We start from the raw sequence: 48,907 nt of genomic DNA, 5'->3' as shown, positions 1-48,907 counted from the left end.
CTATAGTACACCAAACCCCGGACCCCGGTCTTTCCGACTTCAGACTACCCAGCGGGGGTAAGTCTTGTAAGATAGATTTCTCCGCTTCGTTGCACTCCGGTCGAAAGGACGAGACGAATAGATAAAAGCTAGCACGCATGGAAAACACAGATGGGGCTACTAAATTAATAAGATTGCTTCACTCCGTCGCACCAACCCTGCCCTTCGGTTCGCAATGACGAGATGAGGGGCGATTCGCTATAATACCCCAAACTTGGTCTCCGGTCTTTCCGACTTCGGACTACCCAGCGGGGGTTAAGTTTCGTAAGATAGATTTCTCCACTTCGTTGCACTCCGGTCGAAATGACGAGACGAGTGGATAAAAGCTACGCAAGCATGGAAAACACAGATGGGGCTACTAAATTTAAAAGATTGCTTCACTCCACCTCACCAGCCCTGCCCTTCGGTTCGCAATGACGAGACGAGTGGATAAAAGCTACGCACGCATGGAAAATACAAATAGGGCTACTAAATTAATAAGATTGCTTCACTCCACCTCACCAGCCCTGCCCTTCGGTTCGCAATGACGAGACGAGGAGCGATTCGCTATAATATCCCAAACCCCGGACCCCGGTCTTTCCGACTTCGGACTACCCAGCGGGGGTAAGTTTCTCAAAATAGATTTCTCCGCTTCGTTGCACTCCGGTCGAAAGGACGAGACGAGGGGATAAAAGCTACGCACGCATGGAAAACACAGATGGGGCTACTAAATTAATAAGATCGCTTCACTCCACCTCACCAGCCCTGCCCTTCGGTTCGCAATGACGAGACGAGGGGCGATTCGCTATAATACCCCCGACCCCGGTCTCCGGTCTTTCCGACTTCGGACTACCCAGCGGGGGTAAGGTTTCGTAAAATAGATTTCTCCGCTTCGTTGCACTCCGGTCGAAATGACGAGCCGAGGAGATAAAAGCTACGCACGCATGGAAAACACAGATGGGGTTACTAAATTTAAAAGATTGCTTCACTCCACCTCACCAGCCCTGCCCTTCGGTTCGCAATGACAAGACGAGGGGCGATTCGCTATAATACCCCAAACCCCGGACCCCGGTCTTGCCGACTTCGGACTACCCAGCCGAATCCCAATCATCTAATCTCAGTTATAAGACAAACTCAACTCCAAACTAAAAACTCCCAACTCCAAACTAAATTTGACGGTAACTACCCATTTTGTTATCTTAGTGCTATCCCTTTTTAACGGTGCATTAATTATTTCCCATCCGCACGGTTAATCAAATTATCCCACATTTTATTAACGGGTTTTATTACCCCTAAAATTTAAAGGTTATGGCAATAACAGGCATGATTAGGGAACCTCCGCGTTCGGCAAAAACAGTACTAAAACAATCAAGTAAGCAACTTTTTTGGTTAAAAGAGACAAATTACTTTGAAACCTCACCACCATAAGTGGCATCAAATCAAAGTTTGTTTGAAACCTCGCTACCATAGTTGGCACTAAAACAAAGTTACTTTGAAACCTTGCCACCATGGGTAGCGCCAAAGCAAAGTTACTTTGAAACCTCCCCACCATAGGTGGCACCAAAGCAAAGTAAAAAACGCAAAAACAAAATTAACCACTAAATTCAAGATCCTATGATTAACTCAATCGTATTACAAACGCTCCGCAACGGAGAGTATATCCAGTTTATAACCGATGCCTTAAACGTTGTATCGAAAAATAATCCAAAAAAACTTAATGTTAGTACACAGTACGATGCGCTGCTTGCAGCAAAAGATGATATTGAAAAGCTATTCAAAATTAGCCAGGGAAGTTTGATAACCGAAGAAATTGAAAATCTCGATAAGCGCAGGGACGATGCCATCAACGGTATTAATTTACATGTACAAAGTTTAACCTATAGTCCAGATCCGGCAATAAACAAATATGCAAAAACCCTATCAGCCCATTTAGCCTTATTTGGTCCACGCATAGCTATCGAAAATTACCAGACCGAAAGTACTATCCTCCGCAATATTGTTAACGATTGGAAAAACAAACCCGACCTACAGGCGGCCGTAACGGCCTTAAATTTGGGCAATTGGTTAACCGAGCTAGAAACAGCCAATAACGATTTTAATGCGGCTTATGCCAAACGTAACGAAGAACTGGCCACCGCACCAACCGAAAAACTCAGAGAACTGCGCAACAAGGCAAACGAGCTGTATTACAAATTGCGTACGCGGATAAACTCTAACTTCGATATTAATGATGGTGCAGAACCCTGGGCATCTACCGTTAATTTGCTGAACCAGAACATCAGCACTTATACACTGTTGCAAAGCCGCCGCACAACTGGCAAGGGCGAAGAACCCACAGAGAGTTGATTCTTTTAAACACCGGTGCACACAGATAAATACTGATCTTTATATTGGTACATCATATCTGTGTGTATCCTTGTTACCTGTGGCTAATTATTTATTTAATACCAACACTTTGCTTTAAACTTTTAAATCTGCGGTTAGCTTCCCCGATCAGCTGCATTTAACAAAATCATAATCAACTAAATTTGTAGCTGTTCAGCATATCCTTTATATTGTCCATTAGCAATATTGCACAACAGTAAAAAAATTTAACCATCATGAAATTCATATTAACACTGCTATTTCTATCCACACTCTCTTTAGCTGGTTTTTCGCAAGAAACAAAAAAGACCGGTACAGGAACCCTCACGCAGGATAAAAAATATTCGTACGCTTATATTTTGATTCAGGGGAAATTCCTATCCAGAAGATTAAAGGTAGATGTAGATTTCGGAGATACGCCAGAGCAGTTAAAAGATGGCAGGCAGTATTCTGAAACACTTACCAACAAGAAATCGTATGCTGCAATACTGAACTATATGGTAGAAAGCCAGTACGAACTTGTACAAACACTCGATTATACCGATACCTATTCGGGCTCAGGCGGCACCTCCGGTATTGTTTTCATCATGAGGAAAAATAAGGAGTAGTAACCAACTAAACAGATTGCTTCATACCACCGCTGATCTCCTCCCTTCCGTTTGCAACGACGAAACAGGGATAATAACCAAATCACAATTTTCAAATGGCCAACCCCTCAACTCCAAACTAATTTAACCATTCTCAAAACAATTGCCGGCTAAAAAGAATTGTATTGATACACCAATAACATCAAATATGAAAACGAAAATGATAATCTTAGTTACTGCCCTGGGTTTAGCCTTATCGGCATGTACAGGTAAAAAAGCCGGCGAGGAAAATGCCGATACGATGCACAAATATACTGATACGAGTAAAAGGATCGATACCCATACTGATTCTACAGCAGATTCTACCACAAATGCACCGGCTGATGTTAAGCATTAAAGCCGGATAACAGGGTTATATCACCATTTAATCCTTTCAGGTTCTGTCGTGTTGAGCCTGTCGAAACACATCAAAGTTTATTTTGAAAAGATCTTTCGACAGGCTACCCTTTAACAGACTTCAATAGTAGTCGTTATTCCCACGCAGGAATCTTAATGTACGTGGATTACGATTAACATAAGTTTTCTTTTTATCAAAGACATTCATGAGCACTTTATGGCTGTCAGTCGATCTAATAGTTACCAGACGGGAATAACAGTAACCCTCAGTCTGTAAACGCTCCACTCAACCCTACACTTTTGTTCCCGCTGATCATTATATTAATTGAAACCTGTTATCACTTGCATGATTAGCTGAATACTTATATCTTTAATTGAACATCAATCTCCTGTTCGTTCCAAAGCAATTAATGCAACAAACATGTTTGAGATGAATTAAACATTCCGGACAGGCAGTAGAAATAGAAACTGATTACTATGCTGTTTTAGCCATACATCTGCCCAATGGGCTTAAAGTAGGGAAGCGCTAAACTTATCAGGTAAACCGGTATTTATGTTTGGAAGGAGATAAGGTTATTAAAACTAACAGCTATAATTAGAACCGAACTGATAATAATTTAAAAGATTATGGAAGCTATTTTCACTATTTTATTTGAAATTTTATTTGAACTGATCATCAACCCACTGTTATTGAGGTGGACGCTAAAAAGAGAGAAGCGGAAATGGTATAAAGATCAGGCTACTATAGTTTGAACTTAATCAGTATGAAAAGGCAAATAGTTGATCAAGACGAGAGTTTATCAAGTGGCTTGCAGAACTCGTCGATCATTCACCATATTGAAGAGATGCCAAAAATGGCTTTTAACCAGCTAACCAAACAGTTTGCAATAACCAGTGGAGATCATATCGAAATTATTGGTCAGTAGAATAAAGTAAAGAATTTAAATGCAAATAACCATCGATACCCTATCAAACCTGGAATTGGAATTATACGAATATGCAGAGTCCCTGAATGGGAATATGGACCATAGAGATAAACAACTGCAGGAAGAGGGAATTTTCGATCAATATAGGAACCTTCACAAAAGTTATCTCGATTTATTTTTGAATGCAAAAGATGAAGAAACAAAACTCGAAATCCTAAAACGACTGATATTCTTAAATTGGTATGCACAGGTTGAGCCAAGCTGCTATACAGGCATTCAGGATCTGGATAATGCAGTCGTTTTCGAATCTTATTCAATCCTTAATGAGTACCTCATCAACCATAAAACTGATCAAGAATTTACGTGGATGTTATCTTATTATTCGGGTTGGGATTTCACGATACTTCCTTTTTCTGAACTAAGTCTTGATGCTTTAACAAAATTTGTAAAAGAAGCAGATCATACCGTTTTAGCATCTCCAATAAAACATTTACCCAAAGGAAGCATGAACAACAGAGGACAGATGGGAATTTACTGGATCAGCTGTTCGGTAGAAGAAGATTGATAAGCATATAAATCCATTTCAAAGATTGCTTCACGCTCCCCCACACACCGACGCTTCGCTTCGCAATGACGATTAATCTATTATATTTCTCAAAACTCTGCGCTGATTTCCTTAAATCTGCGGAAGAAAAACAAAATGCGGAAAAGTCCGAAAGTCAGCAGACAGGAGTCCGAAGATAATGGTGCAAAAGTCCGAAAGTCAGGAGACCGGAGTCCGAAGATAATGGTGCAAAAAGAACAACTGCCGAATGCTGCGTTCTCTGTGCCTTCCCTCCGCGCGCTCTGCGGTTAAAACCGCGATTACTCCGATAACTTCTGCTTAATCCCTTCCGTCAGTTTTTTCACTTTCATGTAGCCTGCCAGCGAACTGTTCCTTTTATCAAAACCGATCTCCAGCCAACCTTTTTTAGCCTTGAGGTTAAATTTATCACTGGCATTTAAATTTACGAACAGATCAATATTCTGATCCAATGGAAGTTCATTGTTCAGTGCGCTGTCGAGGTATTGCTCCAGTTTGGCTGTTTTACCTTCAGCATACCTGGCTTCGAAGCTAAATGAGTTGTTCGTATCCTGAGTACTGATGGATAAATAACCTCCGCCACCATGGCAGCCGCAGCTTAAAACGGTAAATAAAATTGCGATACTATAAAATATATTTTTCATATCAGTTGGTTATCTGGTTTAAAGGTGGTTAAATGGTTAATTGTTTAAATCGGTTAATCGAAAAGCGAGCCCGGCTTCATCCCTTGGCGCCCAACCCTCGGACCTCTGACTTTCCGACTCCGGACTAAGGACTCCAAACTAATGACTAATGACGAATGACTAATGACTAATAACTATCCCCCCGCTCTGTTTTTAATATCATCAGCAGCTGTTTTCCGGTTTTGATTTGATTTTAAATTCTGGTTACCAAAGCTATAACTGATGTTGAATGAAGCCCTTCTGCTAATGTAATTGTTCTGAACCCTTAAATTCACATTCTGATAATCGAGCGTGCCTTTCCAGTAATTGGTTTGGAAAATATCGTCTACATTTAACCTGAATTTTAGAGCCTTATTTAAGAAACTTTTTTGCACGCCCATATTTAGAGCATATTGGTAAATAGTAGTTCGCTCTAAACCACGCACACGGGGAGAATTTAACCAGAAATTGGTTTCCAATGTCCAGTTATCTGGTAAAGTAACGGAGCTGGTGATGTTAAAGTTGTACGATACCTTGCTGAGCATAAAAGGTGCACCTTCTAAGTTATCATCATTAAATTTATTATAAAACAGGCTAAAATTTTGCTGCAAATTCCACCATTTGGCAATGGCAAGCGGGAAATATAAGCCTGCAGTATAATATTGTCCACTGCCTATATTGCCTTGCCCAACCGTAACAATCCTGGTGCTGTCGTTTTGTGCCGTTTTACTATCCAAAATGAGGTCTTTAGTTTTAGAATAACTCAGCGAGAAAGACAGACCGCTTTTATAGCTATAGCTCACCTCGAAATTATTGGTAAACTGAGGTTTTAAATATGGATTACCTTGTTGTATGGTATAAGGATCCATGTAAAAATTAAAAGGGTTTAACTGCTGGTAATTCGGCCGGTCTATGCGCCTGCCGTACGAATAACGTAAATTACTGCTCTCCGAAATCTTCTGACTCACAAAAACAGTCGGGAATAACGATAAATAATGCTGCTTTGCTTCAGTGTTATTGGTCACCGATGTTCCGGTAGATTGTGTGTACTCTGCCCGCAAACCTGCCTGAACCTGCCATTTGCCAAAATCTTTAGATAAATTTGCATAAGCCGCATTTACGTTTTCCTTATAAATAAAGTTATTGCTTTGCCCGGCAATATTCTGCCACCCGTTATTGATTAATGCAGATGAAAGAAAATCGTTATTGGTTTTTACATAGGTACTTTTCAGGCCCGTTTCAAGCTTTGTCGTTTTAGATATTGGCCAGGTAAAATCTGTTTTTGCGGCATAAATATCAATGGCTGTTTTACTGTTGTTCCTGATGTTGGTGTTGTTGTAAACGAGGCCTTTTTCATCATAAAAATTAGTGTTAAAATTTTCCACTCCCGAATAATCAAAGCCTGAGTAATCGGCATCAAAATTTAAACTGGCACCTTCCTTTTTAAAATCGTGTTTGATGTTAAAGTTTGCGCTGTAATTTTTGTTTGGCGTATTGGCATCACCCATCAGGATTAACGAATTATTGCTTACCACACCGGCTTGGGTTTCATTAATGAACGTTTGAGAGAAATTATCCAGTTTACGGGTGCTGGTGCTGCCATCCAGCATAATACCTATTGTAGTTTTTTCACCCGCATAGTAATCAGCACCCACTTTTGCAGCCAGCCGCGATCCGTTGTATATTTTTTGAAAGTTTTGATTAAATGCGCTTTGTAAACCGTTGGCATTGGTGCTTCGTTCTAAAAATAAGTTGGAGAAATTATTGTTTTTGGAGGCATTTGCGTTGGTGTAAAAATTCCACTTTTCTACGCGGTGGTTTAAATTAAAGTTAACCTCCGATCCGTAAACATTAACAGGCAGGTTAGCCCTTATGGCATTGCGGTAGGTTGATGAAACGCTGCCATTGGTACCAAAGGCCTTATTCTTTTTTAATTTGATGTTGATAATCCCCGAATTACCCGCCGCATCATATTTGGCAGACGGGTTGGTAATAATTTCTATTGTAGCAATCTGGCTGCTGCTTAAGCTGTTTAAATAAATGGTTAAATCTGACGCCGATAAAAAGTTATTTTTTCCATCAATCATCACCATTACACCCGACTTGTTGTTTAATAAAATCTGTTCATTCTGCCTGTCTAACTGTACTCCTGGTGCTTTCTCTAAAATTTCGAGTGCGGTACTCCCTGCCGAAACGATGCTGTTCTCTACATTCAGCACCGTTTTATCAATCTGGTGTTCAACAAAAGGTTTTTTGCCCTGCACACTCACCTCTTTCAGCTGTTTAGTTAAACCCTCGATGCTGATGGCTGGCAGGGTAAAATCTCCGCTAAGCGAAAAACGATCTGTCCTTTTACTTTTGAAACCAACAACCGAAACCGATAACTGATATTCACCACTTTTTAACTGGTCGATGGTAAACTCGCCGTCTATATTGGTCGATACACTTTTAATCGCGGTGGTATCGGGATAATTCAACACCCTAACAATGGCAAACGACACCGGAACGGTCTTATCATCAACGATTTTACCGCTGAGTTTATTTAATTTTTGGGCAAAAGATGTCCCACACACCATAAGGCATGCAATTAGCGTAAATAATGTTTTCATGGTTTCTTTTTCTTATGTGTGCTTTATGCCGGTTGCCCTTATCCTCATTCCTCAATGACGACCTGCTTAGGTTTTGTACTGATTAGAACAATTACTGGAGCTTAATCCCCAGCTCTTCCTTAACTTCCCTCATCCGGTTTGAAACAGAATCCTGGTAAATCACGTCATCTGTTTTATTCTTTTGCAACAGCTCCAACTCAGACAGTTCTTTTCGAAGTTCTTCCTTTTTAATCGCTTCTTCTTTTAATTGCGCAACGCATTTCAAGCCGTCTTCTGTCATAATCCAAACTGTATAATCATTGTGGTCGTTTTCGCTGTTTTTACAATCCCAGGTCCAGTAATTATTAATGTAACGGTAAGTATCTTCCTTTAAAATCAATTTCGTACCCACCGGAACTTCAAGGGTTAACCTTACTTCCTGGTTACGCCAGATGGTTCCTTTCCTCAGTTGAAAACGTGGACTAAAAATCAACTCCGAATCTTTCACCACATAACTGTAGCTGATGTTCTGCGCATTCTGCAACGCACTTTGAAAGGTTTTACCCTGCGATTCATACTTCTGTGTTAAACGCGTAACACCGGTTTCGCTTTTGTCAATATCAATGCGGATATGGTTTAGCGAAACAAATGGTCCGTCTTCAAAATCATCAACCACAATCTGGTGGCGGTTATTTGCATCGATGTGGTAAGCCACACTATCTTCTTTACTGAAATACTTACTCTTATCGATATTAATGGTATAAGCAGGTAAAGATTTTAAATCGACAGTTTGCGTTAACTCTGCATGCTGTTTAAATTCTGATGAAATCTTCGCCGCCTGATAACCCGTTACCGCTACACCAGCCAGCCAGATAATTAACAGCGCAAAAGAGAGGGTTTTATTAATGGCCTGTTTGTTAAATGCTACCCTGATGGAGAATAATACCAAAGCCAGAATAGGCACAAAACATACAATAAATGCACCCAATAAAATAATTCCCCTGTTGCTTTCATTAACAATAGAGAGGGGGAAATATTCGTAAATGCTGGCATCCCAAAATCCCTGGAAAGCGGCCACGCCAATAATCAGCGTCAGTAGAAATAATACTCCAAACACCACGATAAAGCCGGCTATCACTTTAAAAATCACTTTCCCTGTGCCCGAAATAAAACGGCCCAGCCATTCGAAAAACTCACCGATAAAAATGCCTATCCGTCCGAATATTGGTTGTGCATGTTTATTTACTTCACTTAAGCGTTCCTTAACCGCCTGTAATTCTTCGTCGAGGTTCTTCTGAAAACCCTGAAGGTTTGCGGGCTCACCTTTCATTTCCATTTTCTCTATCCGCGATTTCGCTTTCGGCATGATAATCCAAAGAAGCACATATACCAATACGCCAAAGCCACCAACAAAGCTAATCAGCAATGTAGCCAGCCTGATCCATTTAGGATCTGCGTTTACGTAATGCGCAATACCTGCACAAACGCCTGCTACCACGCGGTCGTCCATATCGCGGTATAGTTTTTTCTCCGTGTACTGGTACTGATAAGTAGTATTGATTACAGGTTCTTCTTCACCTTCTTCGGTGGTATCAAAATCCTGTACCCTACCCATCTGCGCAATAACCGAGTTTACATTGGCCGAATCTACAACCTGCTTTTTCTGCTCTTCCAGTTGCTCAGTTAATAATTCTGCAATCCGGTTTTCAATATCCGTTACAATTTCAAGGTCATCTGCATGGTTGGCAAAATATTGCTTTACTTCGTTAAGGTAGGCCTTTAAGAGTTCGTAGGCACTTTCTTCGATGTGAATAATCGTGTTCCCTATATTGATGATGATGGTCTTTTCCATTTCCTTTTTTACTAATTATGAATTGGCTCCTTTTTGTGAAATACCTACAGCATAAGCCAGCTCCTGCCAGGTTTGATCTAATTGTGATAAAATGCCCCGACCATCTTCGGTTAAGGTATAATATTTACGCGGTGGGCCTGAGGTAGATTCTACCCAGTTGTAGCTTAACAAACCGTTGTTTTTAAGCCTGGTTAATAATGGATATAATGTACCCTCAACCACCAACAGCTTTGCCGACCTTAATTCAGCAATAATATCCGAAGCATAAATTTCGCCCCGTGAGATGATTGATAAAACACAATATTCCAGAATTCCCTTCCGCATTTGCGTTTGCGTATTTTCTGCTATCATATAACAAAGATATATGTTTTATATACTACCATGCAATACATAGTACTAAAATAAATCAAAGTAAAATCATAAACAGCTGATTATCAGTTTAATAATTTATAATAAAATTTTGCTGTCTGGAAGAAATTTAGTAGAAAATAGAAATTTATAATCCTTTTTGGAAAAGCAAAGACCTGTAATCCTTTGGTTCCGGCAGTCCTGCTATTGCCCATAGCCCCGGTTAAAAAGGTTTTAAATACAATATTTTTTCCCGAAACCGGGGGCTATCTGGCGCTATCAGGTTTAGATTACAATGGCAGTTGGCCCCTCGCTAAACTTACGGAATTGGCTTACACCTGTTCCCTTTCTAAACTTCGTAAGTTAGCCAACTATACACACAGGGTGATCGCGCTGTATTGAATATCAAACAGGCTAATCACCCTTTTTAAATTGACTACAGTATTTTACAACCGTATAACTATCAATTAATTAATAAAAAATATAAGTTATTAACAATTTAACATTTTTCTGGATTTTTGGCTTGGGATTTGCCTTAAGAAAATCGACCCCAATTAAAACATTTTGATATGCTTATTAAATTAGATACATCGGTTTTCAGACTTTCGAGGCACAAAGCAGAAACCGTAAAAAAAGTTGCAGCACCACTTACAAGAGATCAATGGATCAATGCTGACAGAATTGTAATGGCAGCCATGTTTATTGCTACTATTGCTGGTGCCATCTTATTTTAATTTCCGATGATTGCTCAAAAATCCTCAGAAATTAACTCCTTATTAATCATCACTGCAGCCATGGTTCCGGCGGCTGTAATAATAGATAACGACCTGAACAAGGTTGCACAATCTCCTGCGGCATAAACGCCTTTAGCAGTGGTTTGCTGCTGCTCATTTACTTTTATCGTTTTCAGCTCTGTTAATTCAAACTCCAGTTGTTCGTTAAAATTTACGTGCTGTTCTATTTCAGGTTTAACATAAATTGCCTTAAAAGCTATTTTTTCTCCGTTTTTAAAAACAACGTTTTCCAGGTGGCCGTTCTGATGTTCGAGTTCAAAAATTTCCTCTTCTAAAACAGTAATCGATTTAGCTTTTAGTTTTTCAGCCTGTTCGGCAGTTAATTGTGATTTTCCATTGGTTAAAATGGTTAAATCTTTATTCCATAAGTGTAGAGTTGTTGCCATATCAAAGGCATGTTCGCCATTCATCAACAAAGCTATTTTTTCATTTTTTACTTCGTAGCCATGGCAATAAGGACAATGTATTGCAGAAATGGCCCAACATGCGGCCAATCCTTTAATATCAGGCAGGGTATCTTTTAAACCTGTTGCCAATAATATTTTGCGCGAAGTAAAATATTGTCCATCTTCCAGGCCAACACTAAAACCATCTTCTAGTTGTTTTGCCGAATCGGCTTTGGCGCTTATAAATTTAACTGTTGGATATTTTAATACTTCAGCCTTTGCAGCTGCTGAAATTTCAGCTGGCCGATCGCCATCATGTGTTAAAAAGTTATGCGAATGAGGGGTTTGCCTGTTACAGGGTTTGCCAGCATCAATTACCAAAACATTGCGGGTTGAGCGGCCCAAAGTTAACGCGGCAGATAAACCAGCATAGCTACCTCCAATTATAATTACATCAAAATCCATATCCTTATCTTTTGCTACAAAGATCTGAATTCAAATTTTAAATGCAACATTGATGCATTAATTAAATGTCATTTTATTTTTTATAGATGACTGCCCTGATAAAGCTTCTATAATACGACTGCAGTTCTAAGATCTGATAATCTGCATTCAAAAAGTAAGGATTCATATCGATAAGCCGGGTTGCCTCTACAATTCCGAGTAATTTAAAAAAGCTGTACATCGATTTGAGCAACAGCCATTTCCACCAGCTCCCGTTTGTTTGATTAAGAGAAAAATCGACTAAAAACCACAGTCCGTCTTTTTTTAAACACGCATTTAACTGGTTGAATACTTTTGCGGCACGTTGCTCAGCGAAATTATCAAAAAGAAAAGGCGTTAAAATCACATCAAATACAATATCCGTTTCGAAACTCTCAATGCCAAGATTCACAAATTCGACCTGGTTATTTTTACAGTTCCGTTTTTGAGAAAGTGCAATCATTTTAGCTGATATTTCTACATACACAATCTTTAAACCACCGGAATATATTTTGGCAATTTCTTCCAATATCCAGCCTGTTCCACCGCCTACAATTAAAACCGAACTATTTTTTGGAATATATTTAAGCTGACTGACCTGTGCATTAACCTGCGATTTAAAAAACACCAAACGGCTTAAGGTATCGTAATGATTGGCTATTTTATCGTAGTTGTTGTTCATCGTATCAGGTAGTCGGGGTAAAGTGCTTAGTATTAGGTATCAAGTGCGTTTAGTATCAAGTATTTAGTATCAAGTAATTAGTATCAAGATAAACCGCTCAGAGATAATACGCGCTTTGGTCATTCAGTTTAATACTTCCAGCCAGCTATTAACCAGTTAACCAATTCAAATAATTAACCCTTAAAGCGCCTCGCTAACAATTAACCAGTTAACCAATTCAAACGATTAACCCTTAAAGCTCCTCACTAACAATTAACCAGTTAACCAATTCAAACAATTAACCCTTAAAGCGCCTCGCTAACAATTAACCAGTTAACCAATTCAAACAATTAACCGCTTTACTCTTTGGTCTTTCAGCTTAATGTACAAACTGCATTCCTATTATGCCACATATTGCCTTAAATAGAATTAAACCATCAATTACCATCAGATAATAAAGGATATTTTTTCTCTTATGCATAGAATAAGCGACATAGATGGTTAAAATAAAAGGTAAAACATTGAATAAAACCTGGGGGAGACCAAAACCTTTGTAGCTGGCAAATATGCCTAAAGAGATTAGACCGATAATTAACAGCGGGATTAAAATATTAAAAATGGTTCTCCGTAAACCGTAACGTACTACAAAAGTCCGAAGGTGTTTATTGGCATCGGTTGGGTAATCTTTAATATCGAAAATGATTGCATTTACGGTGCAGAACATCCAGTTTTTAATAAACAACCAGGTCCACAGTACTGAATCGTGATACCCCACCCCTGTTTCGATTTTAAGCATAATCAGCGGCAGTACATTGGCACAACAGGCCCAAACAAAACCGATTACGAAAGCTTTTAACCAACCGGTATTGCGGAGATTAAACTGAAGAAAAGATTTAGGCAATAAACCGTAATACAAACCTCCTGCAACGATAATAATTACAATGGCAACCCAGTAACTGAGCGGAAGTGCCAGAATGTGCTGAAAATTTTGGTAAAGCAGATTAACAGCCAGCAGCATGCAACTGATAAAAAGCACTGCCTGACTCCGGTTAATAAAAGTTTTATGTTTAAAATACCATTGATTACGGGGATTGGTAGTTGATGGTGCAGTAGAAACCTTGTTGTAGGCGTAAGTATAATAAATGGTCGGTGCCAGAAATAACAGCAGGTAATAATTTAAGGAATTAAAAGGCAGTCTTAATTGAAAAGTGGCTTCTAAGGTAAGGGCGACTGCCAAAATCCCTACAAAGTAGTTTCCAAAGAAAATAAACCTGATTACTTTACTGAGCATTACCGCTGTTTTTCAGCAGGCAATTTCGGATATATAATTGAATAAGGTAAATAATTATACAGATTAAAATAATTGCAAAGCAGTACACATCATCCTGCTTTGCAATTAAAATTTTTGGAACTAAGGAAGCGTAGTTAAATTAACGGTTGGTGCGATACCGGTAGCTGTTCTGGTAAACGATTGGTTCGCGGTAACATAGTTGGCAAAAAAACCACCATTTTGCAGGTAAAATTTACCCCCCGAAACGCCACCGGCAAAATCCATTCTTTGCTGGTTACCTCCTGTGGCATCTACCGTAAAATTGGCCGTAGTAATTTCGGTCCAGGTACCAGCCGCATTGCGTACCCACTGGTTATTGTATTCGGCCTTTCTGCCCAGATAACCATTTTTATCATTAAAGTTTTCAAGGAAGGAATATAATCCTGTTAAATAACTATTGGTGTTTGGTTTTTTCCACGATGCCATAAACGTCCAGGTTCCTGATTCCGGTGCATAAAACCACGATGAGTAAACGGTATTGCCTGCTCCATCGGGCTTGCCTTGTGTTAAAAACTTATAGGTATTTCCGGCAACCCAATTGTATATAAGGTATGATTGTCCGCCTTCACCTTCGCCTGTAAAATTAGTGGCAACAACATTGGTTCCCTTTCTCGTCCAGGTTGTGGTTCCACCTGTTGGATTCCATACAGAGAATAGTATCCTGCGCTCTGTAGCCGAATTCACCTGTATCCCAAAATAGCCTCCATCAAAACCATTGGCCATGTAATAACTCCCGATCTTATCTTCACCTGTTGGTACTTTAACTTCATTATAAAACCATTCTGTATTGGCAGGAGCAGCGAATCCTAAATGAACCGATGGCCCTCTCCTCGACCAGTAATAATTGGCAGGATCGTTGGCATAATATACATTTGATGCTACTGCAGGTCCGCTGATTACAAGATCGGAAACATCAGCAAAGTAAGACCCGGTTTTACTTACGCCCTGGAATTGAACGGTTACGTAACCAGGGGTACCGATGTTAACCGTACCGACCGTATAAGTGGTGTTGGCTGTACCGGTTGCTGTTACATTAAATGGCGTACCGTTTATGGTAATTTTTAAAACACTTGTGCCACTTGGTACCGATGCTTTTACCGCCACGGTTAGTGATCCTGTATTTCCGATTCTGAAATAGGAACTGAAAATACTGTTGGCATTGGTCCAGTTTGCCAGCTTTGTAGAAGTTACCGTTTCTGCCCCACCCGGCGCTAAGGTGGTTACAAAAGCATTTCCGCCCATTGAAACGGTTAACGATGTACCGCCAAGCGACTGGACATTTGCAAGCGCCAGTTTTTTATTCTGATCTGAAGATGAACCATCTGCACCCATCAGGTTTTCTTGTTTTTTACAGGAACAGGTAAATAATACGAAACCCAGTATAGCCAGGCCCGAAATTGATTTAATAGACTTTTTCATTGATTTGGTTTGGGATTTATGGTTAGTAATAATGTGTTAAACAGAGACTTACAACAGGAACTTGCTTTCTCTAATTTAATACTACAATAAAGCATTTCTACCATATTCCCGGATAAAAAACCACGCAAACGTTTGTTTTAAAATAACATAGGATTTAAATAATTTTGCTAAACAATCCTGATACATCAGTATTAATACTACAGATTAATTGTAATTTGAATAAAATTATTTTTGGGGCAAAATAGTTTGATTTAGCCTTGCCGATTCATTTAAAAAAAACAGGAGATTAGATTTTGTTTAGGGCAACAATCAATCGTTTGTGTGAAGAAAAACGCCATTAATCAAAATGATTTTACGCTATCCTGAAACTAAAAGAAAAACAAATATAAATTGTTGCTAAATTTATAATTCAACTAAAAAACGATCGATATGGAAGATTCCAAAAACTCAACTTCAGCTGATAATACCACACCAATGGTGACGGGAATAGGTGGTATTTTCTTTTTTTCAGATAATCCGAAGGAAACAAAAGATTGGTATGCTAAAAATTTAGGCGTTGAAATCAATGCCTGGGGTTCAGTAAGTTTTGATTCCAGGAATATCAACAATCCAGATGAAGTTGAATCACTTCAATGGAGCCCTTTTAAAAAAGGAGATGAATATTTTTCTCCGTCAAAAAAGGAGTTTATGATCAATTACCGCGTTCAAAATCTTGAAGCGCTATTGGAAAAACTCAAAGAAAATGGCGTAACCATACTCGATGAAATTGCCACTTATGATTTTGGAAAATTTATCCATATCATGGATGCGGAAGGGAATAAAATTGAATTATGGGAGCCTAAATAATTGTTTATAGTTTTGTGTTATCCTGGAAAGGATTGAAGGGTCTTTAAAACTTGACACATTAATAATATCTATTAGAGATGGCGTTTCATAGGTTGGGGATTCTTCACTGCCTTCAGAATGACAGCACAAAAAAAACCTCTCAGTAATCTGAAAGGCTTTTAATGGTGGGAAATGATGCCGATCTCAATCGGGACGACCACCTCGGTGTAAAGGAACTATTATAAACCAGTTGAGCTTATTAATTTTTCTATCATAATCCTGCTTTTCCAGTTTTTGATCTGCCTTTCCCTGAGTATTGCATCCCTTTTAGTTTCAAAAACCTGAAACCAAAAGATGCACCAATCACCTGTGTGCCCGGTAAAACCTGCATGTTTTGTATTGTGCTTTTTTAAGCGTTCTGTTAAGTTAATAGTGGATCCGACATAATATTTATCACGGACTTTTGAATATAGGATATAGGTATAAAACATCTTAACAATTATTTAATTATTTAGGATGTTTATTTTTTAAGCCTAATAAGGATAGATTTCTATATGAACTAAAAAAAAGGTCTTCAATATAATTGAAGACCTTTTAATGGTGGGAAATGAGGGGTTCGAACCCCCGACCCCCTCGGTGTAAACGAGGTGCTCTGAACCAGCTGAGCTAATTTCCCTGTTGGTAATATTTAAAAATTATCCCGGCTTTCTCGATCCGACCCTCCCGACTGTAATGTCGGGATGCTCTGAACCAGCTGAGCTAATTTCCCTTATGTATGTTAAGTTTGATAAAAAAGCCTCTCAATAAATTGAAAGGCTTTTAGTGGTGGGAAATGAGGGGTTCGAACCCCCGACCCCCTCGGTGTAAACGAGGTGCTCTGAACCAGCTGAGCTAATTTCCCTGTTGGTATTATTTAAAATTATCTCGGCTTTCTCGATCCGACCCTCCCGACTGTAACGTCGGGATGCTCTGAACCAGCTGAGCTAATTTCCCTTTTATATTTTGTCAAACTTAACGTCCCATCCTCCGTTTGGGAATGCAAATATAGCGCTATAAAACTGTTCTGCAAATCTTTTTTTCTTTTTTTTCAACTTAACAAAGTTTCGAGGATTTTATGCGATTGCACCACCCCAAAGGAGGCTGTATGTAAGGTATAGAAAACCAATATCTTATCTAATAAAAAGCGCCGCTGGGTATTACTTAACTTTATTTCAGAAATTTTTTCGAGTGGAGAACTGAAAAGCGAAATAAAGCCAATAGCATCATCTAAATGAAGGTAATTGGAGTGGATTGGCAGCCTGGACGTAAATTCCCCTTCCTGCAGATCGAAATAAATCTGGTCGTTCCTTCTTTTTCCGTTAGGCGAAAACCCTAAAAACCGCGTAAGCTTTAATAAAAAGGACAAATGAAAATTAGGATTAATCTCCTCTACTTCATCAAACCAGGCTATCGAATTAAAAATATAATCGAACAAACTTTCATCAGCCGATTGATGCCGGATACTTTTATACAACACCTCATTTAAGAAAATAACGATACTGGTTTTAACCATATCGTAAGGAATACTTTTAAAAACAGGTGTTTGGCGCACTTCCGAGATCCGCTGGATATTGGTATTTGCTTTATGGTAAACCACCATATCCAAAAGATGAAGTGATTGCAACATGTTCATTTTAATCTTGGCCTTTGGTTTTTTAACCCCATTAATAAGGTAAGACTGCATCCCGAATTTATCGGTAAGTACCTGAACCACCACACTGCTTTCGCTGTAATTGGTGGTCTTCAATACAATGCCCCTGACTTTGTGTAACATGCTGTTAAAACATTTTTTTCAAAAGTATGTTATTTGTGCAAATTTAATTGCGCAAAAAGTAATCGTGTTTTACAAATAAGATTAGTTTTGCCATTATTATTAAACTAAGCTGCACATGTGGGTTAAGCTATCGAGATTTATTCTTCAGAACCGTATCGCAATCATCGTATTTTTCGTTTTAGGAACCGTTTTTATGGCTTATCAGGCCAAAAATGTAAAACTCTCTTATACAGGGAGTAAAATCCTGCCCGTTACCGATAGCGCATTTGTAAAATACAATGCTTTTAAAAAGACTTTTGGTGAGGATGGAAGTGTGATGGTGGTGGGCATACAGTCGCCCGATATCTTTAAAAAAGAAGTTTACAACCAATGGGTTCAGCTTTCTAACGAAATCCAGAAATTGAAAGGCATTAAACAGGTCTTATCCTCAGGGCGGATTTTTCAGCTCGAAAAAGACACTGTTAACCAAAAATTTGTGTTAAAACCACTACCGGGTGGCCTAGTTAAAACTGATGCCGAAATGGATTCTATTAAAAACACCATTTACAGTAATCCTTTCTTCGAAGGACTGGTGTACAACCGGAAGAATGCAACTTTAATGGCCATTACTTTCGATACCAAAATCTTAAATACAGCCGAACGCAATCCTATTTTAAAAGAAATTGAAGCTAAGGCAAAGGCTTTTCAGGCTTCTACTAAAATTCAGGTACATATTTCCGGTTTGCCTTATATCCGCACCGCAGTTAGTAAACTGGTGAGTAACGAATTTGTATTGTTCCTGGGCTTATCAATCCTGGTTTCAGCATTAATCTTATTGATTTTCTTTAAAAAATTCTATGCCGTATTCTTCCCTATTTTAGTGGTGATAATGGGCGTAATCTGGAGCATCGGAACGCTTGTTTTATTCGGCTTCGAGTTGACTATTTTAACGGGGCTGATTCCACCTCTGATTGTAATTATCGGCATCCCGAACAGTATTTTATTGCTGAACAAATACCAGAATGAGCTTCGCAAACATGGCGACAAGCAAAAAGCACTAAGCGTTACGATAGAAAGAATTGCCATTACCACGCTGATTGCGAATATTACGGCAGCCATTGGTTTTGGGGTGCTTTATTTTACCGGAAGTGAGTTATTGATGCAATTCGGTAGCGTAGCCTGTATAAACGTGATGGTTACGTGGTTAATGTGTTTATGTTTAATCCCGATTATTTTCAGTTACCTGCCGGCACCAAAACTTAAACCGCAAACCCATATTGACGAAGGTTTTCTGCATAAATTATTGGTTAAAACCGATACCCTCGTTCAGCAGAAAAGCGGTTTGATTTACATCGGAACGATTATCATTTCGATTATTGCTTTTATTGGCGTAATGAAAATCAACGTTAACGGATACGTGGTTGATGATTTACCGAAAAACTCTGAAATTTTAACGGATTTAAAATTCTTTGAGAAAAATTTTGAAGGTATTTTACCGCTTGAGGTAAGTGTAGATACCAAGAAAAAGAATGGCGTTTTCAATTTAACCAATCTGAAAAGAATGGAAAAACTGGAGAAAATGATTTCTGCCTATCCGGAATTTTCGCGCTCCATTTCGGTAAATATGGGTTTAAAATACGCCACTCAGGCATTTTACAATAACGATTCTACATTTTTCCGCCTGCCTGATAACTTAGAGAAGAACTTTATCCTGGCCTATATTGCCAATGGTGGTAAAGGAAATGCAAGTTTGTTAACCAACTTTATCAGCAAAGGAAATCAAAGCACGAGGATCAGTTTTCAAATGGCTGATGTGGGTTCGAAACGCCTGGATGCGATTATGGCAGAACTAAAACCGAGGATCGACAGCATTTTGCCTCCATCAAAATTTGATGTAGAACTTACCGGATCGAGCATCATCTTTTCGAAAGGAACAGATTATATGTTAAGGCATTTAGTGGAGAGTATTGCGCTTGCCATTGTGTTAATATCGCTTTTAAGGCTGGCACAATTTAAAAGTTTGGGCATTATGTTTATTTCATTATTACCAAACATTGTCCCTTTAATTATTACCGCCGGTATTATGGGTTATTTCGGAATTTCCCTAAAACCTTCTACCATTTTAATTTTCACCATTGCTTTTGGTCTGGCATCAGACCAGACAATTTATTTTCTTACACGCTACCAGCAGGAACTAAACCTGACGAATTTTAGTGTACCCAAAGTAATTACGGATACGATTACCGAAACCGGTGTAAGTATGACGCACATTGCCTTAATCTTATTCTTTGGCTTCGGGATTTTTACGGCCTCTACCTTTGGTGGAACGGTAGTATTAGGATTACTTTTATCGATAACTTTATTGGTGGCCTTAATCTTTAACCTAACTTTATTGCCTGCACTGGTATTGTGGTTAGATAAAAAGAAAGTAAGAAAAGTGGTTTCTGATGAAGAATCGGCGAAAAACGCAGGTGAGTTTGACCATTAAGACCAGTTAGGAGTTGGGCGTTTGGAGACTGGAGTTTTGGTCACCTAAAATTAACACAATATTATTATTGCTTTGGGTTCAAACCCAAGGCTATGTATAGAATTGTATTTAATTTTTGCACCAGCCCAGGTAACCTAAACCTGATGGCAGCGACAGCCCCGAAGCATGAGGGCTAAAGCGAACAGCAGGACGAACATTAAAATGAAATACCGGCCTTGCTTTACAAAAAACTTTTTAAAACCACATAAGACATAGGCTCAAAAAAAAACTGGTCATTTAAGAATATTACTCAGTTGCCGGCTTTTCTTCTTCATCTACCGGAACTTCGACCGTTGGATCGGTAATGATTTCGGCATTGCCATCGCTATCTTTTTTGGCAAATAAAATCGGGTATAACAGCCATAGCGCACCGATAATAATGAGCACACCTGCCAGCATTTGTAAATAGATGCCTGATTTGATTCCGTTAGCATCTAAAATTTTATAGGCAATAAAAGAAAGTACACCAGCAATGAGTACAAAAACGGCTTTCTGCAATTTTAACAGCTTGATCATAGGGTCTTTCTTTTTAGTGTAATAATATGGATTAAAACAAAGATGAGCCCAATTAGTTCGAGCAAGCCGCAGAAATAAAATGCATAAAGCACAAAATCGCGGTTTGATGGATTGATAACTGCTACAACAGGCAATGCAATTACAGCTACAATCATCAGTGTAAGCCCGATATTAAATAATTTCACGTTAAAAGTATTTACATCAAAACTACCAAAATTCAGTCAATTCTGTTAACTTTGCAACCTTAATTTTTTGAGGTACCTGATTGATGTATAGCGAATTTAAACAACTGGAACTTGCCAAAATAGGGCAGGAAATACTGGATTTTTGGAAAAAGGAAAATATCTTTGAGAAAAGTATTTCATCCCGTCCTAAATCTAATCCGTTTACTTTTTACGAAGGACCACCGTCTGCCAATGGCATGCCGGGCATCCACCATGTAATGGCGCGTGCAATTAAGGATATTTTTTGCCGCTATAAAACTTTAAAAGGCTACCAGGTTAAACGTAAAGGTGGCTGGGATACGCATGGTCTTCCGATCGAACTTGCTGTTGAGAAAAAACTGGGTATTACCAAAGAAGATATCGGTAAAAAAATCAGCGTTGACGAATATAACGAAGCTTGCCGTACCGAGGTAATGCGTTATACGGACGTTTGGAACGACCTGACCGAAAAAATGGGTTATTGGGTTGATCTTGAAAATCCGTACATCACCTACGAAAACGAATACATCGAAACCCTTTGGTGGATCTTAAAACAACTTTACGATAAAGGATTTTTATATAAAGGCTATACTGTACAACCATACTCGCCTGCTGCAGGTACGGGCTTAAGCTCACACGAGTTAAACCAGCCGGGAACTTATAAGGATGTAAGCGACACCACAATTGTGGCACAGTTTAAAACCATCGAATCGACTTTACCTGAAGCTTTAAAAGGCTTTGGTGAAGTTCATTTTTTAGCCTGGACGACTACCCCTTGGACCTTACCTAGTAATACAGCTTTAACCGTAGGGCCAAAGATCGATTACGTATTGGTAAAAACTTTTAATCAATATACTTTTGAGCCAATCCAGGTGGTTTTGGCGAAAGCTTTGGTAGGCAAACAATTTGCCGGAAAATACTTCTTAGCTGAGGGAGAAGAAGCTTTTACGAATTACAAAGCGGAAGATAAAAAAATCCCTTATGCTGTTTTGGCAGAATTTGTCGGAGCAGATTTAGTGGGTATAAAATACGAGCAGTTATTGCCATATGTATTGCCATATCAAAACCTGGAAAATGCTTTTAGGGTAATTTCGGGAGATTTTGTAACTACCGAAGATGGTACCGGTATTGTGCACACCGCCCCAACTTTTGGTGCAGATGATGCGCGTGTAGCTAAACTGGCTACACCAGAAATACCACCAATGCTGGTATTGGATGATAAAGGAAATGCCGTTCCGTTGGTAGACCTGCAAGGAAAATTTATTGCGGCTTTAGGCGGAAATTACGGTGGCAAATACGTTAAAAATGAATATTACAAAGATGGCGAAGCGCCGGAGAAATCTGTCGACGTAGAAATTGCCATCCAGTTAAAAGAAGAAAACAAAGCCTTCAAGGTAGAGAAATACGTCCACACCTATCCACACTGCTGGAGAACCGACAAACCGGTTTTATATTATCCGCTGGATAGCTGGTTTATCAAAACCACTGCCGTTAAAGATAAAATGGTGGAATTGAACAAAGGCATCAACTGGAAACCAGAATCGACCGGGACAGGCCGTTTTGGTAACTGGCTGGAAAACCTTGTAGACTGGAATTTATCACGCTCACGCTATTGGGGCACACCATTACCGATTTGGCGTACTGCCGATGGTTTGGAAGAAAAATGCATCGGTTCTATCGCTGAACTGAATGCAGAAATTGCAAAATCAATCGAAGCGGGTTTTATGCCTGCCGGTTTCGAACTGAAAGACATGCACCGCCCTTATGTTGATGATGTAATTTTAACTTCATCAACAGGTGAAAAAATGACCCGCGAAACCGACCTCATAGATGTTTGGTTCGATAGCGGCGCCATGCCTTATGCACAGTGGCATTTCCCTTTCGAAAACAAAGAGGAGTTTGAAAATGCATACGCTGCCGATTTTATCGCAGAAGGTGTAGATCAGACCCGTGGATGGTTCTTTACCCTGCACGCCATTGCGGTAATGCTTAGCGAGGCCAGCGATGAAATTAAAGCGGTAAATGCAAAAGTAGGCAACCCTGGTGTAGCGTTTAAAAACGTCGTTTCAAACGGATTGGTACTGGATAAAAACGGCAACAAAATGTCTAAACGTTTAGGCAATGCGGTCGATCCTTTCAGCACCATCGAAACTTACAGTGCCGATGCTACCCGTTGGTACATGATCAGCAATGCTTCGCCATGGGATAACCTTAAATTTAGTCTGGAAGGTTTGGATGAAGTGCGCCGTAAATTCTTCGGAACACTGTACAATACCTACGCTTTCTTTGCTTTATATGCCAATATCGATAAATTCGAAATCGACAAAAATAACCTGAGCAAGGTAGAAGACAGAACAGAATTAGACCGCTGGATCTTATCTTTACTGCAAAACCTGATCAGCGAAGTTGACGAAAGTTACAATACTTACGAGCCAACCAAGGCAACCCGTGCCATCCAGACTTTTGTTGATGAGCATTTAAGTAACTGGTACATCAGGTTAAGCCGCCGCCGTTTCTGGAAGGGCGAAATGACTGATGATAAACGTGCTGCTTACGAAACACTATTTACCTGTTTGGAAACACTGGCACAGCTGATGAGTCCTGTGGCACCTTTCTTTGCCGATTGGTTGTACCGCAATTTAACCGTTACAGATGCTTACGCCGAAGAATCAGTCCACTTAACCTTATGGAATGAAGCTGATCAAAGTTTAATCGACAATGCATTGAACGAAAGAATGCTTTATGCCCAGGATATTTCATCGATGGTTTTATCACTGCGTAAAAAATCGGGCATCAATGTACGTCAGCCGCTTGAAAAAATCTTAATCCCATCTTTAAATGGCGATTTCGAACAAAAAATCTCAAAAGTGGCCGATTATATCCTTTCTGAAACCAATGTAAAACATATCGAGTTCATTACCGATACCCATGGCATCGTAAAGAAAAAGCTGAAACCGAACTTTAAATCGTTGGGTAAAAAAGTAGGTAAAGATATGAGCACGGTGAAAGAAGCTTTAGAAAACATGACGCAGGACGATATCCAGCGACTTGAAGTTGATGGTTACATCAATGTTTTTGGCAGTGATAATTTCCAGCATGCTATTGATTTAAATGATGATGTAGAGGTTTTTGCTGAAGATATTCCGGGATGGCAGGTAACTAACCTGGGTAGCCTAACTGTTGCTTTGGATGTAACCATTACCGAAGAGCTGAAACAGGAAGGTATTTCGCGCGAACTGGTTAACCGCATCCAGAATTTAAGGAAAGAGTTAAACTTTGAGGTGACCGATAGGATTAAAGTTTCGTTACAAAATGATAACCTGGTAGCCAATGCAGTTGCCAAAAACAAGGGTTACATTTGCGCGGAAATATTAGCTGACGAATTAGAATTAACAGATACTGTAACTAATGCAAACAAAATCACCATTGATGATGTTGAGTTAAGCATTTCAGTAACTAAAATATAAATCCATATATTAGAAAACTAAATTAAAAACATGGAAAACAGTAATAAAACACGCTACTCAGACAGTGAACTTCAGGAATTTAAAGAATTAATTCAAGATAAATTACGCATGGCGAAAGAGGAACTTAACTCTTTAACCACTTCTTTGAGTAACCCAAATGCAAACGGAACTGAAGATACTTCTGGTGCTTACAAAACATTAGAAGACGGTTCTGCAACAATGGAGAAAGAACAGATCAATCAATTGGCTGCCCGTCAGAAAAAATTTATTGATAACCTGGAAAACGCATTGGTGCGTATCGAAAACAAAACGTATGGTATTTGCCGCGAAACCGGTAAGTTAATCCAGAAAGAACGTTTACGTGCAGTACCGCATGCAACCTTAAGCATGGAAGCTAAATTAAAGCAGAGTTAATGAAAGGCTATACAAAACCTTTAATTGTAATCTTTTTAGTTTTACTGGCCGATCAGCTGGTTAAAACATGGGTTAAAACGCACATGTACCTTGGTCAGGAGTTCCACATTATTGGTAAGTGGTTTATCATCCATTTTACCGAAAATAATGGTATGGCTTTCGGTATGGAGTTTGGTGGCGAATTTGGCAAATTAGCCTTATCGCTTTTCCGCATTGCAGCAGTTGCAGGGATTGGTTATGGTTTACATTATTTAATTAAGCATAAATACCATCGTGGATTGATCCTTAATGTTGCCCTGATCTTTTCAGGTGCATTAGGTAATATTATCGATTCTGTATTTTACGGAAAAATTTATGGCTACGAAAGCTGGTTCCACGGCCGCGTGGTAGATATGTTCTACTTCCCGATTGCCGAAGGCCACTTCCCTGCCTGGTTACCCATATGGGGAGGTGAAGAATTTGTATTCTTCAGGCCGGTTTTTAACCTTGCAGACGCAGCCATTTCTGTAGGGGTGATACTGATCCTTATTTTCCAAAAAAACTACTTTAAAGAAGATGTTAAGGACGAAGTAAGCATCAATAGCGAAATTGTAGAAGATTAAGCGAGCGATTCGTCATGCTGTCCCGAAGCTTCGGGATCAGCATCTAATTAGCAAGACCTTGAGATAATTCGAGATGATACATGAAAACATTGCCCATTTCTTAAATGAGATGGGCTTTTTTTGTTAAATCGTTATTGCGAGGCGGAATGACGAAGCAATCTTACTAAGCATATTATTAACGACAGTTATAACATTGCTTCGTGCCTCACAATACCGATATTATTTCTTAATGTTTTTGGAAAGCAGGTACAGCAGCAAATATTTAAGTCTCTTCCCGCTATCCTTTCTGCCAATGCAGCCTGTGCTTTGTTTTAGGTTCTTGATAAAAACGAAGATAGAATTAGAAAGCATTGGCATTTATCCTATCGGGTTTAGTAACTTTGGGTAGTGCAAGGAAGAAAAAATCAATATCTACCCGTCATCTTGAATTTATTTCAGGATCTTTCACGCTAAGTGTAAAAGCAAAATAATGATCAACTTCCTCAACATATCTTATCTCCAGTCAGGAAACGAAAAGCAGGCAAAAGCTTATCAGGTTATAACCGATCACCAAATTTTAGAAAAACTTGTTGCATATAAGCCCATTTTAGTCGGCACTATACCAATTAATATCGACATCGAAAACAGTGATCTGGATATTATCTGCGAAATATCTGATAAAGATGAATTTATTGACCGGTTAATTGCTGTTTTTGGCTCTGAAAAAGATTTCTTGGTTATGGAAAGTCCAAAATTTGAAGCCATTAAAGCAAATTTTATAGTTGATGGGTTCGAGATAGAAATATTTGGACAAAACGTACCTGCCACGCAGCAAAACGCTTACCGCCACATGCTAATCGAATATAAATTACTCCTGGAAAAAGGAGAAGAATTTAGACAGGAAATTATCTCTTTAAAAAAGCAGGGCTACAAAACCGAACCAGCATTTGCAAAATTACTCGGGATCGATGGAAATGCTTATGAGGAATTATTGAAGTTAGCATCCTACTAATGTACTCTTCAAACGGGTCGTCATCTCCGGAGCAACGCGGAGTGGAGAGATCTTTGGGTCATGTTAAAAGATCTCTCCACTGCGGTCGAGATGACGATTTATCTTAACCTGTTACCCAACTCCTTTGTTTTTTCTAAAACTGATCATTCAGGAAGACAACCATCAACACAGTTTTCCAATTTTTTAAAATATATTTGGAATACAAAACCAAATATCATGAAATTACATTATTTCCTTTGTATGCTCATCACATTGAGCACCTCAGCATTTGCACAAAAAAGTCTTTTTAACGGCAAAAATCTTAATGGCTGGCATGTAGATGTTCCTGCCATGGATAAAAAGTCGGATACCATTAATCCGTTTATCGTACGCAACGGATTACTCGTAAGTTTAGGCACACCAGGCGGACATTTAATAACCGATAAAATTTATAAAAATTACCAGTTAACCGTTCAATACCGTTTTGCAGGCAAACCAGGTAACTGTGGAGTATTGGTGCATGCATCAACACCAAGAGCATTATATGGCATGTTCCCAAAATCCTTGGAAGTGCAGATGCAGCATAAAGATGCCGGCGATTTCTGGTGTATTGAAGAAGACATTTCGGTGCCCGATATGGTTACCAGACGCGGACCAAAAGAAAACTGGGGTGTAAATGGTGATAAACTCCGCCGGATTAAAAACTTAACCGATGATAGCGAAAAACCACTTGGCGAATGGAACACCATGATCATACAATGCCTGAATAACAAAGTTAAAGTTTGGGTAAATGGTACATTGGTAAACTATGGTACAAACTGTACCGCAAGCAGCGGCCAGATTGCACTACAAGCAGAAGGTAGTGAAGTAGAATTTAAACAACTGGATTTAAAGCAGATTAAAGAATTGTCTAAATAAGCTTTTTTTAGTGATTAGTACCTTCCAATCGTCATTTTGAGCGGACCTGATAGCTATCGGGTGCAACACAGTTGAGAAATCTGTCAGAAGATAGATCTCTCTCCCGAATATTCGGGACGTTACAGTCGAGATGACGACCATCTTTATGAAGTAGCTCAAAATTCAATCCTTAAACAATAAACAAATCAAATAACCCACAAAATAGGCCAGTAAATCATAATAGCTAAAGGAAGTTCCTAAAACAATACTCATTAACTTATTATGCTCCAGGCCCAGCCAGGTAACATAATTTACTTTTTGCAAAAACTCAATGATGAGAGAAAAAATCAGGACGCCTAAGGCCAACCACCTGTTATTGGTTTTCAGAAAAATCTTAAAAAAAGCGTAAATCAAAACAACCACCAATACGTCACCGCCAAAAGGGCGTATAATTGCATCATCAAGGTATTTACCAATTAGAATTTCCACGATGAAAATTAAAAGGAAAATAAGGCTAAACTTTAAGCTAAAAGTTAATTTCATTTTTTGGAGCAAAAAAAAAGAGAAGTCAAGTTTTAAAAAAAACTGACTTCTCTCTAAACATATAAAGTCTCCTTTAGGGGATTTAGGGGTTAAACGCCCAAAAGCAATCTGGCCGGATCTTCTAACAGTTGTTTCACACGAACCAGGAAACCAACCGACTCGCGTCCGTCGATAATTCTGTGATCGTAAGATAAAGCAACATACATCATCGGACGGATTACCACCTCACCTTTTTCAGCAACCGGACGTTCAACAATGTTGTGCATCCCTAAAATAGCCGATTGTGGTGCATTAATAATCGGAGTCGACATCATTGAACCAAACACACCACCATTTGTGATCGTGAATGTTCCACCAGTCATTTCTTCGATGGTTAATTTGCTATCACGTGCCTTTAAAGCTAATTCTAATACAGATTTTTCGATCTGCGCTAAAGTCATGCTTTCTGCATTACGGATTACCGGAACAACCAAACCTTTTGGAGCAGAAACTGCGATAGAAATATCAGCGAAATCGTTGTACACCAATTCTTCGCCTTCAATACGGCCGTTAACCGCAGGGAAATCTTTTAAAGCTTCAGTAACTGCTTTAGTGAAAAAGCTCATGAAACCTAAACCAACACCAAATTTTTCTTTAAACTGGTCTTTATATTTTCCGCGTAAATCCATAATTGGCTTCATGTTAACTTCGTTAAAAGTAGTTAACATGGCGGTTTCATTTTTAACAGCAACCAAACGTTTTGCAACCGTTCTACGCAACGGAGACATTTTCTCGCGACGCTCGCCACGGCTACCTGCAGGAGCAGCAGTTGCGACTGGTGCACTCGCTTTTGGTGCTTCTGGTTTTTTACCGGCTTCAGCTTTCACAGCATCATCCTTAGTAATACGGCCATCAACACCCGTACCTTTTACTGCACCAGCATCAATTCCTTTTTCTGCAAGAATTTTACCAGCAGCAGGAGATGGAGTACCTGTAGCGTAAGAATCTCTAGAAGCAGCTGAATCCTGAGCCTTAGGCGCCTCTGCAACAGCAGCCGGAGCCTGTGCATCAGCCTTAGGACTTTCGCCTTCAGCCTTCGGAGCAGCAGCTGCACCACCGTCTTCAATTTTACAAACTACTGCACCAATGGCTAACGTATCGCCTTCGGCTGCTATGGTTTTTAAAGTTCCAGCTTGTTCTGCAGTTAATTCGAATGTAGCTTTATCCGATTCTAATTCGGCAATTACTTCATCCATTTCAACAACATCGCCATCGTTTTTTATCCAGCGTGATAAAACAACTTCGGTTATCGACTCACCAACAGGTGGAACTTTTATCTCTAAACTCATTTTTGTAATGTTATGTTTTTATCGTTAAAGGTTGAAATGTTGTAAAGTTAGCATGTTTCAGGTACTTAACCTTAAACCTCATACCTTACGCCTTAAACCTAATTTTTATTGTTAAATGTTGTAAAGTTGGGATGTTCCGGATACTTAACCCTAAACCTCAAACCTTACGCCTCAAACCTCACTAATCGATCTGAACTAATTTTTTTGTTGCTTTTTTAGCGATATCTTTCACATCCTCAGTTACCGAAACCTCTAAAGCTTTTGCTAAAATATAAGCTTGTTGGTTAGCGTGTTGTTTTGCAAAACCGGTTGCTGTACTGCTGCTTTCTCTTCTCGAAATTACATCAATGCCTTTTAATGCGGTTTTGTACAACCTCCGGAATAAATATGGCCAGGCGCCCATGTTCTCTGGCTCTTCCTGTACCCAGAAAATTTCTTTCGCATTTTTATATTTTTTCTGGATCGCTTCCATCTGATCAACCGGCGTTGGATACAACTGCTCTACACGAACCAAAGCCACGTGTTTGATTTTATCAGCCTGCTGTTTCTCAAGCAACTCATAGTAAATTTTACCGCTACAGAAAACGATACGGGTAACGTCTGAAACTTTAGCATTTACATCATCAATTACCTCTTTAAATCCACCCTCTGTAAATTCTTCTAATTTAGAAACACAGGCCGGGTGACGCAATAAGCTTTTAGGTGTAAATACCACCAATGGCTTACGGAAATCGCGTTTAAACTGACGGCGTAAAACGTGGAAGAAGTTTGCCGGAGTAGTGCAGTTGGTTACCTGCATGTTATAATCGGCACAAAGCTCCATAAAACGCTCAATGCGTGCTGATGAGTGCTCTGGTCCCTGACCTTCATAACCGTGAGGCAATAACATTACCAAACCGTTTTCGCGTTGCCATTTCGTCTCAGCACTTGCAATATACTGATCTACAACGATTTGTGCCCCGTTAAAGAAATCACCAAATTGTGCTTCCCAAATAGTTAAAGCATTAGGATTGGCCATGGCATAACCATATTCGAAGCCTAAAACACCATACTCAGATAAGTGTGAATTGTAAATATCAAATGGTGCCTGCTGATCAGAAATATTTGCCAATGGCACATATTCTTCCTCACTGTCTTCAAGCGTTAAAACGGCATGACGGTGAGAAAAAGTACCACGCTCTACATCCTGACCGCTTAAACGAACACGTTTACCTTCTGATAACAAAGTACCATAAGCCAGCTGCTCGCCCATTGCCCAATCGAAAACATTGGTTTCGTTAACCATTTTGCTACGCTCAACAAATAGTTTTTCGATTTTTTTGAAGAACTTTTTATTGGTTGGCAAAGCAGTAATGCGTTTACCAATTTCTAATAAAGTAGATTTTTTAACTGCAGTAACCGGAGAAGATTCAAAATCTTTCGGTGTCGCCATACGTAAATCTGCCCATGCACCACCAAATTTAACTTCAGCATTACCGGCAACAAATTCTTTGGCTTCGTTTAAACGTTCCTGCAAAATACCGCGGAAATCTTTTTCCATTTCTTTTGCCAATCCCGCCTCTAACTTACCTTCTTTAGTTAACTGCTCAATATAGATTTCCCTTGGATTAGGGTGTTTCTCAATAGTTTTGTACAATAAAGGCTGGGTGAATTTAGGCTCATCAGACTCATTGTGACCGAAACGACGGTAGCAAAGAATATCAATGAATACGTCGTTTTTGTATTTCTGACGGTATTCCATTGCCAGGTTGATCGCATAAACCAAAGCCTCAGGATCATCACCATTAACGTGGAAAACCGGAGATAAGGTCACTTTTGCAATATCAGTACAATAGGTACTGGTACGTGCATCTTTATAGTTAGTGGTAAAACCGATCTGGTTGTTAATCACCAGGTGAATGGTTCCACCGGTTTTATAACCTTCAAGGCCTGCCATCTGAATCACTTCGTAAACAATACCCTGACCAGCAACCGATGCATCACCGTGGATCAAAATTGGCGCTAAACGACTGTTATCGCCACCATATTTGAAATCAATTTTAGAACGGCTCATGCCTTCTACCACACCATCAACTGTTTCTAAGTGAGATGGGTTAGGACATAAACTTAAGTGAACACTTTTACCTGCATTCGTCGTTACATCGGTTGAGTAACCTAAGTGATATTTTACATCACCGCCAAATGGGGTATCCGGATTATAACTTTTACCTTCAAATTCTGCAAAAATATCTTTATAGGTTTTTTGCATGATATTGGCCAGCACGTTTAAACGTCCGCGGTGAGCCATACCGATTACAAATTCTTCAATTCCCAATTCGGCACCTTTTTCAATAACCGAATCCAATGCCGGAATTAAAGCCTCAGCACCTTCTAAAGAGAAACGCTTCTGACCTAAGAATTTTGTCCCAAGGAAATTTTCGAAACTTACTGCTTCGTTTAATTTCCGTAGAATGCGTTTTTTCTCTTCAATAGAGAAGTTAGGGGTATTACGTGCACTTTCCATTTTTTGTTGAATCCAGTTCAACACTTCTGGTGTACGTAAAAATTTATATTCTGCACCGATGGAGTGTGCGTATGTTTGTTTTAAAAAGGCTACAATATCTTTCAGTTTTGCTGCACCGATACCAATCTCTACACCAGAGTTGAAGACGGTTTCCAGGTCGGCATCAGATAATCCAAAATTGGCAAGATCTAACGTTGGCAAATGTTTACGTCTTTCGCGTACCGGATTGGTATGTGTAAACAGGTGACCGCGGCTGCGATAGCCATCAATCAGGTTTAAAACATTAACCTCTTTTAAAAATTGTTCAGGAGTTTCTGCGGTTACCGCCGGCGCTTCCGATCCTCTTCCAAAATCGAAACCTTCGAAAAATTTCTGCCAGCCAAACTCAACCGACTCAGGATCTTGTTGATACGACTGATATAAAGACTCTATATATTCGGCGTTTGCGCCATTAAGATAAGATAATTTATCCATTATTAACTATTTACTATAAGCACTACAAAATTAGAATTTTACCTTATATAAACGGCAAAAATCTCGATTAAAATACGATTTATTGAATGAGAGAATGATCTAATGATTGAATGATAAAAATACGACCTGTAATAATCGAAAACTCTGCAAATTCAATCCTTCAAAATTCAGTCATTCAATCATTAAATAATCATTCATTCAGTCATTACAACTATGATGCCCAAGTTAAAGCATAGTTGCCTTTTGGGTCGAGATTTTTGATGTTTTTATCTAAATCGAATACACTTTTTGATTTCTGATCGTTCCCCACGCCAGCCACATTGGCCCAGTTGCCCCAGTTACTTGCCGGGTTATAATCGATCAGTTTTTCTTCAAAGTAAGCTGCACCAAAAATCCAGCTCACCTCAAGGTTATTGATCAGGTATAAAGCAGCCGTTTGCCTGGCAATATTCGAGATAAAACCGGTTTGATTTAACTCCGTCATTACCGCATCTACTACCGCAAATCCGGTCTGTGCATTTTTCCATTTATTGAAGTTGTCCTGCTCATTTGCAATATCAACCAAACCCTGACTGCCAAATCCATCCGGACTGAAAAAGGTATTGCCGTATTTCTTGAACATGAAACGGAAATAATCCCTCCAAAGCAATCCTAATAAAATATGATTGAACATGGCTTTGGTATTGGGTACACCTTCCATTTTTTTAATTTCCCAATATACTTTACGGGGCGATAAACTGCCCATGGCCAGCCAGGCAGAAAGTTTCGAAGCGAGAATTAGATTTTTGGTCGTTGCAGCCTGTTGCATCGCTACAATCACCTTTTGTAAATGCGCCAAACCTTCGGCTTCGCCACCCGTAAATTCGAAATCAGCACGCTGATCTTTCTGTTGAGGTAAAAGATTAAGATCTTCTAATGAGGATAATGTTCCCCAATCAATTACTTCAGCCACGTTAATCCGGTCGGGCGCTGCAAAACAGGGCTTAATGATCGAATCGCGTTCAATTTTCTTTTTAAACTGGTTAAAAGCGTCGGGAATATCTTTGATCGGGAAAGGTAAATCTTCTTTATTATATAAGGTATGACCGATAAAATGTTTGAGATTGACACGCAGTTTCCAAAGTGCATTTTCGACCAGGGTAGAAACATGGGTTTCTTCGCGGGCCACTTCGCGGTGATGGTACACTTCGGTAATTTCGTATTCCTGCACCAATTGCGGAATAATATCTTCGGGACTACCTTCGGCAATAAGCAGGTTACCGCCAATCTGTTTTAAAGCACTGCGTAAACCTAAAACACTTTCTAAAATAAACTGCGCTCTGATATTGCCTGTTTTTAGCGTACCGTATTTTGTTTCCCCAAAAGAACGGGGATCGAGAATGTAAACAGGCAAAATTGAATCAGATTTAGCAATTGCCTCGACCAGCATTTCATTATCATGCAAGCGAAGATCATTTCTAAACCAGACTAAAATTTTTTTGGACATCTTTTATCGAAAAGGGTGTAAGAACGCTTTACAAATTTATCTTATTTTTCTTCTCCATCAAACCCCTGAATAATTCTTTACAAATAGGTAACAAAAGCATTAGAACCAGATTAATACATTTTAAAGTTATGCCGACAAACCCTTTTGTATCTTTAGTGTTTTAAAAATATGGCAAAGAAGATTCTGATTACCGGAGCTACCGGACTGGTGGGTACTGAGCTAAAAAAGCATTTATTAAGTAAGGGTTACGCGGTGAATACCCTTTCCCGAAAGAAAAATGAAGATCCGAATAGTTTCGTTTGGGATGTTTACAAAGGAACAATTGATGATAATTGCCTGAATGGTGTTGATGCCGTTGTCCATCTGGCAGGTGAGCCTGTAGCAGATAAAAAGTGGACTGATGAACGCAAAAAACAGATTATTGACAGTCGCGTAAAATCTACAGAACTGCTTTTTAAAACGATCAGATCAAGGCCAGATCATCAGATTAAATCTTTTGTTTCTTCTTCTGCAGTTGGTTTTTATGGCGATTGCGGTGATGAAATTTTAACAGAAGAAAGCGCCAACGGTTATGGTTTTTTAGCCGAATGCTGTAAACTTTGGGAAGATGCAGTAGATCAGGGTAAAAAACTGAGCCTTAGGATTGTAAAACTCCGTACCGGGATTGTTTTCAGCACCAAAGGCGGAGCATTGCCGCAATTGGCTCAGCCAGTAAAATTGTTTGCTGGTGCACCATTGGGTACAGGCAAACAATGGACGCCCTGGATACACATTAATGATATGGTTAAAATGTATATTGAAGCCATAGAAAACCTTAAAATGGAGGACAGTTATAATGCCTGCGCACCTTTTCCAGTCACCAACAGCGCCTTAACTAAAGCCATTGCGAAACAGCTGCACCGCCCGGTCTGGCCAGTTAAAGTCCCTAAAAAAGCTTTGGAATTATTACTGGGAGAACGTGTAGAAGCCGTTTTAATGAGCAATAATACCTCGGCACAAAAAATTTTGGACGCGGGATTTAAATTTAAATTCACACATTTGGAGGATGCTTTGGAAGACCTTTATAGATAGGTTAATTGGTTACTGTTTAAACTGGTTGTTTAATCGGTTAAATGTTTAAACCGGTTAATTGACGCAAAACGCCTAACTCCAAACGCTTAAAGTCATCTATATTTTATTAACAACCTACTATTACACATGAATTCTGTATCCGTCTTTTGGTTCCGTCGCGATTTACGTTTAGAAGATAATGCGGCTTTATACCATGCTTTAAAAAGTGAATATCCGGTTTTGCCGCTTTTTATTTTTGATAAAAATATACTGGATAAACTCCCAAAAGACGATGCCCGCGTAACTTTTATTTACCAAACGATTGAAGGTTTAAAAAAAGAATTTCAACAGCGGGGATCAGATTTATTGGTAAAATATGGAACGCCCGAAAAAATCTGGCCGGAAATTTTAAAAGATTATGAGGTTAAGGAAGTTTACACCAATCATGATTATGAGCCATATGCACGCGAACGCGATGATAACATGGCTGAATTTTTAACCAGTGAAAAAATTATATTTAAAACATACAAGGATCAGGTTATTTTTGAAAAAAATGAGATTTTAAAAGCAGATAAAACACCTTACACTGTTTTTACTCCTTTTTACAAGCAGTGGCATGCCAAATTGAACGATTTTTATGTAAAGGCATATCCTACCAAAAAATACCTCAAAAATTTATTACAAACCAAACATTTACCTCTCCCAACTTTAAAAGATATGGGTTTTGAGGAAAGTAAACTGGATTTTCCGAAAATCAGTTATAAAAATAAACTTGATGACTATGCCAAAGAACGGGATTTCCCCGCATTGGATGGTACCACGCATATTGGCCTGCATTTACGTTTTGGCACTTTAAGCATTAGAAAAGCAGTGCGCGATGCAATTGAGGCAAAATCGAATGTCTGGCTTTCTGAACTGGCCTGGCGGGAGTTTTATATGATGATCCTTTGGCATTTCTCCTACTCAGCTTTCGATTCTTTTAAAAAACAATATGATAAAATAAAATGGCGTAATAATGAGGATGAATTTAAGGCCTGGTGCGAGGGCAAAACCGGTTATCCTATTGTAGACGCCGGAATGCGGCAGCTGAACCAAACTGGTTGGATGCATAACCGCGTACGCATGGTTGTGGGTAGTTTTTTAACCAAACATTTACTGATTGACTGGCGCTGGGGAGAAACCTACTTTGCTGAAAAGTTATTAGATTATGAAATGGCGAGCAATGTTGGTGGCTGGCAATGGGCAGCAGGATCAGGCAATGACGCTGCACCATACTTTAGGGTATTTAATCCCGAATTACAGACCAAAAGATTCGATCCTAAATTTGAATATATTAAAAAGTGGGTGCCAGAATTTGGAACAAAAAAATATGCCCAACCAATAGTTGAGCATACTTTTGCAAGAGAAAGGGTGTTAAAAGTTTTTAAAGAGGCGTTGAGTTAAAAAACTGGTGTATTTGGAACACCTCCAGAAGTAAAGTGTCCAGAGCCGCTAAATCCAATAATTTCCTCACTTATTGTAGCCATATCGATTATAATAGGGCCATATACCCCCTGCACACTATAATTTGCAAGATTAAAGTAACGATAATCCCCCAAGCCTCCTCGTATTGTCCAAGCATAAACTAAATTATTAAAATAATAATCAGTCTCATTTGTTCTCCATCCTCCAAATGTTTTCTTTAACTCTTGCCTGGATGTACAATAATACCTAGATATTGGAGGACGAGGTGTCCAATCATCTGGACCTTGATTAGGAGTTTCATCAACCCAAATATCAACAAATAATCTTCGTTTACCATCATCGTTATAATACAAACGAGATCTTACGGCCCTAGTAGTAGTCGCTTCAACATTTGCGATTTGATTACTTTTTGCACTAGTATTTCTTTTAGAAAGATTATTGACAAAAATTCCCTGACTTTGATCTGTTTTGCTAAAAGTTGCAACTTCAAATTCATTTTTATGCTGTCCTTTATATGAAACTATTCTATTATCCTTAGTATATACAGTTGTAAAATCACCAATTTTTACCTCCCCCTTACTATTTGTAAATAATGCAGAAAGTGGAGTACCAAATTTATAGTTTAGTGAGCTATCAGGCTGAATCTCTACCATATTTGAGTACTTACTCTTGAAGTCATCAAATGATTTACTCGTATTTATATTTTCATATTCCTTAGCTATTTCGATGTAAGCATCGTGATAAGATTTAAAATTTTGTAATTCTTTCGGTTTAGAATTAAAATTTTCAGGTTTTATGAGGACATTAAGAATAGAATCAAAAGCTTTTTGATCTCTGAATTTCAAATAACCATTCTCGATACTTACGGCATTGGTTACAAGTTTTTCATTTGGATTTACAATATTGCCATCCTTTTTACAGGAAGCAATTGAGATAGCGCCTAATAATGGTAGTATTAAGCAGCGTAAATTAATTTTGTTTTTCATATCATAATTGTATGTTTTCCCTTACTTCGTAAACATACAACTAAAAATTAAGTTTAAAAATTTATTATTAATTAATCTCTTTAAAAATATGATTGTAAAAAAAATATATCACAAAAAATGCCCAACTAATTGTTGAGCATTTTTTTTAAAAAGAAATTAAAAAAGGTCGTACTAATCTGTAACACTTACAATTTCTATATCAAAATCTAAAACTGCATTACGTGGAATTACATATAAACCAGTAGCACTATCTCTGCTACCAGACGGCCCATAAGCAAGATCTGAAGGAATAAACATTCTTAATTTTGTACCTGCGGGAAACTTAGGAATTAAGATTTTCCATCCTTGGATTAAAGCCGCCGTACTAGATAAAACAGTTGAGAAAGTTCCAGCAGTATTTGAATCAAATGATGATCCATCTAAAAAGCGTCCAGTATAATTGATTACAACCGTACTAACTTCCGGATCAATTGACTTACCAGTTCCCAGAGAGCTAATGATATAGTATATTCTACTTGCATCTTTAGTCGCACTGAGTCCTTTAGTTGTTAAAAAGCTTTTGATTTTATCATCATCAAATAACCATTGTTTACGATATGGATATGTTTTAACTGTAAGATCAAGATTTTCATTCGACGGTATAAAACCTACTCCATTTTTACCGAATGCAAGATAAGAAGGTAATAATACTCTAGCGCTACCCCCAGGTTTAAGACCTAACACTGCAGTTCTTATTGCGGGAATATTAAAAGTTGATGATGAAAGCCTCGGATCAATAAAACCATTTAAATATCCAACATAATTTCCTTGGTTTCCATTTGGAGAAGGCTGAAGATAAGTCGTGCCATCATTCATAGATTTAACAGTTACATCATACAATACTGAATCAGGATTCAAGAAAAATGTTCCATCTGTAGGATTCGTAGCTTGATAATAAAACCCTGTTTTATCAGGATCAGATATCATCTGAGTTAAATTATTTTTTGATATGTAAGCCTTTATCGCTGCATCATCTACGCTTTCTATCGTCTCATAGTCCTTTTTGCACGAGCTGAAAACTACAGTAGCCAGTAAAAGTGTAAATAGGCCAAGTTTGGTAAATTTGTTCATTTATTATTGTACGTCTGTAAGTGTTATAGTAAAATCGAGTATCGAATTAGCAGGTACCAGGGATGATGGCGACTGTGTTCCGTAGGCGAAATAAGATGGGATAATTAACCTGATCTTTCCTCCTTTTTGTATTTTTTGAATCCCAAACTGCCATCCTAAAATAACATTTCCAAGTTTAAAAGAGGCTGGGGTTCCTTTGGTGCTATCGAAAATAGTACCGTTTAACAATCTGCCTTCATAATCTGCAGTAATCACCGTAGAGGTTAGATAACTTACGTTTCCTGATCCGGGCGCTATAATCTGATAAAAAATACCACTGGCATCTTTTGTTGCAGGGATATTATTATTTTTAACAAATGCACTGATTGCAGCGGTATCAGCTTTAAACTGAGGAGTAGGGTCGTAAGAATCATCAATAGATACATCCTTCTTACAAGCTGCAAAGCATCCTGCAAGGCATATCAATAAAATAATATGTTTAAACTTAACCATCATCCGCAAAAATAAGCTTTTAATACGGATGCTACAATTTTTAACCTATTTTAACAATTTTTAAAGCGTTTAAGGGTAAAGGCAAAAAAACATAGAACATTATTGAAAATTGGAATACAGATTTCAGCTTTGGTCTTTCTCCCTTAAGTCTTTACTCCTATTGTGCATTGGACAGCTGAATATTAAAATCCAATACAGAATTACCTGGAATCGGTCCAACAGCACTACTGCCATAACCCAAGCCTGGTGGAACGATCAACCTGATTTCGCCACCTTTTTGAATTTTAGGAATACCAATTCTCCACCCCTGGATTAATTCGGCCAGGTTGAATGTTTGCTCTTTACCCCCGCCATTATCGAAAACATCACCGTTTAACAAACGACCTTCGTATTTGATGGTGATTTTCGTGTTAGCCGGATAGGTAAAAGAACCTGTACCAGGTTTAATGATCTGATAGTATAACCCAGATGCATCTCTAACCGCATTGATATTGTTCTTTTGGATGAAATCGGTAATCTGTTTTTCGGGATCTTCGTCTTTTTTACAGGATGAAACCGCAACTACACATAAAAGAAGTACCGAAATTAATCTAAATTTAATCATGGTACGAAAATAAGGTTTTAATATTATAAAGCTAATGGGTTATGATTTTTTCAACTTTTGTCATGCTGAGGCACGAAGCATCTCTTTCATTGGCTGCAGATGCTTCGTGCCTCAGCATGACATGCAACAAAAAAAGGGTCTAAGAATTGGTGATATACCCAATTCTTAAACCCTTCGCTTTTCAGCCTGAATGCCTTAAAAAATATATTTGTTCGCTTCAATTAATTGTTGCGCAACTCTTTGGCGTGCCTCTTTAACATTAAATGGCTCTACTTTTGTAAAACGGCGTAAACCTACCAACATCATGCGTTGTTCGTCGCCTTCTGCGAATGCCCAAAGTGCTTCTTTACCTGCTTTTGCAATACCATCTACCGCTTCAACCAAATAGATTCGCAATAAATCCAACTGACCAGCAGATGCTTCTTCGCCCCGGGTATTTACCAGTTTTTCTGTTCTTAATAAAGCAGATTCGAGTACATAAACATAACCCGCCATATCGGCAATATTCATTAAGATTTCCTGCTCTTTACTCAGGGTCATCATTAACTTTTGAACCGCAGCACCAGCTACCATTAAAGTTGCTTTTTTCAAATTCGAGAGTACTTTTTTCTCTGCCGCAAACAATGTGGTGTCTTCTTCACCAAAATCAGGAATACTCATTAATTCAGCAGCAACCGCTGTGGCTGGCGTCATTAAATCCAGTTCTCCTTTCATGGCACGTTTCAACATCATATCAACAGTTAATAAACGGTTGATTTCGTTAGTACCTTCAAAAATCCGGTTAATACGGGCATCGCGGTAAGCCCTGTCCATTGGCGCATCGGCAGAGAAACCCATACCGCCGTAAATCTGAACGCCTTCATCTACCGTATAATCCAACGCTTCCGAGCCCCAAACCTTTAAGATGGCGCACTCTACTGCAAATTGTTCAACCGATTTTAGCCTGGCTTTACCCGATTCCATTCCACCTGCAACCAGTTGGTCGTAAGTATCATCAATATTCTGTCCGGCACGGTAATTTGCCGCATCTACTGCATAAAGTTTAGAGGCAATTTCTGCAATTTTAAAACGAATGGCCCCGTATTTCGAAATAGGACGCCCAAACTGGATCCGCTCATTAGAATAATTGATCGCTGTATTTAAAGTTGCTTTTGAAGCACCGATCGCAGCTGCCGATAATTTAATACGGCCGATATTTAAAATGTTTACCGCGATTTTAAAACCGTTTTCGCGTTCACTCAACATATTTTCAACCGGCACAGGGCAATCGTTAAAGAAAACCTGACGGGTTGAAGAACCTTTAATACCCATTTTATGTTCTTCCGGGTTCATGGTTATGCCACCAAATTCCTTTTCAACAATAAATGCAGTTAAGTTTTTATCATCATCGATTTTAGCAAAAACAATAAAAATATCAGCAAAACCACCATTGGTGATCCACATTTTCTGCCCGTTTATGATGTAATGTTTACCATCTTCACTCAGCTTAGCTTTTGTTTTACCTGAATTTGCATCCGATCCGGAGTTTGGCTCAGTTAAACAATAGGCTGCTTTCCACTCGCCTGAGCCCAGTTTTGGGATATATTTTGCTTTTTGTTCTTCGTTACCATAATACAGAATCGGTAAGGTACCAATACCGGTATGTGCAGAAAGTGCTACGGCGAAAGAGTGTCCGGCGCCAACCACATCGGCCACCAACATGGATGTATTGAAGTTTTTACCAAAACCACCATACTCTTCAGGAACCGATACACCAAGAATACCCAGTTCGCCTGCCTTTGTTAAAAGTGTTGGCATTAACTCAGGATCTTCCTGTTTATCAATTTTATCTAAATTGGGATAAACTTCAGAGGCCAGGAAATCGCGACAAGTTTGTGCGATCATCTGCTGCTCTTCATCAAATTCCTCAGGGATAAATACTTCCTGATAAGTGGTATCTTTAATTAAGAATTCTCCACCTTTAATTGTCTTTTTTTCAGTTGTTTCCATTGTTTTAATATCTAGTAGCGAGGTTTAAGTATCAAGACATCGGTATCAAGCATCAAGATTTGAGTATCGAGACGTGAATATCATTGTGCAATTCAATCTTGATACCTGATACTTATTACTCATATCCTTCTTCCTAATACCCCCCTCAAATTAATCTTTTTTCCAGGGCATAAATCATTTTCTGAACTTCAGTAGTCTTTTCAATCAGAGCAAGGGTAAGCGGATCTTCTAACAACCCTAATCTATTTGAAATAATTACCTGAGTTTCCAATTCAAAAGCAGAGCCCTGGCTTATGGTTAAAAAATATTTAAATTGAGCTCTAGTTCCTCTTCCGGCCCCTTCCGCAATGTTGGAGGATATTGAAACAGAGCATCTTTTCATTTGAGAAATCAAACCGTATCTCTCATCAACAGGCAAAAATGAACTAGCTTTATAAACATCAACAGCTAATTCAATTGATTTTTGCCAAACTTTTAAATCTTTAAAATTGTGCATATTTTATTAGTATTAGTGACTGAGTAATATGGTTGGGATGATTTATAAACTGGTTTATTCACCTGCTATTAAATCTTGATACTACATACTCATATCTCGATACTAATTAAAGCAACTCAAAAATTCCTGCGGCACCCTGTCCTGTTCCTACGCACATGGTTACCATTCCGTATTTTTTATTTTGTCTTTTTAATTCGTTCATAATCTGCACGGTTAATTTCGCACCGGTACAGCCGAGTGGGTGGCCTAATGCTATTGCACCGCCATTAACGTTAATCACATCCGGATTTAAATCCAATGTTCTGATTACCGCCAAAGATTGAGAGGCAAAGGCTTCGTTTAGTTCGATTAAATCGATGTCTTCTTTTTTCAAACCGGCTTGTTTCAATGCTTTCGGAATTGCCTCAATTGGTCCGATTCCCATGATGCGTGGCGGAACACCAGCAATGCCATAACTTACTAATCTTGCTATTGGTTCGGCATTTAGCTCTTTCATTTTCTTTTCAGAAACCACTAAAACAAATGCTGCACCATCGGATGTTTGCGAAGAGTTACCGGCAGTTACACTTCCCACAGCATCAAATACGGGTTTCAGTTTTGCCAGTTTATCTAAAGTCGTATCTGCACGCGGGCCTTCATCGGTATCAACCACATAAGAACGGGTTTTCTTTTTCAAATTGGCATCCAGGTAATTTTCGTTTACCGTAATGGGCAAAATACCATCTTTTAAATGACCGTTTTTAATGGCGTGAATGGCTTTTTCGTGAGATTTTAATGAAAAGACATCCTGGTCTTCTCGGCTTACGTTATATTCTTTGGCAACAGCTTCAGCAGTTAAACCCATACCCCAATACCAATCGGGATTGTTTTTTGCAACCTCTGCATTTGGCACCAGTTTCCAGCCACCAAAAGGCATTCCGCTCATTACCTCTACCCCGCCGGCGATGATACAATCGGCCATGCCAGCCTTAATTTTAGCAACTGCCGTAGCAATGGTATCTAAACCTGAGGCGCAGTAACGGTTTACAGTAACCCCGGGAACCTTATCGGTATCAAGGCCCATCAGCGAAATCATACGGCCAATATTTAAGCCCTGTTCTGCCTCCGGGGTAGCGTTACCAACAATTACATCATCAATCTGTTCGTTATCTAAATTCGGAACCGACGCCACTAAAGCCCTGATTACCTCTGCGGCCAAATCATCAGCCCTTGTAAAACGGAATACGCCACGTGGTGCTTTACCCACTGCTGTACGATATCCGGCTATAATATATGCTTCCATTGTTTAAGATTTGAGATCTGAGATTTGAGATTTGAGACCTGCTCAAATTCAAACTCAAACCGATTATTGTTTTTTTAGATATGAGATTTGAGACGCTAGATGTAAGACCAATTACTTTCTCCAATCTAATGTCTCACATCTCCACTCTCAACTTAATTCCTCAACGGCTTCCCCTTGGTAATAATACTCTGGATCCGTTCTAAAGATTTACGCTCACCGGCAAGTGATAAGAACGCTTCTCTTTCCAGGTCAAGTAAATATTGCTCGGTTACTTCTGTTGGAGCAGATAAATCGCCACCACACATTACATAACCTAATTTTTCGGAGATTTTTTTATCGTGTTCAGAAATGAAATGCCCTGCGTACATGCTATTTGCACCTGCATAAACAATTCCTAAACCTTGTTTACCCAACACTTTAATATCGTTCCGTTGAACGGGTTTGGTATATCCCGCATCGGCCAGTTCTATCGCTTTTGCTTTTGCATCGGCGAGTAAGCGGTTGCGGTTCATCGAGATCGAGAATTTATCTTTTTGCAGATAGCCCAATTCATAAGCTTCGTAACCTGAAGTAGAAACTTTGGCCATTCCGATGGTCAAGAAACGATCTTTCAGGGCATTTTGCACAATCTGATCATCTTTATATTCATCAGAGGCACGCAAAGCGAATTCTTTTGTTCCGCCGCCACCAGGGATCACACCCACACCAAACTCTACCAAACCCATGTAAGTTTCGGCAGAAAGCTGCACGTGATCGGCATGTAAACTAAACTCGCAGCCTCCACCCAAAGTTAAATTATGAGGGGCCACCACAACCGGAATAGAAGAATAACGGATGCGCATCGAAGTGTTCTGGAACATACGGATCGCCATATTTAATTCGTCCCACTCCTGCTCTACCGCCATCATAAAAATCATCCCCACATTTGCACCAGCCGAGAAATTAGCGCCATCATTACCTATCACCAAACCGCGGTAATCTTTTTCGGCCATATCAATGGCTTTGTTGATTCCTGAGATTACATCACCGCCAATGGTATTCATTTTGGTGTGAAATTCTACATTAAGAATACCATCGCCTAAATCAATAATCGAAACACCGGAGTTTTTCCAAAGCGTTTTATTTTCGCGGAGGTTATCTAAGATAATAAACTCATCTGTTCCTGGTAAAGCTTTGTAGGTTTTAGAAGGAATATCATAGTATTTTTTAACGCCGTTTTCTACTTTATAGAAAGAAGTATTTCCTGCATCGAGCATTTCGTGCACCCAGGCCGCAGCTTTATTGCCATATTGTTCCATCCCTTCAATGGCTTCCTTCACGCCAACGGCATCCCAAAGTTCAAACGGACCTAATTCCCAACCGAAACCGGCACGCATGGCATCATCTATACAGTATAATTCATCAGAGATTTCCGGTATGCGATCGGATACATATTCGAATAGCCCGAATGATGAGTGGCGGAACAGTTCGCCTGCTTTGTCTTTTCCTTTGGCAAAAATCTTCATGCGTTCGCGAAGGTTTTCTACCGGCTTGGTCATTTCTAAAGTAGCCGATTTTACTTTTTGCTGAGGTTTATACTCTAACGTTTTTAAATCCAACGCCAGGATTTCAGTTTTACCTTCAGCAGTTTTTGTCTTTTTATAGAAACCCTGTTTGGTTTTATCGCCAAGCCATTTGTTCTCTTCCATTTTTTGCACGTATGCCGGAAGTTTAAACAACTCGTGAGCTTTATCATCGGGGCAGTTATCATAAAGACCTTTTGCCACTTTGATCATGGTATCTAAACCAACCACATCCGAAGTACGGAAAGTAGCCGATTTTGGTCTGCCCAAAGCTGGTCCGGTAAATTTATCAACCTCTTCTACGGTCAGGTCCAGTTTCTCCACTAAATGCAAAAGCGCCATAATGGAATAAACCCCTACACGGTTAGCGATAAAAGCCGGAGTATCTTTACATAAAACAGTTGTTTTACCTAAAAACTTATCGCCATAATGCATCAGGAAATCAACAATTTCAGGTTCTGTATGCGGCGTTGGAATAATTTCCAGTAATTTTAAATAACGTGGCGGATTAAAAAAGTGCGTTCCACAGAAATGTGCTTTAAAATCGTCGCTCCTGCCTTCGGCCATTAAATGGATTGGAATACCAGAAGTATTGGAAGTAATCAGTGTGCCAGGTTTACGGAACTGCTCTACCTGTTCGAAAACTTTTTTCTTGATATCAAGATTTTCGACAACCACTTCAATTACCCAATCATAACCGGCAATTTTCGACATATCATCGTCGAAATTCCCTGTTTTGATTTTATTTAATGCTTTTTTGGTATAAACCGGCGACGGATTTGTTTTCACAGCAGTTTGCAAAGCTGTATTTACAATCCGGTTTTTTACAGCTGGGTTATCCAGTGCTAATCCTTTTGCCTGCTCTTCCGGCAACAGTTCTTTCGGGGCAATATCCAACAGCAAAACCTCTACACCAATATTGGCGAAGTGGCATGCAATACGCGAACCCATAATTCCTGAACCTAGAACAGCAACTTTATTAATGCTTCGTTTCATTGTTATTTATTTGCTTTTCAGTAGTCTGACAGTACCTGTTGAGTAGCGTTCTACTCAACAGGTTTCATTATTATTTTTATCAATCAACAGTATATGCTACTGTAATATCATTTAGTTTTATCAACAGCGTGATGAATGTTTCCTTTTCCTTTTTGGTAAAGTGCTCATCGAGGTATTCATTAAATTTTCGAACAACACCCTTAGCCAATTGTTTTTTTTCCTTACCAAAATCAGTGAGAAAAACCTTTACCGAACGCTTATCGCCTGCAGAAGTTTCGCGGTAAATCAGATTGGCTTCTTCCATATTGTTTAACATACGCGAAAGACTGGTAGCCTTAACGCCCAGCAATGCAGCTAAATTCGAAACCGCAGTTCCATCGGCATCATCTATATTAATAAGCATGTAGCCAATGGCCTGGGTAATTCCAAAACCGGAAGCCATCTGGTTATACTTGTTGAACATATTTTGCCAGGCAAACTTAATATGGTAATCTATGGTTTGTTGTTGTTTCATTTCTGCTAATTTATTATGCTTGCATAACAAAGCTAATGAATGTATTTTGTTAATGCAATAGAAAAATTCAAAATAATTGTCAAAATTTTCTTATTATAATTGTACACAAAATGAAAACACACAATATGTTAAAAGCTAAAGGAATCCTCCTGTTTAGCCTGTTTATTGCATGGGCTACAATCTGCAAGAGTCAGGTATCTTATTTTGGGGCGGCTCTTCTGAACAGTCAAAAGTTAGAAGTTTTTAAAAAAACGACCACATTATTCACTTTTCAATATACGGATTATGCTGAGCTGGAAAAATTTGACCAGGCGATTAAAAAAACGTGGACGATTACCCCATATAAAATAATTAAGCCTGAAGAACTTGTAAAATATGATACACTTTCAAATTATTCATTCTTCTATTTTGATGCTTTTACTGAAAAACCGGATACCACAACCGAAGTTAATGTGGTTTATGCACTTAAATTAGTAACACCATCTAAAAAACCTAAGGTAAAGGAAGAAAGTGTATTGGCAACGGTTAACCTTTTTACTGATGCGAACACCAACCTGTTTGTTGAAATGCTGGATCAGCAAATTGGATCAAAAAAGAATAAAAAATCTACTCTTTTATCTCTTCTGTACAACAAATCCAGCTTTCTGAACTGGTCGCCGGGGTTACTAAGCGGCTACTTAAAACAGATCAACGATGGCTTACTTACAAGCCAAAACTGCGGTATAGATTATCAGTTTTACAATAGAATCCGCCTGCCCGAACTTGCTAAAGAAACACTATATGTACCAGAATATATTAAGGAAGTATTTTCATCGCGACTGGCACTTTTGCCTAAATCGGGTGTAGTTTTAGAGCCTTATAATTATAAACTCAAATTTGTATCGTACCAGGCGCTTGACAGTTTGATATTGAATAAGGACACAAATATTAAATATGTGGTTTATACGCAGCGCTCGGATGATAAAATTATCAGTGTTTATGATAGCAAAGATGATAAAATTATTTACCAGCGTTTTTATCCGCAATCGCCAAATTTTGAGATGAATGATTTAAGCGAGATTAAAAAAGTAATTGTAGAGCTTAAATAAACCCTGACTTTTATTTCTACAGGTAAATATTTGCAAAAAGATGATTATTATTGGGGCTTAAACCAAACTTTACACGCTCATATGATTTCATCAAAAAAACTGCTTATTACAGCAGTGTGTTTATGCTATTCGTTAATATTGTCTGCCCAGGTTACTTTTAGGGGAAAAGGCGACATCAATGAAGAAGAGTTCAGCACATTTAAAAACACCATTACCCTCTTTACGCTTCAGTATAAAGATTATACAGAACTCGAAAAATTTAATGAGGCCATTAAAACAACCTGGACGGCAACACCTTTTTTAATTATTAAACCTGAAGAACTGGGAAAGTATATCGGGAAGCCAGGCTACTCTCTCTTTACTTTTAACGGATATTTGCAAAGTTTAGGAAATACAACTGTAATCAGATTTTTTTACTCCTTAACCATGCCTTACTTTAAAAAGAATGGCAAACAGGGGGATGATATTACCCTAGGAGAAATTACGGTATATCCTGACAATAAAACTCTTTTTACGGCAATTGGAAATCCGTTTAGTTTTAAGGGTGCTAAAAAAAGAGAAGAAGAAATGATATCTTTTCTATATAATAGTGCACTTCTTTATAATTGGTCGCCAGGCATGTTAAAAGGTTATTTGAAACAATTGAATGAAGGCATTCTTTCGAGAAAAGAAAGGAAAATGTTTTTTGAAATGGAGGATAAAGTTAAACTTGCCGCTTTAGCAAAAGATACACTTTATGTTCCTGATTATGTTAAGATTAAATTTAACATGTTCACAATGTCTGAAAAAGTTGATGAAGGTAAAGACGAAGATCTTTCGCAAGCTTATAATTACCCGGTTAAGTTTGTCCCTGTTAAAACCTTAAATGAACTGATTTTAAAGAAGGGTTCTAATATCAACTATCTGGTGTTCACGAAAAGCAGTTCTGACAAATTTATCAGTATATATAACAGCTATAGTAACGACATGTTATATCAGAATTATACCCCTATTTCATACAATTTTAAAAATAGTGATTTAAGTAAAATCAAAAGATTAATTAAATAAATATCCTTTAAAAAACAAAAAGTCCCGGTTTTCACCGGGACTTTTTTTATGTTGTGTTAAAAACAGACTAGTAAAGTGTAAACTCTACACGACGGTTTTGTTGACGACCAGCTGCTGTTTTATTGGTAGCAATTGGCTGACCCATTCCGTAACCTGTAGCTTCGATACGAGATGCATTAGCACCTTGAGAAACTAAATAAGCTTTAACAGATTCTGCTCTTTCTTTTGATAAACGTAAGTTTAATTCTTTTGAACCCGTGTTATCAGTGTGACCAGCTAATTT

Annotated in this window: 44 protein-coding genes and 2 tRNA genes (1 of these 46 running past the window's edge); 18 read left to right on the top strand and 28 right to left on the bottom strand. The window is 38.8% G+C overall.

All coding sequences use genetic code 11. The annotated features are described in order from the left end of the window. Nucleotides 1-1,632 precede the first annotated feature (1,632 nt). The 6 genes from ACTJKC_RS18035 to ACTJKC_RS18010 all read left to right on the top strand — a co-directional run bounded on the left by ACTJKC_RS18035 (nucleotide 1,633) and on the right by ACTJKC_RS18010 (nucleotide 4,856). Complete coding sequence (locus tag ACTJKC_RS18035) at nucleotides 1,633-2,364, top strand: DUF6261 family protein (protein WP_440794053.1); 732 nt, start codon at nucleotides 1,633-1,635, stop codon at nucleotides 2,362-2,364. Nucleotides 2,365-2,618: 254 nt separating this feature from the next. Beyond that, the gene (locus tag ACTJKC_RS18030; protein WP_344852659.1) at nucleotides 2,619-2,990 is read left to right on the top strand and encodes a hypothetical protein; all 372 of its coding nucleotides are present in this window, start codon (nucleotides 2,619-2,621) and stop codon (nucleotides 2,988-2,990) included. A gap of 199 nt (nucleotides 2,991-3,189) precedes the next feature. After that, nucleotides 3,190-3,366 carry a hypothetical protein gene (locus ACTJKC_RS18025; RefSeq protein ID WP_344852658.1) on the top strand — a complete coding sequence of 59 codons (177 nt, stop codon included), beginning with the start codon at nucleotides 3,190-3,192 and terminating at the stop codon, nucleotides 3,364-3,366. Nucleotides 3,367-3,992: 626 nt separating this feature from the next. Next, entirely contained in the window at nucleotides 3,993-4,118 is a 126-nt protein-coding gene (locus tag ACTJKC_RS18020; RefSeq protein ID WP_440794051.1) for a hypothetical protein, read from the top strand. An 11-nt stretch (nucleotides 4,119-4,129) separates the two neighbouring features. Continuing rightward, a complete protein-coding gene (locus tag ACTJKC_RS18015) occupies nucleotides 4,130-4,291 on the top strand; it encodes a hypothetical protein (RefSeq protein WP_440794049.1) in 162 nt (53 codons plus the stop codon). 19 nt (nucleotides 4,292-4,310) lie between these two features. After that, the gene (locus tag ACTJKC_RS18010) at nucleotides 4,311-4,856 is read left to right on the top strand and encodes a hypothetical protein (protein WP_440794047.1); all 546 of its coding nucleotides are present in this window, start codon (nucleotides 4,311-4,313) and stop codon (nucleotides 4,854-4,856) included. A 299-nt stretch (nucleotides 4,857-5,155) separates the two neighbouring features. Here the strand turns inward: ACTJKC_RS18010 and ACTJKC_RS18005 are convergent, their stop codons facing one another. The 4 genes from ACTJKC_RS18005 to ACTJKC_RS17990 all read right to left on the bottom strand — a co-directional run bounded on the left by ACTJKC_RS18005 (nucleotide 5,156) and on the right by ACTJKC_RS17990 (nucleotide 10,327). Then, a complete protein-coding gene (locus ACTJKC_RS18005; protein WP_440794045.1) occupies nucleotides 5,156-5,518 on the bottom strand; it encodes a hypothetical protein in 363 nt (120 codons plus the stop codon). A 173-nt stretch (nucleotides 5,519-5,691) separates the two neighbouring features. Further along, nucleotides 5,692-8,145, bottom strand: a complete 2,454-nt coding sequence (locus ACTJKC_RS18000; protein WP_440794043.1) for a TonB-dependent receptor domain-containing protein — start codon at nucleotides 8,143-8,145, stop codon at nucleotides 5,692-5,694. A gap of 91 nt (nucleotides 8,146-8,236) precedes the next feature. Next, nucleotides 8,237-9,976: a PspC domain-containing protein gene (locus tag ACTJKC_RS17995; RefSeq protein ID WP_440794041.1), complete on the bottom strand. Its 1,740-nt coding sequence runs from the start codon at nucleotides 9,974-9,976 to the stop codon at nucleotides 8,237-8,239. Between the two features lie 15 nt (nucleotides 9,977-9,991). Continuing rightward, on the bottom strand, nucleotides 9,992-10,327 hold the full coding sequence (locus ACTJKC_RS17990) for a PadR family transcriptional regulator (RefSeq protein ID WP_025145298.1): 336 nt from the start codon (nucleotides 10,325-10,327) through the stop codon (nucleotides 9,992-9,994). A 566-nt stretch (nucleotides 10,328-10,893) separates the two neighbouring features. Between ACTJKC_RS17990 and ACTJKC_RS17985 the strand changes: the two genes are divergently transcribed. Beyond that, a complete protein-coding gene (locus ACTJKC_RS17985) occupies nucleotides 10,894-11,058 on the top strand; it encodes a hypothetical protein (RefSeq protein ID WP_344852654.1) in 165 nt (54 codons plus the stop codon). A 14-nt stretch (nucleotides 11,059-11,072) separates the two neighbouring features. Here the strand turns inward: ACTJKC_RS17985 and ACTJKC_RS17980 are convergent, their stop codons facing one another. The 4 genes from ACTJKC_RS17980 to ACTJKC_RS17965 form a co-directional block, all read right to left on the bottom strand. Continuing rightward, nucleotides 11,073-11,969: an NAD(P)/FAD-dependent oxidoreductase gene (locus ACTJKC_RS17980; RefSeq protein WP_440794039.1), complete on the bottom strand. Its 897-nt coding sequence runs from the start codon at nucleotides 11,967-11,969 to the stop codon at nucleotides 11,073-11,075. A 73-nt stretch (nucleotides 11,970-12,042) separates the two neighbouring features. After that, nucleotides 12,043-12,669: a class I SAM-dependent methyltransferase gene (locus ACTJKC_RS17975; protein WP_440794037.1), complete on the bottom strand. Its 627-nt coding sequence runs from the start codon at nucleotides 12,667-12,669 to the stop codon at nucleotides 12,043-12,045. Nucleotides 12,670-13,027: 358 nt separating this feature from the next. Continuing rightward, a complete protein-coding gene (locus tag ACTJKC_RS17970; RefSeq protein ID WP_440794035.1) occupies nucleotides 13,028-13,939 on the bottom strand; it encodes a hypothetical protein in 912 nt (303 codons plus the stop codon). A gap of 120 nt (nucleotides 13,940-14,059) precedes the next feature. Then, entirely contained in the window at nucleotides 14,060-15,397 is a 1,338-nt protein-coding gene (locus ACTJKC_RS17965; RefSeq protein WP_440794033.1) for a DUF3472 domain-containing protein, read from the bottom strand. Between the two features lie 429 nt (nucleotides 15,398-15,826). On the opposite strand from ACTJKC_RS17965, the gene ACTJKC_RS17960 reads away from it, so the two are divergent. Beyond that, a complete protein-coding gene (locus tag ACTJKC_RS17960; RefSeq protein WP_344852649.1) occupies nucleotides 15,827-16,243 on the top strand; it encodes a VOC family protein in 417 nt (138 codons plus the stop codon). A 218-nt stretch (nucleotides 16,244-16,461) separates the two neighbouring features. On the opposite strand, the gene ACTJKC_RS17955 is transcribed toward ACTJKC_RS17960, so the two are convergent. From ACTJKC_RS17955 to recO, 4 genes are all read right to left on the bottom strand, one after another. Beyond that, on the bottom strand, nucleotides 16,462-16,713 hold the full coding sequence (locus ACTJKC_RS17955) for a GIY-YIG nuclease family protein (RefSeq protein ID WP_440794030.1): 252 nt from the start codon (nucleotides 16,711-16,713) through the stop codon (nucleotides 16,462-16,464). Nucleotides 16,714-16,820: 107 nt separating this feature from the next. Beyond that, a tRNA-Val gene (locus ACTJKC_RS17950) sits at nucleotides 16,821-16,898 on the bottom strand. Nucleotides 16,899-17,045: 147 nt separating this feature from the next. Next, a tRNA-Val gene (locus ACTJKC_RS17945) sits at nucleotides 17,046-17,123 on the bottom strand. A gap of 186 nt (nucleotides 17,124-17,309) precedes the next feature. Continuing rightward, a complete protein-coding gene (recO, locus tag ACTJKC_RS17940) occupies nucleotides 17,310-18,035 on the bottom strand; it encodes a DNA repair protein RecO (RefSeq protein WP_440794028.1) in 726 nt (241 codons plus the stop codon). 115 nt (nucleotides 18,036-18,150) lie between these two features. On the opposite strand from recO, the gene ACTJKC_RS17935 reads away from it, so the two are divergent. Beyond that, a complete protein-coding gene (locus tag ACTJKC_RS17935; protein ID WP_440794026.1) occupies nucleotides 18,151-20,502 on the top strand; it encodes an efflux RND transporter permease subunit in 2,352 nt (783 codons plus the stop codon). Nucleotides 20,503-20,787: 285 nt separating this feature from the next. Here the strand turns inward: ACTJKC_RS17935 and ACTJKC_RS17930 are convergent, their stop codons facing one another. Both ACTJKC_RS17930 and ACTJKC_RS17925 read right to left on the bottom strand, forming a co-directional pair. Beyond that, entirely contained in the window at nucleotides 20,788-21,057 is a 270-nt protein-coding gene (locus tag ACTJKC_RS17930) for an isoleucyl-tRNA synthetase (protein ID WP_440794024.1), read from the bottom strand. Beyond that, nucleotides 21,054-21,242 carry a hypothetical protein gene (locus tag ACTJKC_RS17925; RefSeq protein WP_344852644.1) on the bottom strand — a complete coding sequence of 63 codons (189 nt, stop codon included), beginning with the start codon at nucleotides 21,240-21,242 and terminating at the stop codon, nucleotides 21,054-21,056. The genes ACTJKC_RS17930 and ACTJKC_RS17925 overlap by 4 nt, the downstream gene beginning before the upstream one ends. Before the next feature lie 83 nt (nucleotides 21,243-21,325). On the opposite strand from ACTJKC_RS17925, the gene ileS reads away from it, so the two are divergent. The 5 genes from ileS to ACTJKC_RS17900 all read left to right on the top strand — a co-directional run bounded on the left by ileS (nucleotide 21,326) and on the right by ACTJKC_RS17900 (nucleotide 27,631). Further along, complete coding sequence (ileS, locus tag ACTJKC_RS17920; protein WP_440794022.1) at nucleotides 21,326-24,727, top strand: isoleucine--tRNA ligase; 3,402 nt, start codon at nucleotides 21,326-21,328, stop codon at nucleotides 24,725-24,727. Nucleotides 24,728-24,757: 30 nt separating this feature from the next. Continuing rightward, nucleotides 24,758-25,141 carry a TraR/DksA family transcriptional regulator gene (locus tag ACTJKC_RS17915; RefSeq protein WP_025144123.1) on the top strand — a complete coding sequence of 128 codons (384 nt, stop codon included), beginning with the start codon at nucleotides 24,758-24,760 and terminating at the stop codon, nucleotides 25,139-25,141. Then, nucleotides 25,141-25,743, top strand: a complete 603-nt coding sequence (locus ACTJKC_RS17910) for a lipoprotein signal peptidase (RefSeq protein WP_440794019.1) — start codon at nucleotides 25,141-25,143, stop codon at nucleotides 25,741-25,743. Before ACTJKC_RS17915 ends, ACTJKC_RS17910 begins: the two co-directional genes overlap by 1 nt. Before the next feature lie 469 nt (nucleotides 25,744-26,212). Beyond that, complete coding sequence (locus ACTJKC_RS17905; protein WP_440794017.1) at nucleotides 26,213-26,734, top strand: DUF4269 domain-containing protein; 522 nt, start codon at nucleotides 26,213-26,215, stop codon at nucleotides 26,732-26,734. A gap of 216 nt (nucleotides 26,735-26,950) precedes the next feature. Continuing rightward, complete coding sequence (locus tag ACTJKC_RS17900; protein ID WP_440794015.1) at nucleotides 26,951-27,631, top strand: 3-keto-disaccharide hydrolase; 681 nt, start codon at nucleotides 26,951-26,953, stop codon at nucleotides 27,629-27,631. Nucleotides 27,632-27,793: 162 nt separating this feature from the next. Here the strand turns inward: ACTJKC_RS17900 and ACTJKC_RS17895 are convergent, their stop codons facing one another. The 4 genes from ACTJKC_RS17895 to ACTJKC_RS17880 form a co-directional block, all read right to left on the bottom strand. Beyond that, complete coding sequence (locus ACTJKC_RS17895) at nucleotides 27,794-28,099, bottom strand: DUF2809 domain-containing protein (RefSeq protein WP_440794013.1); 306 nt, start codon at nucleotides 28,097-28,099, stop codon at nucleotides 27,794-27,796. 143 nt (nucleotides 28,100-28,242) lie between these two features. Beyond that, on the bottom strand, nucleotides 28,243-29,481 hold the full coding sequence (gene odhB, locus ACTJKC_RS17890) for a 2-oxoglutarate dehydrogenase complex dihydrolipoyllysine-residue succinyltransferase (protein ID WP_344852639.1): 1,239 nt from the start codon (nucleotides 29,479-29,481) through the stop codon (nucleotides 28,243-28,245). A 181-nt stretch (nucleotides 29,482-29,662) separates the two neighbouring features. Beyond that, nucleotides 29,663-32,458, bottom strand: coding sequence for a 2-oxoglutarate dehydrogenase E1 component (locus ACTJKC_RS17885; protein ID WP_440794011.1), 2,796 nt, complete (start codon nucleotides 32,456-32,458; stop codon nucleotides 29,663-29,665). A 211-nt stretch (nucleotides 32,459-32,669) separates the two neighbouring features. Then, nucleotides 32,670-33,944, bottom strand: coding sequence for a DASH family cryptochrome (locus tag ACTJKC_RS17880; RefSeq protein WP_440794009.1), 1,275 nt, complete (start codon nucleotides 33,942-33,944; stop codon nucleotides 32,670-32,672). A 168-nt stretch (nucleotides 33,945-34,112) separates the two neighbouring features. Here ACTJKC_RS17880 and ACTJKC_RS17875 point away from each other — a divergent pair, with 168 nt between their 5' ends. Both ACTJKC_RS17875 and ACTJKC_RS17870 read left to right on the top strand, forming a co-directional pair. Beyond that, nucleotides 34,113-35,015 (top strand): TIGR01777 family oxidoreductase, encoded by a 903-nt coding sequence (locus ACTJKC_RS17875; protein ID WP_440794007.1) that lies wholly within the window; start codon nucleotides 34,113-34,115, stop codon nucleotides 35,013-35,015. 126 nt (nucleotides 35,016-35,141) lie between these two features. Further along, a complete protein-coding gene (locus tag ACTJKC_RS17870) occupies nucleotides 35,142-36,437 on the top strand; it encodes a cryptochrome/photolyase family protein (protein ID WP_440794005.1) in 1,296 nt (431 codons plus the stop codon). On the opposite strand, the gene ACTJKC_RS17865 is transcribed toward ACTJKC_RS17870, so the two are convergent. The 9 genes from ACTJKC_RS17865 to ACTJKC_RS17825 form a co-directional block, all read right to left on the bottom strand. Beyond that, nucleotides 36,434-37,444: a hypothetical protein gene (locus ACTJKC_RS17865; protein WP_440794003.1), complete on the bottom strand. Its 1,011-nt coding sequence runs from the start codon at nucleotides 37,442-37,444 to the stop codon at nucleotides 36,434-36,436. The genes ACTJKC_RS17870 and ACTJKC_RS17865 overlap by 4 nt on opposite strands. A gap of 171 nt (nucleotides 37,445-37,615) precedes the next feature. Beyond that, nucleotides 37,616-38,554 (bottom strand): FKBP-type peptidyl-prolyl cis-trans isomerase, encoded by a 939-nt coding sequence (locus ACTJKC_RS17860; protein ID WP_440794001.1) that lies wholly within the window; start codon nucleotides 38,552-38,554, stop codon nucleotides 37,616-37,618. 3 nt (nucleotides 38,555-38,557) lie between these two features. Beyond that, entirely contained in the window at nucleotides 38,558-39,049 is a 492-nt protein-coding gene (locus ACTJKC_RS17855) for an FKBP-type peptidyl-prolyl cis-trans isomerase (protein WP_440793999.1), read from the bottom strand. Between the two features lie 154 nt (nucleotides 39,050-39,203). Next, a complete protein-coding gene (locus ACTJKC_RS17850; RefSeq protein ID WP_440793997.1) occupies nucleotides 39,204-39,650 on the bottom strand; it encodes an FKBP-type peptidyl-prolyl cis-trans isomerase in 447 nt (148 codons plus the stop codon). Between the two features lie 195 nt (nucleotides 39,651-39,845). Beyond that, nucleotides 39,846-41,639, bottom strand: a complete 1,794-nt coding sequence (locus ACTJKC_RS17845) for an acyl-CoA dehydrogenase family protein (RefSeq protein WP_440793995.1) — start codon at nucleotides 41,637-41,639, stop codon at nucleotides 39,846-39,848. Nucleotides 41,640-41,784: 145 nt separating this feature from the next. Further along, nucleotides 41,785-42,135, bottom strand: a complete 351-nt coding sequence (locus tag ACTJKC_RS17840) for a four helix bundle protein (protein ID WP_440793993.1) — start codon at nucleotides 42,133-42,135, stop codon at nucleotides 41,785-41,787. A 106-nt stretch (nucleotides 42,136-42,241) separates the two neighbouring features. Beyond that, nucleotides 42,242-43,417 carry an acetyl-CoA C-acyltransferase gene (locus ACTJKC_RS17835; protein WP_440793991.1) on the bottom strand — a complete coding sequence of 392 codons (1,176 nt, stop codon included), beginning with the start codon at nucleotides 43,415-43,417 and terminating at the stop codon, nucleotides 42,242-42,244. Nucleotides 43,418-43,569: 152 nt separating this feature from the next. Further along, entirely contained in the window at nucleotides 43,570-45,975 is a 2,406-nt protein-coding gene (locus ACTJKC_RS17830) for a 3-hydroxyacyl-CoA dehydrogenase NAD-binding domain-containing protein (protein ID WP_440793989.1), read from the bottom strand. A 79-nt stretch (nucleotides 45,976-46,054) separates the two neighbouring features. Continuing rightward, on the bottom strand, nucleotides 46,055-46,489 hold the full coding sequence (locus ACTJKC_RS17825) for a MarR family winged helix-turn-helix transcriptional regulator (protein ID WP_344852628.1): 435 nt from the start codon (nucleotides 46,487-46,489) through the stop codon (nucleotides 46,055-46,057). Nucleotides 46,490-46,599: 110 nt separating this feature from the next. Between ACTJKC_RS17825 and ACTJKC_RS17820 the strand changes: the two genes are divergently transcribed. Further along, nucleotides 46,600-47,577, top strand: a complete 978-nt coding sequence (locus ACTJKC_RS17820; protein ID WP_440793987.1) for a hypothetical protein — start codon at nucleotides 46,600-46,602, stop codon at nucleotides 47,575-47,577. An 81-nt stretch (nucleotides 47,578-47,658) separates the two neighbouring features. Continuing rightward, nucleotides 47,659-48,624, top strand: coding sequence for a hypothetical protein (locus ACTJKC_RS17815; protein ID WP_440793985.1), 966 nt, complete (start codon nucleotides 47,659-47,661; stop codon nucleotides 48,622-48,624). A gap of 67 nt (nucleotides 48,625-48,691) precedes the next feature. Here ACTJKC_RS17815 and ACTJKC_RS17810 read toward each other — a convergent pair whose 3' ends face one another. Then, a protein-coding gene (locus tag ACTJKC_RS17810; RefSeq protein ID WP_344852626.1) for a DUF6089 family protein crosses the window boundary here: on the bottom strand, nucleotides 48,692-48,907 show its end. 1,107 nt of this gene lie beyond the right edge of the window; only the last 216 of its 1,323 coding nucleotides appear in the window; its start codon lies beyond the right edge, outside the window; it ends in the stop codon at nucleotides 48,692-48,694.

The organism is Pedobacter sp. 22226 (assembly GCF_052045455.1).
Classification (GTDB): Bacteria; Bacteroidota; Bacteroidia; order Sphingobacteriales; family Sphingobacteriaceae; genus Pedobacter; species Pedobacter jeongneungensis.
This window is presented reverse-complemented; position numbering and strand designations above follow the sequence as displayed.

What these genes read in the sequence shown, in the direction of transcription:
- ACTJKC_RS18035 (WP_440794053.1), top strand. Translation starts at nt 1,633, where the DNA reads ATGATTAACTCAATCGTATTACAAACGCTCCGCAACGGAGAGTATATC.
- ACTJKC_RS18030 (WP_344852659.1), top strand. Translation starts at nt 2,619, where the DNA reads ATGAAATTCATATTAACACTGCTATTTCTATCCACACTCTCTTTAGCT.
- ACTJKC_RS18025 (WP_344852658.1), top strand. Translation starts at nt 3,190, where the DNA reads ATGATAATCTTAGTTACTGCCCTGGGTTTAGCCTTATCGGCATGTACA.
- ACTJKC_RS18020 (WP_440794051.1), top strand. Translation starts at nt 3,993, where the DNA reads ATGGAAGCTATTTTCACTATTTTATTTGAAATTTTATTTGAACTGATC.
- ACTJKC_RS18015 (WP_440794049.1), top strand. Translation starts at nt 4,130, where the DNA reads ATGAAAAGGCAAATAGTTGATCAAGACGAGAGTTTATCAAGTGGCTTG.
- ACTJKC_RS18010 (WP_440794047.1), top strand. Translation starts at nt 4,311, where the DNA reads ATGCAAATAACCATCGATACCCTATCAAACCTGGAATTGGAATTATAC.
- ACTJKC_RS18005 (WP_440794045.1), bottom strand. Translation starts at nt 5,518, where the DNA reads ATGAAAAATATATTTTATAGTATCGCAATTTTATTTACCGTTTTAAGC.
- ACTJKC_RS18000 (WP_440794043.1), bottom strand. Translation starts at nt 8,145, where the DNA reads ATGAAAACATTATTTACGCTAATTGCATGCCTTATGGTGTGTGGGACA.
- ACTJKC_RS17995 (WP_440794041.1), bottom strand. Translation starts at nt 9,976, where the DNA reads ATGGAAAAGACCATCATCATCAATATAGGGAACACGATTATTCACATC.
- ACTJKC_RS17990 (WP_025145298.1), bottom strand. Translation starts at nt 10,327, where the DNA reads ATGATAGCAGAAAATACGCAAACGCAAATGCGGAAGGGAATTCTGGAA.
- ACTJKC_RS17985 (WP_344852654.1), top strand. Translation starts at nt 10,894, where the DNA reads ATGCTTATTAAATTAGATACATCGGTTTTCAGACTTTCGAGGCACAAA.
- ACTJKC_RS17980 (WP_440794039.1), bottom strand. Translation starts at nt 11,969, where the DNA reads ATGGATTTTGATGTAATTATAATTGGAGGTAGCTATGCTGGTTTATCT.
- ACTJKC_RS17975 (WP_440794037.1), bottom strand. Translation starts at nt 12,669, where the DNA reads ATGAACAACAACTACGATAAAATAGCCAATCATTACGATACCTTAAGC.
- ACTJKC_RS17970 (WP_440794035.1), bottom strand. Translation starts at nt 13,939, where the DNA reads ATGCTCAGTAAAGTAATCAGGTTTATTTTCTTTGGAAACTACTTTGTA.
- ACTJKC_RS17965 (WP_440794033.1), bottom strand. Translation starts at nt 15,397, where the DNA reads ATGAAAAAGTCTATTAAATCAATTTCGGGCCTGGCTATACTGGGTTTC.
- ACTJKC_RS17960 (WP_344852649.1), top strand. Translation starts at nt 15,827, where the DNA reads ATGGAAGATTCCAAAAACTCAACTTCAGCTGATAATACCACACCAATG.
- ACTJKC_RS17955 (WP_440794030.1), bottom strand. Translation starts at nt 16,713, where the DNA reads ATGTTTTATACCTATATCCTATATTCAAAAGTCCGTGATAAATATTAT.
- recO (WP_440794028.1), bottom strand. Translation starts at nt 18,035, where the DNA reads ATGTTACACAAAGTCAGGGGCATTGTATTGAAGACCACCAATTACAGC.
- ACTJKC_RS17935 (WP_440794026.1), top strand. Translation starts at nt 18,151, where the DNA reads ATGTGGGTTAAGCTATCGAGATTTATTCTTCAGAACCGTATCGCAATC.
- ACTJKC_RS17930 (WP_440794024.1), bottom strand. Translation starts at nt 21,057, where the DNA reads ATGATCAAGCTGTTAAAATTGCAGAAAGCCGTTTTTGTACTCATTGCT.
- ileS (WP_440794022.1), top strand. Translation starts at nt 21,326, where the DNA reads ATGTATAGCGAATTTAAACAACTGGAACTTGCCAAAATAGGGCAGGAA.
- ACTJKC_RS17915 (WP_025144123.1), top strand. Translation starts at nt 24,758, where the DNA reads ATGGAAAACAGTAATAAAACACGCTACTCAGACAGTGAACTTCAGGAA.
- ACTJKC_RS17910 (WP_440794019.1), top strand. Translation starts at nt 25,141, where the DNA reads ATGAAAGGCTATACAAAACCTTTAATTGTAATCTTTTTAGTTTTACTG.
- ACTJKC_RS17905 (WP_440794017.1), top strand. Translation starts at nt 26,213, where the DNA reads ATGATCAACTTCCTCAACATATCTTATCTCCAGTCAGGAAACGAAAAG.
- ACTJKC_RS17900 (WP_440794015.1), top strand. Translation starts at nt 26,951, where the DNA reads ATGAAATTACATTATTTCCTTTGTATGCTCATCACATTGAGCACCTCA.
- odhB (WP_344852639.1), bottom strand. Translation starts at nt 29,481, where the DNA reads ATGAGTTTAGAGATAAAAGTTCCACCTGTTGGTGAGTCGATAACCGAA.
- ACTJKC_RS17885 (WP_440794011.1), bottom strand. Translation starts at nt 32,458, where the DNA reads ATGGATAAATTATCTTATCTTAATGGCGCAAACGCCGAATATATAGAG.
- ACTJKC_RS17880 (WP_440794009.1), bottom strand. Translation starts at nt 33,944, where the DNA reads ATGTCCAAAAAAATTTTAGTCTGGTTTAGAAATGATCTTCGCTTGCAT.
- ACTJKC_RS17875 (WP_440794007.1), top strand. Translation starts at nt 34,113, where the DNA reads ATGGCAAAGAAGATTCTGATTACCGGAGCTACCGGACTGGTGGGTACT.
- ACTJKC_RS17870 (WP_440794005.1), top strand. Translation starts at nt 35,142, where the DNA reads ATGAATTCTGTATCCGTCTTTTGGTTCCGTCGCGATTTACGTTTAGAA.
- ACTJKC_RS17865 (WP_440794003.1), bottom strand. Translation starts at nt 37,444, where the DNA reads ATGAAAAACAAAATTAATTTACGCTGCTTAATACTACCATTATTAGGC.
- ACTJKC_RS17860 (WP_440794001.1), bottom strand. Translation starts at nt 38,554, where the DNA reads ATGAACAAATTTACCAAACTTGGCCTATTTACACTTTTACTGGCTACT.
- ACTJKC_RS17855 (WP_440793999.1), bottom strand. Translation starts at nt 39,049, where the DNA reads ATGATGGTTAAGTTTAAACATATTATTTTATTGATATGCCTTGCAGGA.
- ACTJKC_RS17850 (WP_440793997.1), bottom strand. Translation starts at nt 39,650, where the DNA reads ATGATTAAATTTAGATTAATTTCGGTACTTCTTTTATGTGTAGTTGCG.
- ACTJKC_RS17845 (WP_440793995.1), bottom strand. Translation starts at nt 41,639, where the DNA reads ATGGAAACAACTGAAAAAAAGACAATTAAAGGTGGAGAATTCTTAATT.
- ACTJKC_RS17840 (WP_440793993.1), bottom strand. Translation starts at nt 42,135, where the DNA reads ATGCACAATTTTAAAGATTTAAAAGTTTGGCAAAAATCAATTGAATTA.
- ACTJKC_RS17835 (WP_440793991.1), bottom strand. Translation starts at nt 43,417, where the DNA reads ATGGAAGCATATATTATAGCCGGATATCGTACAGCAGTGGGTAAAGCA.
- ACTJKC_RS17830 (WP_440793989.1), bottom strand. Translation starts at nt 45,975, where the DNA reads ATGAAACGAAGCATTAATAAAGTTGCTGTTCTAGGTTCAGGAATTATG.
- ACTJKC_RS17825 (WP_344852628.1), bottom strand. Translation starts at nt 46,489, where the DNA reads ATGAAACAACAACAAACCATAGATTACCATATTAAGTTTGCCTGGCAA.
- ACTJKC_RS17820 (WP_440793987.1), top strand. Translation starts at nt 46,600, where the DNA reads ATGAAAACACACAATATGTTAAAAGCTAAAGGAATCCTCCTGTTTAGC.
- ACTJKC_RS17815 (WP_440793985.1), top strand. Translation starts at nt 47,659, where the DNA reads ATGATTTCATCAAAAAAACTGCTTATTACAGCAGTGTGTTTATGCTAT.